At 62.8% G+C, this 57,360-nt stretch carries 51 protein-coding genes and 2 pseudogenes (1 of these 53 only partly in view); 26 read left to right on the top strand and 27 right to left on the bottom strand.

From position 1 onward, the window contains the following. Positions 1-756: the end of a PQQ-dependent sugar dehydrogenase gene (locus VGM61_RS05000; protein WP_331521634.1), read on the top strand. The gene continues 936 nt to the left of window position 1, outside the view; 756 of the gene's 1,692 nt are visible here — the last part of the coding sequence; the start codon falls outside the window, past its left edge; the stop codon is at positions 754-756. 1 nt (position 757) lies between these two features. Here the strand turns inward: VGM61_RS05000 and VGM61_RS04995 are convergent, their stop codons facing one another. Both VGM61_RS04995 and VGM61_RS04990 read right to left on the bottom strand, forming a co-directional pair. After that, positions 758-1,387, bottom strand: a complete 630-nt coding sequence (locus VGM61_RS04995; RefSeq protein ID WP_331521633.1) for a glutathione S-transferase family protein — start codon at positions 1,385-1,387, stop codon at positions 758-760. Positions 1,388-1,464: 77 nt separating this feature from the next. Then, positions 1,465-2,370: a LysR family transcriptional regulator gene (locus tag VGM61_RS04990; RefSeq protein WP_331521632.1), complete on the bottom strand. Its 906-nt coding sequence runs from the start codon at positions 2,368-2,370 to the stop codon at positions 1,465-1,467. A 96-nt stretch (positions 2,371-2,466) separates the two neighbouring features. Here VGM61_RS04990 and VGM61_RS04985 point away from each other — a divergent pair, with 96 nt between their 5' ends. Then, a complete protein-coding gene (locus tag VGM61_RS04985) occupies positions 2,467-3,225 on the top strand; it encodes an SDR family NAD(P)-dependent oxidoreductase (RefSeq protein ID WP_331521631.1) in 759 nt (252 codons plus the stop codon). A gap of 138 nt (positions 3,226-3,363) precedes the next feature. Beyond that, the gene (locus VGM61_RS04980) at positions 3,364-4,080 is read left to right on the top strand and encodes a response regulator transcription factor (RefSeq protein WP_331521630.1); all 717 of its coding nucleotides are present in this window, start codon (positions 3,364-3,366) and stop codon (positions 4,078-4,080) included. Here VGM61_RS04980 and VGM61_RS04975 read toward each other — a convergent pair. From VGM61_RS04975 to VGM61_RS04955, 5 genes are all read right to left on the bottom strand, one after another. Beyond that, positions 4,030-5,469 carry a sensor histidine kinase gene (locus tag VGM61_RS04975; protein WP_331521629.1) on the bottom strand — a complete coding sequence of 480 codons (1,440 nt, stop codon included), beginning with the start codon at positions 5,467-5,469 and terminating at the stop codon, positions 4,030-4,032. The genes VGM61_RS04980 and VGM61_RS04975 overlap by 51 nt on opposite strands. 176 nt (positions 5,470-5,645) lie before the next feature. After that, positions 5,646-8,996 (bottom strand): protease pro-enzyme activation domain-containing protein, encoded by a 3,351-nt coding sequence (locus VGM61_RS04970; RefSeq protein ID WP_331521628.1) that lies wholly within the window; start codon positions 8,994-8,996, stop codon positions 5,646-5,648. 266 nt (positions 8,997-9,262) lie between these two features. Beyond that, positions 9,263-10,057 (bottom strand): amidohydrolase, encoded by a 795-nt coding sequence (locus tag VGM61_RS04965; RefSeq protein WP_331521627.1) that lies wholly within the window; start codon positions 10,055-10,057, stop codon positions 9,263-9,265. After that, the gene (locus VGM61_RS04960; RefSeq protein WP_331521626.1) at positions 10,045-11,190 is read right to left on the bottom strand and encodes a pyridoxal phosphate-dependent aminotransferase; all 1,146 of its coding nucleotides are present in this window, start codon (positions 11,188-11,190) and stop codon (positions 10,045-10,047) included. The genes VGM61_RS04965 and VGM61_RS04960 overlap by 13 nt, the downstream gene beginning before the upstream one ends. Positions 11,191-11,215: 25 nt before the next feature. Then, entirely contained in the window at positions 11,216-12,190 is a 975-nt protein-coding gene (locus VGM61_RS04955; protein WP_331521625.1) for a LysR substrate-binding domain-containing protein, read from the bottom strand. Between the two features lie 118 nt (positions 12,191-12,308). Between VGM61_RS04955 and VGM61_RS04950 the strand changes: the two genes are divergently transcribed. Next, positions 12,309-12,899, top strand: coding sequence for an FMN-dependent NADH-azoreductase (locus VGM61_RS04950; protein ID WP_331521624.1), 591 nt, complete (start codon positions 12,309-12,311; stop codon positions 12,897-12,899). Between the two features lie 18 nt (positions 12,900-12,917). Here VGM61_RS04950 and VGM61_RS04945 read toward each other — a convergent pair whose 3' ends face one another. The 3 genes and pseudogenes from VGM61_RS04945 to VGM61_RS04935 all read right to left on the bottom strand — a co-directional run bounded on the left by VGM61_RS04945 (position 12,918) and on the right by VGM61_RS04935 (position 16,885). After that, positions 12,918-13,991, bottom strand: a complete 1,074-nt coding sequence (locus VGM61_RS04945) for a ribonuclease H-like domain-containing protein (RefSeq protein ID WP_331521623.1) — start codon at positions 13,989-13,991, stop codon at positions 12,918-12,920. Then, a pseudogene (locus tag VGM61_RS04940) lies at positions 13,988-16,342 on the bottom strand (DEAD/DEAH box helicase); the annotation flags it as partial. The pseudogene VGM61_RS04940 and the gene VGM61_RS04945, both read right to left, overlap by 4 nt. Before the next feature lie 300 nt (positions 16,343-16,642). Continuing rightward, the gene (locus tag VGM61_RS04935; RefSeq protein WP_331521622.1) at positions 16,643-16,885 is read right to left on the bottom strand and encodes a hypothetical protein; all 243 of its coding nucleotides are present in this window, start codon (positions 16,883-16,885) and stop codon (positions 16,643-16,645) included. A gap of 245 nt (positions 16,886-17,130) precedes the next feature. On the opposite strand from VGM61_RS04935, the gene VGM61_RS04930 reads away from it, so the two are divergent. Continuing rightward, the gene (locus VGM61_RS04930) at positions 17,131-17,313 is read left to right on the top strand and encodes a CsbD family protein (RefSeq protein WP_331521621.1); all 183 of its coding nucleotides are present in this window, start codon (positions 17,131-17,133) and stop codon (positions 17,311-17,313) included. A gap of 89 nt (positions 17,314-17,402) precedes the next feature. Here VGM61_RS04930 and VGM61_RS04925 read toward each other — a convergent pair whose 3' ends face one another. Continuing rightward, positions 17,403-17,813: a hypothetical protein gene (locus tag VGM61_RS04925; protein ID WP_331521620.1), complete on the bottom strand. Its 411-nt coding sequence runs from the start codon at positions 17,811-17,813 to the stop codon at positions 17,403-17,405. A gap of 592 nt (positions 17,814-18,405) precedes the next feature. On the opposite strand from VGM61_RS04925, the gene VGM61_RS04920 reads away from it, so the two are divergent. From VGM61_RS04920 to bla, 5 genes are all read left to right on the top strand, one after another. Beyond that, positions 18,406-18,885, top strand: a complete 480-nt coding sequence (locus VGM61_RS04920; RefSeq protein WP_331521619.1) for a GNAT family N-acetyltransferase — start codon at positions 18,406-18,408, stop codon at positions 18,883-18,885. A gap of 100 nt (positions 18,886-18,985) precedes the next feature. Beyond that, entirely contained in the window at positions 18,986-20,167 is a 1,182-nt protein-coding gene (locus tag VGM61_RS04915; protein ID WP_331521618.1) for a M23 family metallopeptidase, read from the top strand. A gap of 63 nt (positions 20,168-20,230) precedes the next feature. Further along, a complete protein-coding gene (locus VGM61_RS04910; protein ID WP_331521617.1) occupies positions 20,231-20,683 on the top strand; it encodes a MarR family winged helix-turn-helix transcriptional regulator in 453 nt (150 codons plus the stop codon). 3 nt (positions 20,684-20,686) lie between these two features. After that, on the top strand, positions 20,687-22,021 hold the full coding sequence (locus tag VGM61_RS04905; protein ID WP_331521616.1) for an MFS transporter: 1,335 nt from the start codon (positions 20,687-20,689) through the stop codon (positions 22,019-22,021). Between the two features lie 172 nt (positions 22,022-22,193). Then, positions 22,194-23,219, top strand: coding sequence for a class A beta-lactamase (bla, locus tag VGM61_RS04900; RefSeq protein ID WP_331521615.1), 1,026 nt, complete (start codon positions 22,194-22,196; stop codon positions 23,217-23,219). Here the strand turns inward: bla and VGM61_RS04895 are convergent, their stop codons facing one another. Then, a complete protein-coding gene (locus VGM61_RS04895; RefSeq protein ID WP_331521614.1) occupies positions 23,220-24,383 on the bottom strand; it encodes a winged helix-turn-helix domain-containing protein in 1,164 nt (387 codons plus the stop codon). It lies immediately after the preceding gene. A 100-nt stretch (positions 24,384-24,483) separates the two neighbouring features. Here VGM61_RS04895 and VGM61_RS04890 point away from each other — a divergent pair, with 100 nt between their 5' ends. Together VGM61_RS04890 and VGM61_RS04885 are read left to right on the top strand one after the other, a co-directional pair. Continuing rightward, on the top strand, positions 24,484-25,425 hold the full coding sequence (locus VGM61_RS04890) for a DUF5996 family protein (protein ID WP_331521613.1): 942 nt from the start codon (positions 24,484-24,486) through the stop codon (positions 25,423-25,425). 172 nt (positions 25,426-25,597) lie between these two features. Next, positions 25,598-26,287 carry a transporter gene (locus VGM61_RS04885; RefSeq protein ID WP_331521612.1) on the top strand — a complete coding sequence of 230 codons (690 nt, stop codon included), beginning with the start codon at positions 25,598-25,600 and terminating at the stop codon, positions 26,285-26,287. 10 nt (positions 26,288-26,297) lie between these two features. On the opposite strand, the gene VGM61_RS04880 is transcribed toward VGM61_RS04885, so the two are convergent. Further along, complete coding sequence (locus VGM61_RS04880) at positions 26,298-27,758, bottom strand: sensor histidine kinase (RefSeq protein WP_331521611.1); 1,461 nt, start codon at positions 27,756-27,758, stop codon at positions 26,298-26,300. Here VGM61_RS04880 and VGM61_RS04875 point away from each other — a divergent pair. After that, entirely contained in the window at positions 27,757-28,332 is a 576-nt protein-coding gene (locus VGM61_RS04875; RefSeq protein WP_331521610.1) for a hypothetical protein, read from the top strand. The two genes, VGM61_RS04880 and VGM61_RS04875, sit on opposite strands and share 2 nt — an antisense overlap. On the opposite strand, the gene VGM61_RS04870 is transcribed toward VGM61_RS04875, so the two are convergent. Beyond that, entirely contained in the window at positions 28,298-28,990 is a 693-nt protein-coding gene (locus VGM61_RS04870; protein WP_331521609.1) for a hypothetical protein, read from the bottom strand. The two genes, VGM61_RS04875 and VGM61_RS04870, sit on opposite strands and share 35 nt — an antisense overlap. A 120-nt stretch (positions 28,991-29,110) precedes the next feature. On the opposite strand from VGM61_RS04870, the gene VGM61_RS04865 reads away from it, so the two are divergent. After that, positions 29,111-29,584 carry a nuclear transport factor 2 family protein gene (locus VGM61_RS04865; RefSeq protein ID WP_331521608.1) on the top strand — a complete coding sequence of 158 codons (474 nt, stop codon included), beginning with the start codon at positions 29,111-29,113 and terminating at the stop codon, positions 29,582-29,584. A 3-nt stretch (positions 29,585-29,587) separates the two neighbouring features. On the opposite strand, the pseudogene VGM61_RS04860 reads toward VGM61_RS04865, so the two are convergent. The 4 genes and pseudogenes from VGM61_RS04860 to poxB all read right to left on the bottom strand — a co-directional run. Next, a pseudogene (locus VGM61_RS04860) lies at positions 29,588-29,782 on the bottom strand (alpha-ketoglutarate-dependent dioxygenase AlkB); the annotation flags it as partial. An 89-nt stretch (positions 29,783-29,871) separates the two neighbouring features. Continuing rightward, entirely contained in the window at positions 29,872-30,240 is a 369-nt protein-coding gene (locus VGM61_RS04855) for a DUF488 domain-containing protein (RefSeq protein WP_331521607.1), read from the bottom strand. A 121-nt stretch (positions 30,241-30,361) separates the two neighbouring features. Beyond that, positions 30,362-31,609: an MFS transporter gene (locus VGM61_RS04850; RefSeq protein ID WP_331521606.1), complete on the bottom strand. Its 1,248-nt coding sequence runs from the start codon at positions 31,607-31,609 to the stop codon at positions 30,362-30,364. Between the two features lie 27 nt (positions 31,610-31,636). Then, complete coding sequence (gene poxB, locus VGM61_RS04845; protein WP_414694800.1) at positions 31,637-33,349, bottom strand: ubiquinone-dependent pyruvate dehydrogenase; 1,713 nt, start codon at positions 33,347-33,349, stop codon at positions 31,637-31,639. 222 nt (positions 33,350-33,571) lie between these two features. Between poxB and VGM61_RS04840 the strand changes: the two genes are divergently transcribed. The 7 genes from VGM61_RS04840 to VGM61_RS04810 all read left to right on the top strand — a co-directional run bounded on the left by VGM61_RS04840 (position 33,572) and on the right by VGM61_RS04810 (position 40,498). Beyond that, positions 33,572-34,837, top strand: a complete 1,266-nt coding sequence (locus VGM61_RS04840; RefSeq protein WP_331521604.1) for a PucR family transcriptional regulator — start codon at positions 33,572-33,574, stop codon at positions 34,835-34,837. 112 nt (positions 34,838-34,949) lie between these two features. Further along, positions 34,950-35,777, top strand: coding sequence for a PucR family transcriptional regulator (locus VGM61_RS04835; RefSeq protein WP_331521603.1), 828 nt, complete (start codon positions 34,950-34,952; stop codon positions 35,775-35,777). After that, a complete protein-coding gene (locus tag VGM61_RS04830) occupies positions 35,774-36,049 on the top strand; it encodes a YtcA family lipoprotein (RefSeq protein ID WP_331521602.1) in 276 nt (91 codons plus the stop codon). Before VGM61_RS04835 ends, VGM61_RS04830 begins: the two co-directional genes overlap by 4 nt. Next, positions 36,046-37,074 carry an HlyD family efflux transporter periplasmic adaptor subunit gene (locus VGM61_RS04825; protein WP_331521601.1) on the top strand — a complete coding sequence of 343 codons (1,029 nt, stop codon included), beginning with the start codon at positions 36,046-36,048 and terminating at the stop codon, positions 37,072-37,074. Before VGM61_RS04830 ends, VGM61_RS04825 begins: the two co-directional genes overlap by 4 nt. Next, a complete protein-coding gene (locus VGM61_RS04820; protein WP_331521600.1) occupies positions 37,064-38,893 on the top strand; it encodes an FUSC family protein in 1,830 nt (609 codons plus the stop codon). The genes VGM61_RS04825 and VGM61_RS04820 overlap by 11 nt, the downstream gene beginning before the upstream one ends. 64 nt (positions 38,894-38,957) lie before the next feature. Continuing rightward, positions 38,958-40,307, top strand: coding sequence for a TolC family protein (locus tag VGM61_RS04815; RefSeq protein WP_331521599.1), 1,350 nt, complete (start codon positions 38,958-38,960; stop codon positions 40,305-40,307). Continuing rightward, on the top strand, positions 40,304-40,498 hold the full coding sequence (locus VGM61_RS04810; protein WP_331521598.1) for a transposase: 195 nt from the start codon (positions 40,304-40,306) through the stop codon (positions 40,496-40,498). The genes VGM61_RS04815 and VGM61_RS04810 overlap by 4 nt, the downstream gene beginning before the upstream one ends. Here the strand turns inward: VGM61_RS04810 and VGM61_RS04805 are convergent. Further along, positions 40,488-40,907 (bottom strand): hypothetical protein, encoded by a 420-nt coding sequence (locus VGM61_RS04805; RefSeq protein WP_331521597.1) that lies wholly within the window; start codon positions 40,905-40,907, stop codon positions 40,488-40,490. The genes VGM61_RS04810 and VGM61_RS04805 overlap by 11 nt on opposite strands. A 173-nt stretch (positions 40,908-41,080) precedes the next feature. Between VGM61_RS04805 and VGM61_RS04800 the strand changes: the two genes are divergently transcribed. Both VGM61_RS04800 and VGM61_RS04795 read left to right on the top strand, forming a co-directional pair. Next, positions 41,081-42,199: a sensor histidine kinase gene (locus VGM61_RS04800; protein ID WP_331521596.1), complete on the top strand. Its 1,119-nt coding sequence runs from the start codon at positions 41,081-41,083 to the stop codon at positions 42,197-42,199. Next, on the top strand, positions 42,196-42,960 hold the full coding sequence (locus tag VGM61_RS04795; RefSeq protein WP_331521595.1) for a LytTR family DNA-binding domain-containing protein: 765 nt from the start codon (positions 42,196-42,198) through the stop codon (positions 42,958-42,960). Before VGM61_RS04800 ends, VGM61_RS04795 begins: the two co-directional genes overlap by 4 nt. On the opposite strand, the gene VGM61_RS04790 is transcribed toward VGM61_RS04795, so the two are convergent. After that, positions 42,957-43,385 (bottom strand): low affinity iron permease family protein, encoded by a 429-nt coding sequence (locus tag VGM61_RS04790; protein WP_331521594.1) that lies wholly within the window; start codon positions 43,383-43,385, stop codon positions 42,957-42,959. The two genes, VGM61_RS04795 and VGM61_RS04790, sit on opposite strands and share 4 nt — an antisense overlap. Before the next feature lie 171 nt (positions 43,386-43,556). Here VGM61_RS04790 and VGM61_RS04785 point away from each other — a divergent pair, with 171 nt between their 5' ends. Next, positions 43,557-45,284 (top strand): MOSC and FAD-binding oxidoreductase domain-containing protein, encoded by a 1,728-nt coding sequence (locus VGM61_RS04785; protein ID WP_331521593.1) that lies wholly within the window; start codon positions 43,557-43,559, stop codon positions 45,282-45,284. 30 nt (positions 45,285-45,314) lie between these two features. On the opposite strand, the gene VGM61_RS04780 is transcribed toward VGM61_RS04785, so the two are convergent. After that, positions 45,315-45,857 (bottom strand): DNA starvation/stationary phase protection protein, encoded by a 543-nt coding sequence (locus VGM61_RS04780; RefSeq protein ID WP_331521592.1) that lies wholly within the window; start codon positions 45,855-45,857, stop codon positions 45,315-45,317. 113 nt (positions 45,858-45,970) lie between these two features. Then, positions 45,971-47,098, bottom strand: a complete 1,128-nt coding sequence (locus VGM61_RS04775) for an alpha/beta fold hydrolase (protein WP_331521591.1) — start codon at positions 47,096-47,098, stop codon at positions 45,971-45,973. 260 nt (positions 47,099-47,358) lie between these two features. Here VGM61_RS04775 and VGM61_RS04770 point away from each other — a divergent pair, with 260 nt between their 5' ends. Beyond that, positions 47,359-48,048 (top strand): SDR family NAD(P)-dependent oxidoreductase, encoded by a 690-nt coding sequence (locus VGM61_RS04770; RefSeq protein WP_331521590.1) that lies wholly within the window; start codon positions 47,359-47,361, stop codon positions 48,046-48,048. A gap of 15 nt (positions 48,049-48,063) precedes the next feature. On the opposite strand, the gene VGM61_RS04765 is transcribed toward VGM61_RS04770, so the two are convergent. From VGM61_RS04765 to VGM61_RS04755, 3 genes are all read right to left on the bottom strand, one after another. Continuing rightward, the gene (locus VGM61_RS04765) at positions 48,064-50,580 is read right to left on the bottom strand and encodes a glycoside hydrolase family 3 protein (RefSeq protein WP_331521589.1); all 2,517 of its coding nucleotides are present in this window, start codon (positions 50,578-50,580) and stop codon (positions 48,064-48,066) included. Positions 50,581-50,600: 20 nt separating this feature from the next. Then, complete coding sequence (locus VGM61_RS04760; RefSeq protein WP_331521588.1) at positions 50,601-51,632, bottom strand: LacI family DNA-binding transcriptional regulator; 1,032 nt, start codon at positions 51,630-51,632, stop codon at positions 50,601-50,603. Between the two features lie 153 nt (positions 51,633-51,785). After that, entirely contained in the window at positions 51,786-54,194 is a 2,409-nt protein-coding gene (locus VGM61_RS04755; protein ID WP_331521587.1) for a TonB-dependent receptor, read from the bottom strand. A 179-nt stretch (positions 54,195-54,373) separates the two neighbouring features. Between VGM61_RS04755 and VGM61_RS04750 the strand changes: the two genes are divergently transcribed. Then, positions 54,374-55,933 carry a tryptophan halogenase family protein gene (locus VGM61_RS04750; RefSeq protein WP_331521586.1) on the top strand — a complete coding sequence of 520 codons (1,560 nt, stop codon included), beginning with the start codon at positions 54,374-54,376 and terminating at the stop codon, positions 55,931-55,933. Here VGM61_RS04750 and VGM61_RS04745 read toward each other — a convergent pair. Both VGM61_RS04745 and VGM61_RS04740 read right to left on the bottom strand, forming a co-directional pair. After that, the gene (locus VGM61_RS04745; protein WP_331521585.1) at positions 55,899-56,786 is read right to left on the bottom strand and encodes a HipA domain-containing protein; all 888 of its coding nucleotides are present in this window, start codon (positions 56,784-56,786) and stop codon (positions 55,899-55,901) included. The genes VGM61_RS04750 and VGM61_RS04745 overlap by 35 nt on opposite strands. 181 nt (positions 56,787-56,967) lie before the next feature. Next, the coding region (locus VGM61_RS04740) for a helix-turn-helix transcriptional regulator (RefSeq protein WP_331521584.1) at positions 56,968-57,360 on the bottom strand (393 nt) is incomplete at its 5' end.

The raw sequence follows: 57,360 nt of genomic DNA, 5'->3' as shown, positions 1-57,360 counted from the left end.
TCCCTGCCCCACGGAGATGGCCACAGCACGCGCGACGTAGCATTCTCACCCGACGGCAAGCGCCTGTATGCGTCGGTGGGTTCGGGATCGAACGTGGACGATCCGGATACCACGCCCGCCGAGCACAACCGCGCCGATATCCTGGTGATGAATCCCGACGGTTCGGACATGAAAGTGTACGCCTCGGGTATCCGCAACCCCGTGGGCCTGGCAGTGGATCAGAAATCGGGTGAAGTGTGGACATCGGTGAACGAGCGCGACGGCCTGGGCGACAACCTGGTGCCCGACTACATCACGCATGTGCAGGAAGGCGGTTTCTATGGCTGGCCATGGTGGTACATGGGCAACCACCAGGATCCACGCCACGCCGGCAAGCATCCGGAACTGGGGCCCAAGGCTATCGTGCCCGACGTGCTGCTGAACCCGCACAACGCGTCGTTGCAGCTGACTATCTACGACGGCAAACAATTCCCTGCCCAGTACCGCGGTGACATCTTCGCCGCCGAACACGGTTCATGGAATCGCTCGGCCCGTGCCGGCTACGAAGTGATCCGCGTGCCGCGCCATGGCACCACCCGCGCCAGCGGCGTCTACGAGGATTTCCTCACCGGCTTCGTGCTGCCCACGGGCCAGGCCTGGGGACGCCCGGTCGGCGTCACGGTGGCACCGGACGGCTCGCTGCTGGTAAGCGACGATGGTTCCAATACGATCTGGCGGGTGAGCCACGGCGGCGCGGGGGCCGCAGCGGGCCAGTAGGTTAGCCCGCCTCCTTCTTCGGCAACAAGGCATCGTCGATCTCACGGGCGCGCTGGGCGGCAGGTCGGGACTGCAGGCGGCCGGCGTATTCGACGAATGCGGGCCGCTTGTCGATAGTGCCGAACATCAGGCCCCAGCCGACGTGCGATCCCACGTACACATCGGCGGCGGTGAACTGCGAACCACAGATGTATTCGTTCTGCTTCACCGCGTGTTCCAGGGCGTCCATGGTCGCTTCGAAATTCCCGTAGCCGGCCATGGCCTCGCGATCAGGCGGCACCTGGAAACCCAGCGACTTGTTGGTTACCGCAGCCTCCAGCGGACCGGCGGCGAAGAACATCCAGCGGTAATAGGGTCCGCGGCGAAGATCGCCTGCCGGCGGCGCCAGGTTCGCCTGCGGGAAGGCATCGGCCAGGTACGCACAGATCGCCGCGCACTCGGTTACCACGGTGCCGCGGTGGACGATGGCGGGCACCTTGCCCATGGGGTTGATCGACCGGTACTGCGCTGACTTCATGCCGTCGAACGGCACGATCTCCGTACGATAGGGCTGCCCTGTTTCTTCCATCATCCAGCGCGCGATGCGGCCGCGCGACATCGGATTGGTATAGAAAACCAGTTCGTCGGTCATGGCGGTACCCTCGATGTCATCGGTCCGCGCACGGTGTCACGGGTCCCGGCAGGGGTCAATGGCCTTGGCAGGAGAGCTCAGGGTGCATCCAGGTAAGGACGAAGCACTCCTTCGATCCAGTCCATGAACGCCTTCACCCGGCGCGGCAGGTTGCGGCGATGGGCGTAGACCAATGACACCGGCATGGGCTCGGCAGGAAAATTCTTCAGGATCTCAACCATCGTCCCAGCCTGTATCTGCGCGTTCATGGCGCCTGCGGGGACCTGCACGATGCCAAGTCCAGCGGCACACGCGGCCTGGTATGACTCGATGCTGTTGACGGTGATCACACCGGCCATCGGCATGTTGCGATATTCGCCTTCCGCCGGATATTCGAAGCCTTCGGGCCGCGTACCCAGGTTCGTCACGTAGTGCACCAGCCGGTGATGGGCTAGGTCATCCAGGGTAACTGGTTCGCCGTACTGCTGCAGGTAGGCCGAGCTTGCACAGTTCATCATTCGCATCGCGCCCAGCCTTCGCGCCACCAGGCTCGACTCCGCCACGTGCCCTACACGTACCACGCAGTCGAAGCCCTCGCGAACCACATCCACCCGTCGATCGCTGCTGCTTACCTCGATCTCCAGGCCCGGGTGCCGGGCAAGCCATTCCCCCAGGCGCGGCACCACCATCATCCGGGCCATCGAGCTTGGCATGTCTACGCGAAGGCGCCCGCGCAAGGCCTCGCTGCCATCACGGAACATCGATTGCATCTCGTCGACGTCGGCCAGGAGATCACGAACGCGCTCGTAAAAGGCCTGGCCATCCTGCGTGGGCTGTACGCGGCGGGTCGTACGGTGCAGCAGGCGGGTGCCCAGCAGTGCTTCGAGTTCCTGGATGGCCGTGGATGCACTTGCCTTGGGCATGCCCAGCGAATCCGCCGCCCGGGTGAAGCTGGCCAGCTCCGCGACACGGGCGAACACCTGCATGGCCTGGAGTTGATCCATTGGTCTAAATTCCCGAACAGAGCAATTTATTCTGGCCAGTTTATCACTTCGATCCCGACCAATAGAGTGATCCCCATTCGAACCCGGAGCACCCGCATGACCAACGCAATCGCACTGATCACCGGCGGCAGCCGCGGCCTGGGCCGCAATACCGCCATCGCCCTTGCCCGCCTGGGCACCGATGTCGTGCTCACCTATCACAGCAACAAGGCGCAAGCCGATTCGGCCGTGGCCGAGATCCAGAAGCTCGGCCGCAGGGCCACCGCGTTGCAGCTGAATACTGGCGATGCGTCCAGCTTCGATGCCTTCGTCGTAGAACTCAAAAAGTCATTGAAAACAATCTGGAACACCGACAAGTTCGACCAATTGGTAAACAATGCCGGTACAGGTCTGCATGCCGCTTTCACCGACACTACTGAGGCGCAGTTCGACAGCCTGATGAATGTCCACGTCAAGGGACCCTACTTCCTCACCCAGAAGCTGTTGCCGCTGATGAACGACGGTGGCCGCATCGTGATGCTGTCCAGCGGCCTGGCGCGTTTCTCGATGGCGGGTGTGTCGGCCTATGCATCAATGAAGGGTGCGGTTGAGGTTCTGGCCCGCTGCCTGGCCAAAGAGTTGGGCCCACGCGGCATCGCCGTGAACGCGTTCGCCCCGGGTGCCATCGCCACCGATTTCGGTGGCGGTACCGTTCGCGACAACCCGGAGGTGAACAAGATGGTGGCTGCCAATACCGCCCTGGGCCGCGCGGGCGAACCGGATGACATCGGCCCGGCCATCGCCTCCCTGCTCTCCCCGGCGAACCGCTGGATCAACGGCCAGCGCATCGAGGCATCGGGCGGCATGTTCGTCTAGGGAACGGACGATCGATCGCCCCTGCCACGGGTGCCGGGCATCCGTCACATTTCCGACAACAGCTCCACGACCGCCTTCCGGGAAACCGATCCTTGGGCGCAAGATGCAAGACGCTTCACAACAGGAAAGAAAGCGGCCATGACGCCGAAAATTCCGCCCGTACCCGTGGCCGCAGCTCCACTGCGCGTGCTCCTGCTCGAAGACGATGAGTTGCTGCGTGATCGGGTGCTGGTACCGCAATTACGCGGGTTCGGATTCGACGTGGCAGCGATAGGAACGGCGGCCGGGCTCGAGGTGTATACAGCCACCGCATGGCCGGACATCCTCATCCTCGATGTGGGCCTGCCCGATGGCGACGGATTCGAGGTCGCCCGCCGCCTGCACGCAGACATGGACGATGTCGGCATCGTCATGTTGACCGGACGCAGCGGCAAGGTCGATCACGTGCGCGGCCTGGTCGAAGGCGCGGATGCCTATCTGTCCAAACCCGTGGACGTCGACTTGCTCGTGGCGACGATCTACAGCCTCGCGCGCCGTTTACGCGTAACGCCAACGCCTGGCGCCGGTCATTGGCACCTGGATGCCGATGGCTGGTGCCTGCTATCGCCGGGTAGCGATGTAGTTGCGCTGACCAAGACGGAAGGTCGGCTGCTCGCAAAATTCTTCGAGAGTCCGAATCAGGCGATCTCACGCGCCGATCTGATCGGAACATTGACCGACAACGCCTACGACTTCGATCCGCACCGGCTTGATTCACTGATCCACCGCCTGCGCAAGAAAGTGCAGCGCGTGATTGGCATCCCATTACCGCTCAATGCCGTGCATGGCGAGGGCTACGTCTTCGTGCTGACCTGATCGGGCCCGAGCTGATACGGTGGGAAGATGGATGCGGAAGATCGTGCCCTTTCCCGGTTCGCTTTCCACCTCGATGCTGCCGTTCGCGTTGTGAACCAGGTTGTCGACCACGGTAAGACCCACACCGGTGCCGCTGCCCACCGGTTTGGTGGTGAAGAATGGCTCGAAAATTCGCAACCTCATCTCTTCGGACATACCGATACCGTTGTCGCTCAAGGTTAATTCGATCGCATGGGGACCATCCGCGGCGATCGCGACTTTGAACGTTCCGTCGTGAAGCATCGCGTCGCGTGCGTTGGAAGCGATATTCAGTATCGCGAGCTCGAACTGACTGCGGTCGAACGAAATCCAGAAAGGACGATCCGGCACATGGAAATGCAGCCGTACCGCCGCCGGAAACAGTTGGCGCAGCATCGGCTTGAGATCCAGTGTCGCCTCCACCGCATCGAAGACCTCGACCTGGGTCATGTCGCGACGACTGAAGTTCAGCAGCTTGCGGTTGATTGCATCGGCTCGCCGCCCGGCCATCTCCACACCCAGCAGGGCCTGACCCAGAGCCAGCGCATCGGCACCAAGTTCCGCGCCGGGTTCATCCAGGCGATGACGCTCCCTGGCGAAGCCGAGCACGATGCCAAGCACGTTGTTGAAATCATGGGCGATACCCTGGGCCAACTGGCCGATGGCTTCCATTTTCTGGGCATGCAGCAGTTGTTCCTGCGCGCGTTCGCGCTCGAGCATTTCATGTTGCAACTGCTGCCGATGCATATTCGATTCGGCCAGCGCTTCGCGCAACGCGCCGATGCTTCGGTCCAGGATGATGGTGACCAACGCGTAGCTGAAGACCCGGAACAGCAAGCCGTTATAGGCGGCAAAAAAACTCGCGTGCTGGCCCGGGTCGTGCAGGTAGTCGGTGGTCATGCCCGTCGCGCAGATCACCAGGATGGACACATAGATCGTCCACAACGCCCGACGCCCCAGCATCAGCCCCCCAAGCGCCAGCGATATGAGCAGCAACGTATCGCCTGGAGTCACCTTGTAACCGAATGCCGCATAGGCAAACAGGCCTGATATCAGCTGGGTGGCGAGAAATTGCGTGACAGCCGGCCTGAATTTTCCGATGCGGATCAGATAAAACCCGAACCATGCGGCCATCGTGATCGCCACGTCCGTACCAAGATCCACGGCGATGGACAACTCTTTGGACACGACTGTCTTGTCGAAGAAGCTCGACGTCATGTAATCCCACTCGGACGTCAGCAGGTAAATCTTTATCAGCGGCGTGCGGCAACCTTGATAGGCCAGGAAGAGTTGCAGGAATACGGCGTTTCGGCGATCGACGGGGTCGTTGATCGGCAAACGATTCAACCAGGCTAGCAGGCGTTGCCACATCGTGATTCTCGTTGATAGCGGGCACGGCCCAGGCACATACACGGCCGCATCATGCTACGTCTTCTACCAGCCAAAGACGTGATCAAGCGCAGGATTCCCACGCCAGGCGCACCCAATACGAACAGGCCGGGCATGCGAGCCCGGCCTGTCCATAAGTACCCCACGGGTATCCTTGCTCAGTCGCTAGGGGACTTGCAGGCTTCGCTCTGATTCAAGGACTCGATAATAGCCGCGCCACCTGATGCCGACGTGCCCTGCAGACGAGTCGGCTGCACCTTCATGCCGGCGGAAATCACCACCGGCTTGCCCGTGGCGTCTGTGACACGGAAGGACTGGAAGCCGCTGCCGGTGCCCTGCCACTCGAAAGCACCACCGGCGTTGTCGACCCACAGAATGTCGGCCAGGCCGTCACCGTCGTAGTCGGCGATGCTCGACATGGTGTAACCGGCTTTCACCTTGAGGACCTGCTGATCCACGACGGTAAAGCCATTCATGATCCACCACGACATTTTGTTGCCGGCGGCATCGGTCCAGATCAGATCGGTCTTGCCATCACCGTTGACATCGCCGGCACCGTACAGGACAAAGCCCGGCTTGTGATCGGCGACTTGATGGGACACGAAATTCCCGGCGTGGTTGTTGATCCACACCGTCACGCTGTTGTCGTCCGGACGGGTCCACACAATGTCGGCGTAGCCGTCGCCATCGACATCGGCGATGGTGGGCACCGAGCCTGCTGGAGCGGCTAGCACGGGACCGACGTGGGCGTTTACGTGGCGGATAGGCCCGTTCCTGCCGAAGAGGAGGCCCAGGCTCAGGTCCCACCAGCTGATTTCGCCGGTGCTTTCGTTGTGCCACAGCAGATCGGCCTGACGGTCGCCACATTGGTCTGGGCCGTTGAAGTCGCCCGGGCCCACCAGCGTCCAGCTCGCCGCATACGGATCGCCCAAAACGTAGGGAAGGTACTGGTCCGGACCACCGGAGCCGTCGGACAACCACACATGAAGCTGGTGGTCCGGGCCGGTCCAGGCAAGGCTGGCATAGCTGAAGCCAATCGCGCTCTGCGTCGTTGTAACACCACTGAGGTGCACGAACAGACCAGCATTTGCACCAATGGTAAAGCCAGGGTCGACGGGCTGGGTTCCCGTGCGCAGCATAACGCTGCCCTTCATGGCCATGTCGGTGAAGATGCCCGCAACGGGATCGACCAGCGCGATGTCGCTGTAGTTATCGGCGCCCACGGAGAACGGATTGAGGAAATCGCCCGGCGCTCCGTAGCCCAGCGCGCGGGAGGTCTGGTCGTACTTGATCATCGCATTGACCAGATTGGTCACGTTGGCGCTTCCCAGGCCCGTGGCATAGTCATAACCGGCGTTGGTTTTCCATGCCGGCGCCAGCGCGATATCACCACCCTGGCTGATAACGCCGAAGCTATTGCCCGGTGCACCCGAGTAGCAATCAGCGCCGCCTGCAAAGCAGGGCACGTCGATATCGCCCTGGGTTACGTCGTTGAATACGCAGTCACTGTCGATCGATGTACCGTTGGACGAATTACAGGCGTTCAACATGGCCTTGTTCGGCGAGGCGTTGGTGCCGTACTCCTTGGTGGCGATCGCATACAGCGCCGGTGCGACATTGCCGTGGCTCGCCTGCGTCGCCTGGTTGATCAAGGCCTGGACGCCAGCCATGGCCGGCGCCGCAAACGACGTACCGCCGGCACTGTTGAAGAGCACATTGTCAGGATTGCTGTAGTCGCACGCGGTGCCACCGACACTCGCATCGGACATACAGAACAGCAGCGCGTGACCATAGATGCCATTGGCAGAGAACAGGGAAATATCAGGCTGCATGCGAACGTGACTGGTCGGCGCACCGTAGATATCGGCCTGCCAGGGCGGCTGGATCCAGAACGCGCTGGGGCCGCCGCTGCCACCGGCGGTGTTCATGAACTGCTGGCCCGCGGTGGTGTTGCACGCCTTGACGCCGTTCTTGAAGTTCAACACGGCGTCGAGCTTGCTGCTTGCGCACGAATCGTTCCATGTCTGCTCGGGTATGTAGCTCACCGCCGAGAGGCCGCCCGGCAGATTGGTTGAAGTCCAGTAGTTCGCGGTTTTGCCAAGGTCGTCGAAATCCGTACCACCCACCGACACATTCCATGGTGTCGACGACATGGCATTGACGTTGATGCCGAACGATGCCGTCGAGCTGTTCTGATCGCAGCCGGCGGAGCCTGCATCGCCCGACGACACGTAAACGGTGACACCCTCGGCCGCAGCCTGTTCCCAGAGCAAGCCGACGTCGTTGACGATATCGTTACGGCTGATAATTTCGCATTCGCCGTAGCTCAGGCTGAACACCGACGGAGGCGGCACGTTGGGATTGTCCAGCAGGTTCATGGCCGCCGTGAACGGACCGAACTGCGGGCTATTGCTGTCGTCGCAGGATGCAAACACGATATTGGCATCGGGCGCGGCCGCGCCGATCCATTCGGCATCTAGCGCCGCCTCGCCTTCGTCGCCGTTCCTGCCCGGGTCGGTGCACGTCGGGTCAATGCTACCAGCGCTGGAGAGAGTCCCGGTTGGATTCACATAATTGACGACACCCTTGGCGTCGGCCGGCAGGAACGTGGTACGAAAGGTCGCCACGTCCTGCGGCTGCACATCGGTGCGCTCGAGCACGGCGACGGTCTGACCGGCACCGCGTATCGGCGTGGCCTGGCCCCACAAGGGCTCGACGTTGTAGATCTTGTTGAAATCCGCCGGCACCACGTCGTAGGAGACGCTGGGATCCTGCGTGCCTGGCGGCACGGTGAAGTCGGGACTGGTCGAAACCGTCTTCCACTGGCCGGTATGCTTGTCCTTGGTTACCGTACCGACATCGTGGTGTTGCGGTTTCGGGAAGAAATTGTCCAGCGAGGCGACGCCTTGCACCACCGACGCCAGCGCCTCGGGAATCTGCTGATCGCCAACGTTGGCGAAATGCGATTCACCATGGCTGGTGAAGGTGTGCAGCTGGGTATGGAAGGCGGCACGCACTTCCGCCGAGGTGCCGGAGAAGCGGATCATCGTGCCCGCGGGCAGTACCTCGTTGACGGTCAGGCCTTGCGAGCGTAGCCAACGGGTGACTTTATCAATATCCGATTGAGCCGGACCGAACATGCTGCCGATCTGTTTCGCGGTCAGCCACTGATGGTACTTCGACGAACCGGGGCTATTGAGTTCGTTGACATACGCATCGAAACGGCTTTGTTTCTGCGCACTGCGCTTGAGCAGCAAGGTCATGTTGCGTATCGGCTTGATGTCTGCCACCGCGCCCTGGTCAACGGCGTTGAGTGCCTTCAGGGAGTGGCTGCCTTGCACGGTGGTCAGCTTTGTATTGTCGACCGCGTTGGTAATCCTCGCGGTATCCGGCGCGAAGGCCGGCGATGCCTGGGTTGGCGCCGCGGCAGCGTGGGAACCCAGTGGAACACCAAATCCAAGCAACAGCAAAGCCGTGGCGAGCAAGCCGCCACATCGATAGAACGTCATGTTGATGTCTCCCCGATAGGGTATTAACCCGAGCGTTGAACCCATGCAAGGACGGGTCGCCTTCTCGCGAAGCTCCGCCCCCGTTCGCTGCTATCGCTAAAGCTGCCGCCGTTGTCGGCTCCCCGCACTTCAAGGATGCAAGCAGCAGCCATACTAGGCAGACGTCATTGACGGGTCACGCACGTGTTTTCGCCAATTCTCGCCATTTCTCACGGTCATGGCGGAACGGGGCCCGCCAACCGCGGGATCAGCGTGCCGGGTTACTTTCAGCGCAAGGTGAACTCGTCCGCGTCCATCCACGCCGGGAATCGTTCGCGATGGGCGAGCAAGGGCGCCGGGTCGATCTTCACTGTCACCACCTGCTCAAGCGAGCCCAATTCAACCAGCGCCTCACCGACCGGATCGATCACTGCGCTATCGCCGGCGTAGGGCAATTCGTTGCCATCCACGCCCACGCGGTTCACGCCGATCACATAGCTTAGGTTCTCGATCGCACGGGCTCGCAGCAAGGTGCGCCACGGCTGCCGGCGCGGCGCGGGCCAGTTGGCTACGAAGATGGCAAGGTCGTAGTCCATGCCGCCTTCGGCTTCTTCGCGGCGGGCATTGCGCAGCCACACCGGGAAGCGCAGGTCGTAGCAGACCTGCGGCAGGATGCGCCAACCCTTCAGTTCCACCACCAGGCGTTTGTCCCCGCCCCCATAGCGATGGTGTTCGTTGGCCATGCGAAACAGGTGGCGCTTGTCGTAGTACGACAACGAGCCATCGGGCGACACCCACAGCATGCGGTTGAAGTTGGTCTCGCCTTCACGGATCACCACGCTACCGGTGATGGTGGCGTCGACTTCCTTCGCCAGGGCTTGCGCCCAGGCGATACCCGGACCATCCATCGACTCGGCATTACCCAGCGTGTCGTTGGTGAAGCCGGAAAGGAAGGTTTCCGGCAACACGAACAGGTCGCTCTTCGGTGCTTTGCGCACGAGCTCACCGTAGTACGCGCGATTGGCGTCTGCGTCGTGCCAGCGCGTGGCGCCCTGCACCAGGGAAACGGTCAGAGTTTGCACAGGCGCTCCGCGGCGGCTTCCATGGTGGCGTCCACTTTGGCGAAACAGAAGCGGATCAGGCGGGTATCCGGCGGCGTGGCGTAGAAAGGCGTGAGCGGAATGGCGGCTACCCCACCCTCGCGCACCAGCCACTCGGCGAAGTTGATGTCGTCAATGTCGCGGATCTGGCTGTAGTCGGCCAACTGGAAATAGCCGCCGGGGACATCCAGCAAGCCGAAACGCGAGCCTTTCATAAGGTCGCGGAAGCGGTCGCGTTTGGACTGGTAGAAGGCCGGGAGTTCCAGGTAGTGTTCCGGGGAGCTTGCCAGGAATTCGGCAAACGCCCATTGCGCGGGATTGAAGGTGCAGAAGGTAAGGTACTGGTGCACCTTGCGGAACTCGGCGGTGAGCGTCTTGGGCGCCACGCAGTAGCCCACCTTCCAGCCCGTGCAGTGGTAGGTTTTTCCGAACGAAGACACCACGAAGCTGCGCGCGGCAAGCTCCGCATGGCGAAGCACGCTCTGGTGCACGGCGCCATCGAACACGATGTGCTCGTAGACCTCGTCGGACAGCACGATGATACCCGTGTCGCGCACGATGTCGGCAAGCGCGTCCAGGTCGCCTTTCGCCAGCACCGCGCCGGAAGGGTTATGCGGCGAATTGATCATGATCATCCGCGTGCGTGGCGTGATTGCATCACGCACGCGCCCCCACGGAATGGAGAAGCCGGGCAACGACAGCGGGATATGCACCGCGGTCGCGCCCTGCAGGTCGATCGCTGGTTCATAGCTGTCATAGGCCGGATCGAACACGATCACTTCGTCGCCGGCGCGCACCACGGCGGCGATGGCGGCGAAGATCGCCTCGGTGGCGCCGGAGGTGACGGTGACCTCCGTGTCCGGGCTCACATGACGACCGTAGATGCGTTCTGTCTTGATGGCGATCTGCTCGCGCAGCGCGCCCAGGCCAATACCCGGTGCGTATTGGTTATGGCCTGCCGCCATTGCACGGGTGACGGCCTCGCGCAAGGGTTCGGGTGTTTCGAAATCGGGAAACCCCTGCCCCAGGTTCACCGCCTTGTGTTCCACCGCCAGCTGGCTCATCACGCTGAAGATGGTGGTGCCGACCTTCGGCAGTTTGGTCTCGATCTGCATGCTCACCTACAAGGGGTTTGGACGGCTAAACGCGGGCTATCGTAGCACGGCCTGCTTCCTTGCACTTTTCAAGGCGTGCCGCGCGTACCGGTGGCAGGCGTTCGGCCAGGAAGTCGACGAAGGCGCGGACAGCGGGAAGCAGGCCACGGCGGCTGGGATAAAGAAAATGCAGGATGCCCTCGGCGGTGGTCCACTCCGGCAGCACCCATTCCAGGTTGCCGCTGGCAATGCCCACGCCGCAGAATTCCTCGGGAAGCAGTGCAATGCCGGTACCCTGCAACGCTGCATCGAGCAGGGCGTTGAAATCGCCGGTAACCAGGCGCGGTTGCACTTCCACTGATTCGCGCTTGCCGGTGGCGTCGAGCAGATCCCACACCTGCACGCCTTCGTGTTCGGACATCGACAGGGCGGCAAAGCGCGCCAGGTCCGCAGGATTCGACGGCCGGCCTGCCTTGGCCAGGAAATCCGGCGAAGCCACCAGTAGTGCACGCGACCCGCCGAAGCTGCGCAGCACCATGGTGGCGTCGGTGTCGAGCTTGTCGCGCACACGGATCGCCACATCGAAACCCTCGCCGATGATGTCCACGCGCCGGTTGCTGGACAACAGGCGTACCTGCACCTTCGGGTACATCGCCAGGAACTCCGGCAGGATCGGCCCAACCAACGATTGCACCAGCGATATTGGGCAACTCACCCGCACCAGACCGCGTGGCTCGGTGCGCAATTCGTCCACGGCGTCCTGCGCTGCCTGGGCTTCTTCGAGCACCGCGCGGCAATGGCTATAGAACCGCTCGCCTACTTCCGTCACCACGAAGCGGCGCGTGGTGCGCTGGAGCAGCCGCACACCAAGGCGCTCTTCCAGCTGGGCGATGCGCTTTGACAGGCGCGACTTGGGCACACCCAGGGCCCGCCCGGCAGCCGAAAACCCGCCGTGCTCGACGACGGCTGCGAAGAAGTACAGATCGTTGAGATCCTGGAGTGCCCCACCCATCGAAACCATGTCGTTTCCCAGAGCGAACGATTAGTCCCGATTCTGCCATCTTATCGGCTGATTGTCGCGGACTTACCCTTCTTTCCAGTCACGGCGCTACCGCCGCAGCTCGAACGAGGATCAAGCCATGAAACTGCTCCACATCGACGCCAGCGCCCTGGGCGCCTATTCCGTCTCACGTGAACTGACCCAGTCGGTGGTGGGCCGTTTCCGTGATGCCTATTCAAACCTGGACGTCACCTATCGCGACCTCGCTGCCCTGGGGCTCGACCACTGGAGTCCTGTCGCCGACCCGGCCCATCCCGCCGCCGCGCAGAATAAGGCGCTGATCGATGAGTTCCTGGCCGCCGACATCGTGGTGATCGGTGCACCGATGTACAACTTCTCCATCCCCAGCCAGCTGAAGGCCTGGATCGACCGCATCACCGTGGCCGGTGTGTCGTTCCGCTACACCGCCAGCGGCCCGGAAGGCCTGGCCGGTGGCAAGCGGGTGATCGTGGTGTCCTCGCGCGGTGGTGCTTATGGTGTCGACGCGCCGGCCGCGCCGATGGATTTCCAGGAACCCTATCTGCGCGCGCTGTTCGGCTTCCTCGGCATCGAAGATGTGGAATTCGTTCGCGCGGAGGGTCTGTCCATGGGCGATGACGACCACAAGAAGGCCACCATTGAGCGCGCCCGCGCCGTGGTGCAGGCGTTGCCGCTGCAAGTGGCCGCTTAAGGCATGGCGGGCAAGCGCTCAGCGCTTGCCCGGTTTGTCCTTCGGCATGTTCTGGTGCTCATGGGGACTACCCGTCCCCGGCACCTTGCTGCCGTCGGCGGGGCGCGGTTTGGGATTGGTTTCCGCGTAACCAGATTCACGTTTAGGTTTTTCGCGTTCGGCCATGGCGTGCTCCTGTGACCTTCCTATCGTGCCGCTACCGGCGTGAAGGCTCTGTTCCACGCTCCAGCCATGGGCGGTAACCAGCAATCCCGCCAGGCTCAGCAGATCCTGCCGGTTGTGCTCGGCCACGCGCTTGAGGTTGGTCGAGGCACCACCGCGCAGATATGACAACCATGCGCGGGGAGCTTCAGATCCCGGCAGGTCGTCCTCGCGAAGCACATCAAGCAACTTGCGCTCGGCCGTGGCCAGGCGGCAGTTCTCCCACACGTGGCGATAGCGCCGCCGCATCGGATGCAGCAGGTCGACATGCGCCAGGCCCGGCAGCGGGTTGGCCATCCGCGCCAGGCGGTAGCGCGTGGCCAGCAGCGGTGCATCGTAGGATTTGCCGTTGTAGCTCAACAGTACCGTGGACGGTTCGATCCACCCGGCGAACGCGCGCAGCATGGCCGCCTCGCCCGACATCGCGGTGAGATACAGCTGCCGCACGCACAGTTCATCTTCCTCCCAATGCGCCGCACCGATCATGAAGGCGCGTGTCCCCGTGCCACCGGCCAGGCCCGTGGTCTCGGTGTCGAAGGCGAGTACGTGGGAGCGTTGCGCACTGTCCATGCGCGCAAAGGCCAGGTCGAAGTTCTCCGGTACCGCCGATCCCGAATGGCGCCGCTCCAGATAACGCAGGCCCGGGGCGATCTCCTCGCCAGGCACGTCGCGTGAACCACGCTCCACGCGCCCGATGGCGCGATCGCGCAGGCCCGCCAGGCGCCGCAGGCTGTCCCGCAGGGCATGATCTGCCGGTGCGACGCCATGAGACGACAAAGATGGCGTTATCGGAGCCGTATCCAACTTCAGCGCAGGCAACGATGAAGGCCGTGCCGGCGACAAGCCCGCCTGGCCACGAAGCCGCGCCAGGCGCAGTGCCAGTTCACTCATGCAGCCGTATCCAGCAGGCCCAGAAGACGCATGGCGAGCATTTTCGGTGTCTCGCCGCGCTTCTCATCGGCTGCCAGTACCGGCCCCACGCACGCCGGGCAACCCGCTTTGCACGGGCAGCGTTCCACGCTCTGCAGGGCCATGCGCAGCAATTCGGGCGAGCGAAGGAACAAAGGCTCGGAAAGGCCCACGCCACCGGGGAAATTGTCGTAAAGGTAAACCGTGGGCAGGAAGCGGTCGAAGGCGTCGGGCACGGCCAGGCTGCCGTCGTCGCTACGCAATTGCCCGCGACCTGAATTATCCACCTGCGCCGACCATCCGCCATCGCCACTGCCCACGGCTCGCTGCAGGTCACGGCCTTCGGCCATCACCGCGACGATGGCGCAGGTGTGCAGGGCGTAACCGGCTCCCAGGAATCCATCCAGCGCCGCCTGGCGCGAGGCGAATGCAGTATCGAGCACGGCTGAAGGCAACTGCCACCACACCGCGGTGGTATGCAGTTCCTGGTCGGGCAGCGCGACCGGGCCATAGCCGATGTTTTCGTGCGTGTAGTAACGGATCTTCTTATAACCGGCCACGCGCCGCACCACATGTACCTCACCATGGTGGCAGGTCCCTTGCCCCGCGTTCGAACCATCGAAGCGCTCGAGTTCCTTCAGCTTCGTGTAGTCGATAGCGTCGGTGTAGTAATCCACATGCGTGCGCGTGCAGTAGGCCTTGCGCCCTTCCCAGTCCAGCCGCTCCACCTGGTAGGGCACCGACTGCACCATGTGGATGGCGCCTTCATACAGGGTGAGCGCCGCGGCCGAATAATCCACCTCGGCAATGATCACCTGGCGTCCGCCGGTGCGGTCCACCACCACGAAATTGCCATCGGCCACCGAGCGCAGGCTCACCGCGTTGGCAGGATAGCTGTCGGCAATCCATTCCCAGCGGTCCCCTTCCTGGTGCACCACTTCGCTTTCGGCCAGCACCTGAAGATAGGGTTCGGCATCGATCGGCCCGAAGCGCTCACCACCGGTGAAGGGAAGTTCGAAAGCGGCACAGCGGATGTGGTCGAGCAGGATCAACGGCTGGTCAGGATGAATGCGCGCGTGCTCAGGTGTTGCCTCGATGAAGAATTCCGGATGGCGCATCAGGTATTGGTCGATCGGCGTGGAACTTGCCACCAGCACGCCCAGCGAGGGACGTTGCCGGCGTCCCGCCCGGCCGAAACGTTGCCAGGTGGCGGCGATCGATCCCGGGTATCCATTCAGGATCACCGCATCAAGGCTGCCGATGTCCACGCCCAGTTCCAGCGCTGAGGTGGAAACGATGCCGTCGACGGTTCCCGCGCGCATCTGTTTCTCAACTTCACGCCGCTCGGTGGGCAGGTAGCCGCCACGATAGGCACGGATGCGCGCCGTCTTGCGCGGATCGTGGTCGAACACATCCTTCAGGTACTTGGTGAGCACCTCCACCATCAGCCTCGACTGCGCGAATACCAGCGTCTTCAACCGTGCCTTGATGGCGATGCGGGCGATCAGGTTCGATTGCGAGCGCGCCGACGCGCGCAGGCCAAGATCCGGATTGATCACCGGCGGGTTCCACAACAGCACGTGCCGATCGCCGGTGGGGGCGCCGCTTTCATTCACGGCGAACACATCTTCCTCGATCAGTGCGCGGGCGTGGTCGGCGGCGTTGCCAATGGTCGCCGAGCACAGGATGAACTGCGGGCGCACGCCATAGAATTCACAGATGCGCTTCAGGCGCCGGATCACATTGGCCAGGTGTGAACCGAACACACCGCGATAGCTGTGGATCTCGTCGATCACCACGTAGCGCAGGTTCTCGAAGAACTGCGCCCACTTGGTGTGGTGCGGCAGGATGCCCTGGTGAACCATGTCGGGATTGCTCACCACGATATCCCCGTGCAGCCGGATCGCCTGCCGCGCATCGCCCGGCGTATCGCCATCGAAGGTGAACGCCTTCACGCCCAGTTCCCCGGCGCGGTTGATCTCCAGCAATTCCGACACCTGGTCCTGCGCCAGTGCCTTGGTGGGGAACAGGTACAGCGCCTTCTTGCCGGCGGCAAGGGCTGAGGCAAGCACCGGGGCGGTGTAGCAGAGCGTCTTGCCCGATGCGGTGGGCGTGGCGATCACGACGTGCTTTCCTTCCTGCGTGGCCCGCCAGGCATCAGCCTGGTGGCGGTACATCCGCGCCATGCCGCGCGCGCGCAAGGCATTGGCCACGACTTCAGGCAGGTCGTCGGGAAAAGGGACATAGTCGCCGGCCCGCCCCGGCACCAACAGGCTGCCGGTGACCCTGTCGCGGTATTTGTCGCGCAGCCGGCTGGCGAGCAATTGGCCATCCGCCTGCCGAAGCATGATTTCGCTGTCGGCGCGGACCGCGGCTGTACTGAGGAAATTCGACATGCGGCCCGGCCCCTTGGATGACAGCGCATGTGTAAGGCAGCGTTGTCTCACCGGCTGCGACTGCAAGGTCAGGAGCCATAAAAATGCCGCCGCCGCACGAGGCGGCGACGGCTAAGGGGGTAAGGCTAGATACCCCGCCCGCCGTCCGTTGCTCAAACGGGCCGATGGCCGGGGTGCCTATAGGAAAGCATTGATTGCCTGCCGTGTATGTAGGCGAGAACCTACACTTTTTCGGCGTCAAGAAGGATGGATGACAGGCGCCTGGTCCACGGTTGCCCACACGCCACTTTCATCTTCCACGCGCAACTCCACGTCCAGCCCTTTCTGGTTGCGAATGGCAGCTGCCATCTGCAGGGCCTGGCGCATGGCGTCGGCACGCGTGGCATAGGTCCCCACCAGGGCCGATCCGCGGCGGAGTGTCCATTGGCCATGCGCAGATGCGTTGTAAGGAACGTACAGGACGGTGCGCTGTGAATTCATGAGACTCCGGCGCGGTCAAAGTGGGGGCCGCATCGCGACGCTAGGGGGCGCACCGTCGCGGCAGCGTTACGACCGGGTCGCGCGACGGCTCACACGCTTTCTCCTGATTACCCGCCAGCTGCACCATCGTTCAAGTTCGTGACGAAACTGCAAGCGATGTCGTCCGTGAAATTCACCCGAGCCTGAACGGCCAGGGCCTAACGTAGATGGTGAGCCTGCACTGCCGCGCAGGACGGAGGAATACGATGGACAAAAATCGCGTTGAAGGTACGAAACATGAGGTCAAGGGCGCCGTTAAGGAAGGCGTGGGCAAGGTCACCGGTAATGTCGGCAAGCAGGCCGCCGGCAATATCGAGAAGAATGCCGGCAAGGTCCAGAAGGAAGTGGGCAAGCAGAACGATGCCATTCGCGACGCTGATCGGCACTGACTCCCTCAGCTCCCCACACGGGGAGTACCACACCACAACGACGAAGGCCGCCCCTTGGGCGGCCTTCCATTACCCGCGGACCGCGACGTTCAGGCGGCGTGCTGGTCTGAACCCTCTCGGGCGGTCTTGCGGTTGAACGCACAAAGGCGGGACTCGGCCACCGCCTGCAATAGCTGGTCGCGATCGAAGGGCTTGGCCAGGCGAATGCACGAATCAGGCAATTCCAGGTCGCCGCCTTCGTGAGTACACAGCGCCACGATGGCCAGGTCCGGTCGCTGGGCAATGGCCCAGTGCAGGAAACCGCCCTCGTCATCATCTTCAAGGTGGTCGCAATGGGTGACCAGAACCGCAAGCTGGGGCATCGCGTTAAACAATAAGCGGGCCTGACCGCCACGTTGCACCGTCACCACGCGGTAGCCTTCGCCTTCCAGCGCAAGGCTGGCACCCTCGGCGACACGGCTGTCGGGCTCAACGATCAGCAGCGGCAAGCTCGATATCATCGTAAATTCCTGCATGTACCTGTGCATCCTAGCAAAGGGGCCGGCGGAGCGTCGAGGACATCATCACGATGCCATGGCGTTCCTTTCACCTGCATGACGGGAAAAATCCCGGGTCTAACCCGGCCTTCGGAGGGTTGCCATGCATCGCGAACCGGATATTCCCGTCGACCCGGACCAGGGGCCTCCACACCCCCATCGTGGCACGTCGCCGGACCCGTCCGAGCACGAGCCTGACCGCGATCCCTCTGACCCGGCAGGCGCTGCCAGAGCGCACTAAAGAATTCCATCGATCTCCCGACATAGTGATCGAGGGGGCGCGATCGGCGCCTTTCGCAGCACCAGGGAGCCCACGCCATGATGACCGAAAAGACCAGCCCGGCACCCCGCCCCACGTCCTTCCGCGTCTACAAGCCCCTAGCCACTGCCCGTTCACGTCGGTTTGTTTCGCGCGGCCGTCGTCGCGCCGCTCCCATGAACTGATACCCGCGCCGCCCATCTCATTATTGGCGTGGCCCGTATGTGACGAACTGGCTATTGCCGGTTAGATAGAACGGATCAATGATCGGCCGACCGTCAATGTCCGGAGTTCGTCGTGGCCGATACCCCCATCGCAAGCGGCATCAAGGTACGTGCCGTGGTACCTGCCGACGAAGCACGATGGCGCCCGCTATGGGACGGCTATAACGCGTTCTACGGACGGTCCGGCTCCGCCGCCCTGCCTGAAGCCATCACCGAAGCTACCTGGAACCGCTTCTTCGACGACAGCGAGCCGATGTACGCACTGGTGGCCGAAGCCGAGGGGAGCCTGGTGGGGTTCACGCACTATCTCTTCCATCGCAGCACCACGCGCATGGCACTGGTGTGCTACCTGCACGACCTCTTCACCGTCCCGATGGCGCGCGGCCGCGGTGTGGCCCGGGCGTTGATCGACGGTGTATACCAGCGCGCTGCCGATGCGGGTGTTCCGCGCGTTTACTGGCAGACCCAGGAAAACAACACCGACGCCCGGCACCTTTACGACAAGGTCGCCAAGTTCCAAGGCTTCATCGTCTACAGCCACGACCAGGCCTGAGAGACGATCCATTCCACCGTGCCGGCGGCTGCCGGCATGCGACACTCATCGCCAGCAGATGCCTGGCCGACCGGCCGGCGTGCTGGACAAAGGGGGTTGCATGTCGTGCAAATGGACGGCGAAAGCCGCGTACCTGGTGATCATGTTAAGCCCGGCGTGCCTCGCCATGGCGGCGGAGAAACCTGCGCCCGCCGTGGCCCAGGCGCCCGTGGAAGCACGTGTACCTTTCAGCCCGACACTGGTGATGGGCACCGATGGCCTCCAGCACCTCGCGTATGAAATCCACATCACCAATTACTACGGCGACACCGGCCCGCTGACCGCGCTCGATCTGGACGTGAAGGCCGACGGCTCCGATGCGTCGCTCGCCCACTGGTCGGCAACCGACATCGCCAGCATGGCCAGGCCCACCCCGAAGGAAGGCCAGCCGCTCCGGATCGAACCGGGCAAGCAAGCCACCATCTATGTGTTCCTTAGCCCACGCGCCGGCGTACAGCCCCGCGTGCTGCGCCACACCATGCACTTCGATATGGGCGGCAAGGTCGCCTTGCTCGACGGCGTTCGGGTGGATGTATCGCCTGCGCCGCCGATGCGCCTGGGGCCGCCGTTGAAGAGCGGACGATGGGTTGCCCATGAGGGACCGGGCAATGCCCATTCCCACCATTGGGGAAGCATCGTGGTAGCCAACGGCGATATGACGATTCCCCAGCGATACGCGCTCGACCTCGTCGGTGTGGACGCGCGCGGCCACGCCATGCGTGACAATGTGAAGGACTTCTCGCATACCACACACGCCGACTGGTACGGCTATGGCACCGAAGTACTGGCCGTCGCCGATGGCGTGGTCACGGCCACCCGTCATTCCGAGCCCGACCACGCCCCCTTGCAGGCCCAACCGGAACCATCGTCGCTTACCCTCGATGGTCTGTTCGGCAATTACGTGGTGCTGCAGGTCGCACCCGGCACGTGGGCCGGCTACGCACATCTGAAACCAGGCAGCGTGCTGGTGAAGCCCGGCGATCATGTCAAGCGCGGCCAGGTGATAGGCCGGCTGGGCCAGTCCGGCAATTCCGCAGCGCCGCACCTGCATTTCCAGCTTGCCAACCGCCCCACCTTCGAAGGCTCCGAAGGCATGCCGTTCGTGTTCGACACGTTTCGCTACGAAGGCACGGAAACCGAGGGCCAGATGTTCGGCCAGGGCGATCCGTGGAAACCGACGGATGGATCCATGCGCCACGACCAGATGCCGTTGAGCGACACGGTGATCAATTTCTCGCCGTAACCGACGCTCGCATATAGGAAGTCTACCTTTACAGTTAGGCTTCCTATTTGTTAAACTCTCCGCATGTCGAATAACCCGCGCGACACCACGCGTGCCCAGGCCATGGCCTCGGAACTGCGCTTTGCCATCGGACAGCTCAGCCGGCGCATGCGCGAGCAAGGCCTTACTACGGATGAGCTCACCTGGCCACAGGTAGCCGTGCTTACGCGGATAGAACGCGATGGCCCGGCGGGCGTCTCGGACCTCGCCCGCGCCGAAGGCGTGCGGCCGCAATCGATGGGCGCTACGGTGGCCTTGCTACAGGACGCCGGCCTGGTGATCGGCCAGCCGGATCCCGCCGACGGGCGCCGCACATTGCTTAACCTTACTCCCGCCTGCCGCAAGCTTCTTACCGATAGCCGCGCCAGGCGCGCAGACTGGCTGTTCCGAAGTATCCAGGCGCAGTTCACGCCCGCCGACTACGAAACCATCGAACAGGCTACCGCGATCCTCAAGCGGCTGGCCGGCGGTTCCTGAGTCATGCCCCGCTTCGCCAAGGGCAACTTCCGTTCGCTGGCCGGCTACAACTACCGTACGTGGGCTTCGGGCGCATTGGTGTCCAACGTGGGCACCTGGATGCAGCGCACCGCGCAAGACTGGATCGTGCTGGCGGAACTTACCCATCGCAATGCCACCGCCGTGGGCATCGTGATGGCCCTTCAGTTCGGTCCACAGATGGTGTTACTGCCGCTCACCGGCTTCGCCGCCGATCACATGGACCGCCGAAAGCTGCTGTTCGCTACGCAGGCGATGATGGGCCTGCTGGCACTTGGGCTTGGCCTGCTCACCGTGACAGGCGTGGTGGCGCTGTGGCATGTGTACGCCTTCGCCCTGGCACTGGGTTGCGTTACCGCGTTTGATTCACCCGCACGGCAGACATTCGTTTCCGACCTTGTCACCGAGGGCGAATTGCCCAATGCGGTGGCGCTGAACTCCATGTCGTTCAACGCCGGGCGCATGATCGGCCCAGCGGTGGCCGGCTCGCTGATCGCCGGCATCGGCACCGGTTGGGTATTCCTGCTCAACGCGCTCAGTTTCGCCGCAGTGATCGTGTCGCTGATGCGTATCCGCACGGCGGAGTTGCACGTGCGCGAGCGTCCCGCGCGTTCACCAGGCAGTTTGCTGGAGGGCTTCGGCTATGTCTGGAAACGCCCCGACCTTCGTGCCGCGCTCACCATGCTGTTCCTGATCGGTACGTTCGGCCTGAATTTCCCGATCTTCATCTCCACCATGTCGCTCACCGTGTTCCATGCCGGCGCGGGTGAATTCGGTGTGCTTTCGTCGGTGATGGCACTGGGCTCGGTCGCCGGTGCCTTCCTTGCCGCAGGCCGCGACAAGCCGCACATCGCGCTGCTGTTCGTGGGCGCGGCAGTGTTCGGCGTGGCGTGCCTGGCCGCTGCATTGATGCCCAACTACATCCTGTTCGGGATCACCCTGGTGGTGATCGGCGTGGCCGCGCAAACCTTCACCACCACCACCAACGCCACCGTGCAATTATCCACCGAGCCTGCGATGCGCGGCCGGGTGATGGCCATCCTGCTTGCCATCGCCATGGGCACCACGCCGATCGGCGCGCCGATCGTCGGCTGGGTAGCCGACACCATGGGTCCGCGTTGGTCGCTGGGTATCGCCGCCGTCGCCGGCATCGCGGCGGCGGCGATCGGCCTTAAGTACCTCTTCGCCTATCGGGGGCTGCGGGTGTGGCGCCAGGGCATGCGCCTGCGCTACGTGATGAACGATCTTCGTGCACCCCCGCCGCCGGTTGACTCTCCCAGCGCGCGTGAGCAGCGGCAGGCGGATGAAGTGAGTTCCTGAGCCTCACCTGATAGCGGCATCGAACCCCGGCAGGACGGATGGAAACATTCTCGGAAGATGCCCCGATAACGGCCCAGGTCGTTCCGCAAATCGTCACTTCCTGTAAGCATCCTTACCCGGAACCGCATTATTGTGCCGTTCCCGACGTTCGCCCTACATGGAGTTCCACCGCATGTCCTTTCGTCCCAGGCTGCTCGCCGTTGCCATCTCAGCACTCGCTATCGGCGCAACCATCCTTCCTCCCCAGGCCATCGCAGCAACAGCGGCATCAAGCCCGGCACATGCCGACCTGCAGCACGCGCTCGATGGATTGGCCGCGAAAGCCCAGCCAGGCCTGATCGGCATCACCGTCGTCGATGTCGGCAGTGGCAAGCACTGGAGCGTCCGAGGCACCGAGCCGTTCGCCATGATGAGTTCCTTCAAGGCGCCCGTTGCCGTAGCCGTGCTCGACCTGGTCGACCAGGGCAAACTGACACTGGACCACGAAGTAACACTGGCGCCCTCCGATTTTCAGAATGGCTCGGCCGTGCCATCGGTCGGCGCGGCATTAAAGGGTGGCCGCACCCGGTTCACCGTGCATGATCTCCTGGTGGGCTCGGTAAGCCAGAGCGACAACACGGCGGTGAATGCCTTGATCAACCTCATCGGTGGGCCGGCGGTAGTCACCGCGAAACTGAAATCCGCCGGCATCCAGGGTATGCGCGTGGATATCGATGAAGTCGGCATCGCCGAAATCTTCCGACAGCTGCCTGCCGGAACCTCACCGCCCAAGGGCGAGACCGACGCCCAGGAAGATGCACGCCTGGCCCGGGGTTACGCGGCATTCCTGGCCGATCCACGCAACCGCACCACGCCCGAAGCCGCGGTGGATTTCCTCGGCAAGCTCGCCGACGGCAAGCTGCTGACCCCCAGGTCCACCACCGAGCTGCTGAAGCTGATGCGCAACCAGGTCATCCCCAATCGCATGCGCGCCGGCCTGCCCAAGGGCACGGACTTCGCCGACAAGACCGGCACCTCCAGTACCTTTGACGGACGCACGGGCGCCCAGAACGACATGGGCATCATCACCTTCCCCGACGGCCGCCGCGTGCTGGTGGCTGCATTCCTGCGCGACTCACCCGCTACCAGCGCGCAGCGCGATGCCCTGTTCGCGGATATTGGAAAAACGGTTTACCACGCCTTGCAGGCAGCGCCCTGATCAGGGCTGCATAAGGTCCGCTGTTCCCCGCTGGAAGCGCTCAAACGAAATCATGGCCTCTTCAACGGTGGCCTTCAGGCCCGCACGGCGCTTCACCAGCCAGGTCCACTTCTGTACACGGAGCTTGCCTGCCTTGCGGTCCATCTTCAGATCGAGCGCCGCCACTATCTCGTCGCCCACCAATATCGGCAAGGCGAAATAGCCGAACATCCGCTTTGGCGCCGGCAGGTAGGCTTCAAAGCGGTGTTCGTAGCCGAAGAACAGGGCAAGGCGTTTGCGCTGGATCACCAGCGGGTCGAACGGCGAGAGGATATGCACGCGCGATGGTTCGTGAGCCAGGGGCGCCTCCAGCGCCCCTGGCTCAATCCAGTGGCGCGGTTTCCCGGCATCGCCCACGTGCACTTCCACAAGCTTCCCGCGCCGGACTGCCTTCTCGATCAATTCCCCCACAAGGGGTTTAAAGCCGAGGTTTCCGTAGCAGGTTGAATCAAGGCTCACCAGACCTTGCGAGCGCAAGGCGCGATCAAGCAGGTATTGGGCGAACTGGGCGGGTTTCGAGCCTGCCGGACGGCGCGTCCATCCAAAGTGGCGTTTGGCCAATTCGTACGTCTTGACGATGCCCTCGCGCCGGCTGATGGTGAGGTCGCCGTTGAAGAAACCGAAGTTAAGCGCGCGCTTGGAAGGCTTGCGGCTGCCCCAGGGGTGGGTCTTGTCCACCAGCACATCGTCGTCGATGTCACGGATCGACAGCGGCCCGTCACGACAAATACGCCGCAACACAGCGCGATAGTCGTCGTCATTGACCGGGGTGAAGAAGGATCCGGGGTGCTCGCGATAAGCATCCATCGCCGGCACGAAATGCCGGTAGTCGGCCAGGGGCAGATAGGCCAGTGCGTGCGCCCAGTATTCGAACACCGATTTGTCCACCGACTGCGCCTGGGCCAGGTCTGCCACCCGGTAACCGGGGATCCTGCTATGGAGAATATGGTGGTGGCTGCGTTCGATCACGTTGATGGTGTCGATCTGCACGTAGCCCAGGTGGCTTACCGCCGCCTCGACCGCCGCCGCGCCTTCACCGAAGGCCGGCGCGCCCAGCAAGCGCTGGGCGCGCATCCAGATGCCGCGTGCATGGGAAGGATCCAGCCGAACCGACGCCAACGCCATGCATGACTCTCCTGGATACCAATATCCGGAAAAGATACAACGCAACACGAGGCAAATAACGGGCGTATCCTCAAATGCCTTGTCGGCATAAGAGATCGCCATGTCCCACAGCAAGCGCAGTGCGTGGCCGGACCTGTCGCCACTGGACCTGGCGCCTACGCTAGGGACACTCCACCTGTGGTCGCAGGTGGCCGGAAAAGTCCGCCTGGGGCTAACCCCGTGGACCAACCAGAGCTGGCAAGTCACGCTTTACGTCTCCGCGCGGGGCCTCACCACCGGGCTTATCTCATTGGGTGATCGCGCACTCGAGTTCGAGTTCGACCTGCTGGACGATCGCGCGGTGATCCGCACGACTGATGGCAATGCGGAAACGATAGAACTTGCGCCGCGAAGCGTGGCCTCGTTCTACAAGGACGCGCTGGCGGCGCTCGACCGCCTTGGCGTCGACGTGCACATCGACGCCATGCCATGCGAGATCGAAGGTTCCGTACCGTTCCACAAGGATACCCAGGAGCGCACGTACGACGGCGACGTGGCACGCGCCTACTGGCGGGCCCTGCTGCAGGCGCAGCGCGTGATGCAGGTCTTCCGCACACGGTTCCGGGGTAAATGCAGTCCGATCCATCTTTTCTGGGGCGCCTTTGATCTTGCCGTGACGCGCTTCTCGGGGAGGTCCGCACCGCCGCATCCGGGGGGCGCCATCAACATGCCTGATGAAGTGGCGCGGGAAGCCTACTGCGAAGAGGTCTCCAGTGCCGGCTTCTGGCCCGGGGGCGGACCTGTGCCAGGCCCCGCGTTCTACAGCTACGCGTACGCGGCACCGGAAGGGTTCGGCCAGTACAAGGTGAGCCCCGGCGCTGCATATTTCGACGCCACGCTCGGGGAATTCCTGCTGCCCTATAACGTGGTGCAAGCAGCCGACGATCCCGACGAAACGCTGCTGTCTTTCCTGCAAACCACCTACGAGGCCGCTGCCAACCTTGCCAAGTGGGATCGCGAAGGCCTGGAAGGCCCCACCGGCCCCATCGGACATCCGCCGTGAGGGCAGGCATGTAAGCAAACCCTAGGGGACGGCGGCTTATTCTTGTTCCAGGGAAGTACCGGGGCAGAACTGTTTGACGATCCAGATTGCGTGCAACGCTCGCCCATCGATGACGGCGACGCCGGCGCCAGGCAACGTGCGGTGGCTCATTGCCATGGTTTTGTTGGCGGTGATGACACAGGCATATGCCGGCCCGCCATACACCACCGACGATCCCGAACCCACTGACCACGGCCACTGGGAGAATTACCTGTTCGCCACGGGAACACACGCTGATCGTGAGCGCAGCGGCGATGCAGGCCTGGAACTCAACTATGGCGCCGCCGAGAACCTGCAACTGAGCACCGACCTGCCTGTGCAGTACGAGAACGGCAATGGCCGCCGCGTTGGGCGCGGTGATCTCGGGTTTGGCGCCAAGTACCGATTCGCGCACCAGTCCCAAGGCAGCCTGTCACCCGACGCCGCGTTCTATCCGTCGATCACCCTGCCCACCGCCAGCCGTAAGTTCGGCTCAAGGCATGTTGGGTTATTCCTGCCAGTGTGGATGGAATGGGACTCAGGGGATTGGTCCACCTTCGGCGGTGGTGGCTACCAGGTCAATCCAGGCCAGGGCAACCGCAACTACCGGCTGGTGGGCTGGGCCGTCTCGCGGAAGATCGGCCGGAAGCTTTCCCTGGGGGCAGAAATCTACCACCAGAGCGCTGATACCCGGGGCGGCGCCGCGTCCACCAACCTTGGCCTCGGCGTAACCTACGCCATCACCGAACATCTTTCGCTGATGGCGTCGGGCGGCCCGGGCATCCACCGTTCGCGTGACGCCGACCGTTCAGCGTTCTACGCCAGCATCCAGTTCACCCGGTAACGTTACCTCATCAGAATTCGGCAATCTGCAACTGCGATAGCGAAGCACTGAACGTGGCCTCAAGGCCTTCGGGCAGATAGGCCACCGTGGTGCCGCCTCCGCCCAGGATGCCCATCTTGATCAGCGACGAGCCAAAACTCCGGCGTGTCGGCGCCACCACTGGCGGCCCACCGTGTTCGTGCCAGTGCATGGTCACCAGTGCATCGTCGGTGCCCTCCTCCACGCTCCAGGCGATGTCGACGAATCCATCGGGCACGGACAACGATCCATGTTTCAACGCGTTGGTCGCAAGCTCGTGCACCAGCATCGATAAGTTCAGCGCCGCCTTGGGCCCAAGATCCATATCGGGCCCTGAAACATGCACGCGGCCATCCACGCCAAGGTTGCCAAGCGTGGTTGCGATCATCGTGTGGGCCTTGGCTGCCTTCCAATGCCGCTCCAACAGGTTGTCGTGCGCGCCGCTGAGCGACTGCAGCCGTTGTTCGAACACGCTGACCCGTACCGGGTCCAGACCGCGCAGCGTGCTGGTGGCGATGGCCTGCACCATGGCCATGGAATTCTTCAGGCGATGGCCGATCTCATGGTTCACCAGGTGCTGGTTGATCTCCGCGCGGCGCTTCTCGGTGACATCCTCGAAAAATCCCACGAATCGCGAACCATCCAGCTTCCGTACACGGATCAGGAACCAACGGCCGCCCAGCACCTCGGACTTGTGGTGTACCACTTCGTCCTGGCCGGTGCGCAATACGCGCTCGTACACCGGCAGCATCGGTGCAAGCGACGTAGGCATCACCGTCGACCAGGGCTGACCCAGCACGACGGAGCTGGAAAGCCCGGTAAGGCGGGTGAACGCCGGATTGATTTCCTCGAAGAGGAAATCCTCGACGTGGCCGTCGCTGGACCAGATCGCCTCGCCGGCATAGAACCCCTCGTTCATGTCCTCGATCAGGGTGCGATATTTGAGTTCCGACACCCCCAAACCGATGGCCTTGTCCACTACCCGTGCCAGCGAGGTCAGGAACCGAAGGTCTTTCCCGGTCCATTCGCGCGGCAGGCTGTCGATGGCGGCCAGGGCACCGACCAGTTCCCCCGTCGGCAGGTGGATCGGTACACCAAGATAGGCAATGACGCCCAGGTCCACGATGGCGAGGTTTTCCCGCACCAGGCCGTGCAGGTTTGCATCCGATACCACCAGCGGCTCGGCTGCGTCCACCACGTGCTGGCAGAACGAATGCGTGATGGGTGTCTCCCCGATCGACGCCCATGGCTCGGGCAGGCCGCTGTGGCCGGCGAACACCTGCCGGTGCTCATCGACGATGGAGATGATGGCCACCGGCACGTCCATGGCCACCCGTACGTGCTCGGTCAGATGGCCAAATTGTTCCTCACCGCGGCGGTCAAGCAGGCCACTATTGCGAATCGCCTGCAAGCGATTGGCTGGAAACGGACGCGGTGCTCGGGAATCGGGCATGGATCGAACAACGATGGACGGAAGTGGGCCTATATTAGGGCCTGGCACTTTCCTCGTGCCCTGGGCGGTGGCAGGATCGTGGCGGAGGGCCATTTCCACCATGCATTTCGCCGACCTCACGCCCTATCGCTACCAGTGGGCCCCGATACGTTCGGAGATCCTCAACGTCGGCTGGCTTTCGAACGAGCACTATTTTTGCCATGGCCCGGTGGATGACCGCCTTATGGCGATCCTGGAACAACTCATCGCCCACCCGGTGAACCTGTTCCGCGGGTACCACGTCTGTGAATTTTGCCCACAGCCGGTGGTTCGATACGATGCGCACGGGCACCCCATGGCCAATTTCCTGCCGGGTACGCAGGGCAATGGCGAGATACGGGTCAAGGGTTTGCATGGCCTGACCTATGTGGCGCCGGTGATGGTGCACCACTACGTCGCCATTCACGGCTATTGCCCGCCGCAGGAATTCCTGGACTCCGTAACCCGGGCCGCCACCGTGGCAACGCCACCGGTAGCGCCGGCGGCGATGCGTCCCTCGCTTACGGTGGTGTCGTCGCGGAGAACTCCCGGATAAAGCTCAGTTCCGAAGATTTGCCCATCTTCATGTCGGTGGTAACGGTCAACCATTTTCGATCCGAGGTCACCGAATACCGCTGCGTGACATCCGGCCGGCCAGCGGTATGCATCACCACCACGAAGGTGTCGCCGTCCCACCCAGCCTGCGTGCCCACCGGGCTGGTGGACGAGGCAATATCCACCGACACGCTACGCGGATGGCCATCGGGCGATAGCAACACCAGGCCGGGCTTCTGCACGATATCCAGCTTGTCGGGAATAAGGCCGCGCCGCTGCAACGATTCGACCAGTCCGCTGCCGGCGCCTTGCCCGGCACTGGAGGGTGAACCGGAATCGGAATTGCCCGCATGGCCGCCACCTCCATGGCCGCCATGACCACCACCCATGCCGCCCATGCCACCACCCCCGCCTCCATGACCGCCGCCGTGGCCACCCATGCCACCACCCTGCCCTCTACGCTCCGATGCCAGCAAGGCGATCTTGGCGTCCGGATCTTCACTTCGGGAGGGATCCACCACCCAGTGTCCGCCAAGATCCTGGGGATGCTGCGGCCTCACGGCCAGTTTGGGCGTGCCTTGCGTGGCGCAGCCGGCCATCATGGCGGCACAGGCCAGTGCCAGGCCGAGCGGCCTGGGGAAACGAAGTCTCGACAGCATGGATCCGGTCCCTTGGGGTGGCGGCAGTGGCTACAGCAGCCAAGAACGGACAGCCAGCGATATGGTTTACCGCCAAGCATGGTGCGCTGGTCTAAACTTCCAGGCTCTCCGGAGACGCTCATGTCAGACACCCGCCCCCCGCTCCCACCCTTTGACCGCAACAGCGCCACCGTAAAAGTGCGGGCGGCCGAAGACGGCTGGAACAGCCGCGATCCCGAGCGCGTCTCCAGGGCGTATTCGGAAGATAGCCATTGGCGAAACCGTTCGGAATTCATCAACGGCCGGCCCGGGATTGTTGCCTTCCTGACCCGAAAATGGAGCCGCGAGCTCGACTATCGGCTTATCAAGGAACTGTGGGCCTGGCAGGACAATCGCATCGCCGTGCGGTTCAGCTACGAATACCACGACGACTCCGGCAACTGGTTTCGTGCCTATGGCAACGAGAACTGGGAATTCGATTCGTCAGGCCTGATGCGTGTACGCCATGCGTCCATCAACGACCTGTCCATCAGCGAGACCGACCGCAAGTTCTTCTGGGACTTGTCAGGGCCCCGGCCGGCCGATCATCCGGGCCTGAGTGACCTGGGCCTGTAGGCCTCAGGCAGTATCCGACTTCAACCGCAAGGGAGCGGGTTTCCTGCCAGGCCTGATCACGCCGGTGCGAAACGTAAGGTTGAGGCGCGTATCACCGGTGAGGGGATGAATGCCCGCTTCGAGCGGCAATACGCCGTGGTAATTCATCCGCGACGGCCCGCCCCAGACCACGACATCCCCGTTCACCAGGGGAATCGACCGGGGTGGCTGCCCGCACTATCTCTCCAGGGTCATCGACGAAGCCCCGCAGCAGGAATGCACCCGGCCCTAGTACTTCTTTATCCACGCTACCGGGCGGCCTTCTTCGGCTGGCGCTTGTTGAGATAGCGCATCAGCACGACGGCGTGGTTGATGTCAGGGTCTTTCGCCGCGTAGAGCAACGTGGTGTGTTTGCCATGAATGTCGGTGAGGAAAACATCCACCGCGGGATCGGCCCGGAGCTCAGCAAGATAGTGCGCGGAAAATTCCTCGAAGCGCTCCGGCTCGTGGTTGAACCACTGCCGGAGCTCAACCGATGGGGCGATGTCCTTCCGCCAGTCGTCCAGGGCGGCACGGGCCTTGGAGACACCACGCGGCCAAAGCCTGTCGACCAGCACGCGATGCCCGTCGGACGGATCTGGCGTTTCATGGATTCGTTTGATCGCAAATACCGGCATACGCGCGCCTCCCTTCTGGAACGTCGTCGACCATGATAAACGACCCGGGCAACACGATGCCTTATCGCCGCTGAGCTGTCTTTCGTCGAGTGTTCCAATGGGTTCGATCAGGCGCTACCTCTCAGATCTTCCTGTGCCCGGTTTCCCTCAAGAACACGCTCGCCACCAGCGCAACGACAATGATGCCCACCCAGAACAACCCAGCGTGCTGAAAGTGCGCCGCGAGATCGATGCCGGCGCCGCCGAGCGTCTTTCCGTAGTGGCCGGCGAAAACCGGTCCGATGATGGCGGTAACGGTAAAGGTCAGGAAGTTGATGGCGCCGGTGGCGCTGCCCTTGACCTCGTCGGGATTGACTTCCTTGATCAGCGTATAGGGAATCATCGCGGCACCCGATGCCACGCCCATGACGAACAGGCTCAGCCATGCCGGGATAAGGCCTGGAAGGTAGACCAGCTGGATCATCCCCAGCAGCAGCACTGCCGCCCCGACCATCAACGCGGGTTTGCGCCGGCCCCAGTGGTCGGCAAGAAAACCCAGCAACGGGCAGCCGATCACCCAGCCGAAAGGCACCATCGAGACGGCAAGCACGGCGCCGGAGTAGGTAAAGAGTTTGTCTTCCTGGAAGAACCGCACGCCCCACACCATGTCCCCGATGGTGGTGGGTACGAACAGCAATCCGGCGACCAGTCCACACAAGTACGATTGCGGATTGGAGAACACCACCTTGTATGTAGAGAATATTCCTCCGCTTGCCTTTGGCCTGGCCGGAATGTCCTCGCGGGGAACAAGCCCCACCAGGACCACGCCAACCAGCAGCACAAGAACCCCTACGCCCACCCAATAACCTGGAAGCGAAATCCCGCCGTGGATAAGCGGCCCGACGCCGATCTGTCCCACGGTGCCTCCCAGCATGCCCAGGCACTGGGTGACGCCAATGGCGGTGGCAAGGCGCTGGGCGGAGAATCCATGGGATGCAAGGTACACAGCACCGGTAAACGCGAACGCGGAACCTGCGCCCTGCAACATGCGCCCCACGTCCCCCGTCCACACCTGCGGCACCGCAAACACAAGGCAACCTGCGCCAAGCACGGCCATGCCAGCGGGAACCACGTACTTGGCCCCCAACCGGTCGAGCAGGATGCCGGCCACCAGGCTCGTGGTCGAATAGGTGTAGTAGTACGTGCCAAGGATCGAACTGACGCCAAGGGCCGGTACGCCAAAGGCACGCACCAGCTCAGGCATCATCACCGCGGGGCTGGAGCGAACAGCGTACTCCAGGAAATAGAACAGCAATGAAACGCCCCATGCAATCGCAAACGCGCGCGTCATCGATGAGCCACGCTGCGCCTGGCCCAATGCCTGGTTCATGGTTTTCTCCCGTATAGGGGTGTGAATTCAGCGGTCGAGTGCGGTGTGGGCCACGTCAAGCAATTCGTTGCCCCTGCCATTGAGCACGGCGCGCAACATCCAAAGGCTGAAGCCCCTGGCGTGCTCGGTCTTGATCTTCGGTGGCATCACCAACTCGTTGTGGTCGGTGACCACTTCGACCAACGCCGGGCCGTCATGGGCAAAAGCGTCGGCGAGCGCTTCCCGAAGACGGGCCGGATCCTCCACGCGGTGGGCGTGGATACCCATCGCCTCGGCCACCATGGCGAAGCTCGGGTTCTCAAGTGTCGTGCCCGTGGGCAGGAAACCGGAGGCCTTCATCTCGATGTCGACAAAGCCGAGCAGGCCGTTGTTGAAGATCACGATCTTGACCGGCAACTTGTGCTGCCGAATGGTCAGGATGTCACCCATCAGCATGCTGAAGCCGCCATCGCCTGACAGCGACACCACCTGGCGTTGTGGAAACGCCACCTGGGCACCGATGGCTTGCGGCATGGCGTTCGCCATGGAGCCATGCAGGAACGATCCGAGCAGCCGGCGCTTGCCATTCATGGTCAGGTAGCGTGCGGCCCAGGCCACCGGTTCGCCGACATCGCACGTAAAGACAGCGTCTTCCGCTGCCACTTCGCTGATAAGCCGGGCGACAAGCTGGGGATGGATGGGCCGGTGGTTCGAGTTCTCGTTGGCCAGGTCATCCAGGCCCTTCCGCGCATTGGCATAGTGTTTGAGGGCTGCCTGCAGATGGGTCTGGTCGCTCTTTGTCTTGACGATGTCCAACAGGCGGGCAACAGTTTCCCTGACGTCTCCAATGACACCAAGTTCGAGCCGGCAACGCTTGCCGAGGTTCTCACCACGGATATCCACCTGCGCAATGCGGGCATGGCTGGGGTAGAACTGGCGATAGGGAAAATCGGTGCCGAGCATCAGCAAGGTATCGCAGCCTTCCATGGCCGCGTAGCCGCTGGAGAAACCGATCAGTCCCGTCATGCCCACATCGAAGGGGTTGTCCCATTCCACATGCTCCTTGCCGCGCAAGGCATGCACCACCGGTGCCTTGAGCGCCTTGGCGAGCGCTATCACTTCGTCGTGCGCACCGGCACAGCCTGCGCCGCAGAACAGCGTGACCCGGTTGCCACCATCGAGCAGCCGGGCCAGGTCCTGCACGTCCTGATCGGAGGGGATGATGCTGGCCGGACGCGGCACCGGATTCGGCGACGGCATTTGCGGACCGGCGTCTTTCAGGGCGACATCGCCCGGAATCACGATCACCGCCACGCCCTGGCGGGTCACGGCCTCGCGAATGGCCGTCTCGACGATGCGTGGAACGTGGGAAGGGTCGGACACCAGTTCCACATAGTGGCTGCACTCCTTGAACAGCGACTGGGGGTGGGTTTCCTGGAAGTAGCCCGAGCCGATCTCGGTACTGGGAATTTGGGCGGCGATGGCTACCACCGGCACGCGATTGCGGTGACAGTCGAACAGGCCGTTGATGAGGTGCAGATTGCCCGGTCCGCAGCTGCCCGCGCACACGGCAAGCTGCCCGGTGAGCTGAGCTTCCGCACCGGCGGCGAAAGCCGCGACCTCCTCATGGCGAACGCCGACCCAGCTGATGTTCTTGCGCGCGCGAAGTGATTCGGTAATGCCGTTAAGCGAATCGCCGACCAAGCCATAGATGCGCTTGACGTTCGCCGCCTCGAGGGTTTGGACCAGTCGCTCTGCCACAGTTGCCATGGGGATTCTCCGACCTGTGTGGGTGCAAGATGGCTCGCTTGAAGCGAGACTAGCCACAGGCTGTGGCAATGGAACTGTCCAAGCACACAACGACGATATGCTTTTTCACCAGTGGAAGCATCCGGCGACCACCGTAACCTGCGCCTTCCCCCATTGCCCAAAACGTGGCAAGGTTTATGCAGTCCCACCGTCCTGTCGGACTGGAGACTTCCGTTGTCCACGCATATTCCCAGGCTCCAGGGCCGCATCCGCGAACTCACCCTGCAGTTGGCCGAAGACCCCGCCATCGTGGTTGCCCGCGTCGACCAGGTCCTGACGGACAACGACTCCGCGTATGCCACGCTCTCACCGATGGTCAAGCAGGACGTTCGCGAGTTCTTGCGCTTCTCGGCGGCGCTGTGGTTCAGGACCCTGCTCGATGGGGCCCCGCTTACCGAAGCAGACATACACGTCATCAACGACTCGGCAAGGCGCCGTGTCCACCAGGGGCTAAGCCTCACCTCCGTGTTACGCGCCGTTCGCCTCGGCTCGCGAGAGCTATGGCAAACCCTGGTGGAGCTTGCCGCCGACGACCGCGCCGCGCGCGATGAACTGCTGCTGCTGTTTTCCTCTTATCTACTGGACTACTTCGACGACCTTTCCCAACGCATGTCCGCGGCCTACCTGGACGAGGAATTCCAGCGCACCCGCTGGCGCGACGCACTGCGTTATGAGTTGCTCAGCGTCATCTTCAGCTTCCACGACGACAAGGAAGCGTTCGACCGGGCCACGGCCGCGCTGGGCCTGGACGGCAGCGTGCCCCGCGTATGCCTGGCCCTCGACATATCGATGCCCGACGTACTGCCTTCCCACGTGGAAGGTGAACTCGATCGCCTGGTACTGGGCGTGTCCCGCGTACTGGGCGTTTCCTGCAACGACCTGGTGCGAACTGCCTACCGCGACCGCGTCGTCATCTGGGTACCCGCGGTCCGCGGCGATTCGGTACTCGCGGTCGACAACCTGATGCAGCGCCAGGCGGCCGGAGTGGTCGCTTCGATGAGGAACGTCAGGCGGGTTGGCATTGGCCTGATGAACCAGGGTGCGCGCGGCTGGTCGGCAAGCCTGGACGAGGCCTTCCGGGCACTGGACGGAGGCCGGCGGCTCACCCCCGGGCGCACGGTGCAGTCGTTTTCGGAGATGGTCCTCAATGAAAGTGTCCTGCGCAGCGCAACCTCGCTGCGATACCTCGATGCCATCGTCGAGCGCCTGTCCCATGAGCCTGATCTGCTGGCCACGCTCGGTGTGTTCCTTGACGGCGGTCAGCATCGCAAGCAAACCGCCGAGTTGCTGGGTATCCACCCCAACACGCTCAACTACCGGTTGGGCCGAATCGAGGAAATTCTCGGTGCCAGGCTCGACAACGCCGGCTGGCTTGCGCGCCTGCATGTTGCCTTGACCCTGCGTCGCGCAAGCGAGCCGGACGTGCGTCCTCCCGTCTAGGTCGTTTGTGCGAATCCACACCGGGGGTGTGGTTTTTCACGATGTCCCCGCGCCCGGCAGCAGGGTTAAATCCAGCTTCTGGTGGCCACGCGTGGCTCACGGGGGCCGTTGAATGGATGACCTGACACCCGGACCCAAGAGTGCACGCTGGCGCGATGCGCTGTGCGACGAGCTTCTGGGCATCGTCTTCAATTTTCCGAACGACGTCGCCGCGTTCACACGCACGGCGGCTGCCCTCGGCTTTGACCCAGCCACGCCGCGCGTGGCCCTTGCCTTGAAAATCGACCTGTCCGAACTGGCAACGGTGGAAAGCGGACTAAACCGGATCGCGATATCGGTAGCCCGATGCCAGAAAATCGCGATCACGGATCTTGTCAGCACGCTCCATCATGGACATGTAGTGGTTTGGCTCCCCACGTTGCGCGGGGATTCGGTGCTGGCCACCGATGCCCTGATGCGCACGCTCGCCCGCGAGCTGTTCGACGTGAACCCCAACATCCATGCCATGGGTATCGGCCTGATGGGCGCGGGGGCCCTCGGCTGGGCTTCCAGCGCAAACGAGGCCATGCGCGCATTGGAGGCAGGCCGCCGGCTCAATGGCACCGGCGTTGCTTCCCCTTATTCCGATTTCGTGCTCGAGGAGAGTGTTTTGCGATCGGACAACGCCCTTCGCTACCTGGACGCCATCATCGATCGACTGTCCCACGAGCAGGATCTGCTGCATACCCTGGCAGTCTTCTTTGAATCCGGCCAGCATCGCAAGCACGCTTCCGAGCACCTGGGTATCCACCCCAACACCCTCAATTACCGCCTTGGCCGCATCGAGGAAATTCTCGGTGCTAAACTCGACGACGCCCACTGGCAGGCAAAGCTTCATGTGGCCATCCAACTCCGACGCGCGAGCGAACGGGTGGATGCGCCGGACGGAGAATCGCCATGAACGACACCACGTCGGGCCGGAAACACACGCTTCCCATGCTTGCCGTCGCCGCGATATGCAGCGGCTGCGCGCACTCGCCGACCCTCTCGATATTCGGATCGTTCTTCCCCACCTGGCTCGCCTGTGCGCTGCTCGGGGTGATCTTCGCGTTCGTCGTCCGCGCGGTCTGCCGCAAGCGGGGATGGGATACCCAGTTGCCGGCGCCGGTGTTCTTTTACCTCGCCTGCGCTGCCGCATTCACCTTCGGCGCCTATCTGGTGTGGCTATCATGACCTCGACCCAAACACGCGCGGGACAGGTCGCTACTGTTATAGCGGTGGTTCTTGCGCTCGTCCTGTTCGTGATGGTCCTCTTGCGCCTGGACGCCAGTCCACGCACCCATGTGGCTTACCTTTATGCCGACACCGCGGCATTCGCGCCAGACGTCAGCGGCCGCCTGATTTCCATCCGCGTACGCGATAACCAGGGGGTTCATGCCGGCGACCTGCTTGCTGAAATCGATCCCGAGCCCTATGAGCTGCGCGTGCGACAGGCCACAGCGCAGGTCGCGGCGCTAGAAGCCGAGCTCGCGCTTGCCACCCGCCAGGTCACATCACAAAACTCAGGAGCCGATGCAGCGCTTACCAACGTGGCGCGCGCAAGGACCCAGCTCAAGCTCGCCAACGAAACCCTCCAGCGCCTGCAGCCGATGGTGGCGCCGGGCTATGTCACCCAGCAAAAGCTCGACGAATCCGTCGCCAACCAGCGCTCGGCCGCGGCCGCATTGGATGCCGCCGTCAAACAGGCCGACCAGGCCCGGCAAGGCGTCAGTGATACGCGGAGCATCGAGGCTCAAATCGAAGGCGCGCGCGCCGCATTGCAGCTAGCCCGGCGCGACCTTCGCATGACGCGGCTGATCGCACCCTTTGACGGCGTGGTCAGTGGATTACAGATTGCAGCGGGTACGTACGCCCAGGCCGGGAGGCCACTGTTCACCCTGGTCGATTCGCGCCACTGGTATGCGATTGCCGATTTCCGGGAGACCGACCTGCCCGGGATCAAAGTGGGGGCACGGGCCCTTGTATGGCAGCTTGGCGACACCGCCCACGCCCTGCCCGGTCACGTCGAAAGCCTCGGTCCCGGCGTGCAGGCCGAGGCAGGCGGCGGACCCGGCCTGCCCACCGTCGAGCGTTCCCTCAAATGGGTGGTGATTGCCCAACGTTTCCCGGTGCGGGTTGTGCTGGACAACCCTCCTCCGGGCCTCATGCGTATCGGGGCGACGGTGACCGTGGTGGTGCGGAGCGGCGATGCCCGTTGACCTGTATCGGAGCTGGGCGGATTTTCTCGCCGATGAGCTTCGGGTGGATCGCCCGCGCTTCTGGCGAATGTTCCGCATGACCTGTTGTGCCACGGCCATCGCCACGACCTTCCTAGTCTTTCGCGTCCCGTTGCCAGCCTACGGCGCCTATGTGGTGCTCATGGCGTCCCAGCGCGACGTGGCCACCTCGGTCACGGCATCGCTGGGTGCGCTGGCCGCCGGCGTCATGGCCATCGGCCTGGGCCTCGTGCTGTACATGGTCGACATAGATGAACCTGCCCTGCGACTGCCGGCCATGGCGGTGGTGACCTTTGCTGCGATGTACCTCTCACGTTTGCCCAAAGTCGGGGGCCTGCTGTTCCTCGCCGGGTTTCTGCTGGTGATCACGCAGACCCTGATCGACCAGACGCCCAACGAAGAGTCACTGACCCACCTCATGCTCTGGCTGTTGCTGATTATTGCCAGTGCCTGCACCCTCGTGCCGCTGGTCGAGCTGGCCTTCGGACGGCAGCCCGCGCAAGTGTTCAACGATGGTCTGCGCGAACGGACACGACGCCTGCAGGCCCAGCTTTCCGGAAATGATCTGCCTGCCATCACGGTTCCCCTTGGCGAACTGGCCACGCTGGCAGGCCGCGCCGGGCCAACCGCATCGCGTACGCTTGCCCTGGTGGTCGAGCTTGAGCGTGTCGCCGCCGTCAAGTCATCGCTGCCCTCGACGTCGGCGTGGAGCGCACTGTCGCAGGCCATCGATCACTTCGACAAAGGGCACAAAAGCCCGGGCCTGGGCATACCGTTCCCGTCAGGCATGGGCCCCGATGAAGCGCTCGCCTATCGCCAGGCCACACGGCTGGTCGCCGGCCTGTTTGATCCCACGCCCGAAGCCATCGCGGCCGGCCCGGTGCCGCGCGATCCCTCCGCGCACATCCAGGCCGTACGTTTCGCCTTCAAGTCGAGCCTGGCGGCCATGGCCTGCTACATCCTGTACTCGGCCGTCGACTGGCCAAGCATCCGTACCTCGGTGATCACCTGCTTCTTCGTCGCCCTGGTGAGCACCGGCGAGACGGTGCACAAGCTTTCGCTTCGCCTTGCCGGCGCATTGATCGGTGGCACACTCGCCGGGCTCGCCATTGTGTTCGTGTTCCCGCTGCTCGATGACATCGGTGGTTTCGTCGTCCTGTTCATGACGGGAACCCTCCTTTGCACCTGGATCGCCACATCCAGTCCGTTGCTTGCCTACGCCGGGCTTCAAATGGCGTTCGCGTTCTACCTGGGGGTGTTGCAAGACGCCGGCCCGACCGACGACCTCACCGTGCTGCGCGACAGGCTTGCCGGCATCGTGCTGGGAAACCTGGCCATGTCGCTGGTTTTCCTGACACTCTGGCCGGTGAGCGTGGTGACGGCGGGGCGGCAGATCCTCGCCCGCATCGCCGGGCGGCTAAGTCGCGTACTGGATGGCGATGGTCCGGTGACCAGTGCTCAGATGCTTGCAAACGCCACGGATATGGAAGCGGCGCGCCGGCTCTCCGCGATGGCTTCATTCGAGCTCGCGCGCAAACGCAGCGACCCATCGCCCCTGCGAGCGGATGTGGTTGCCATGAACGAGACCCTGGCCTGGTCGGGCGCTATCGCGGGGGAGGTAAACGACGTCGCCTTGCGTCACCACGTGGCCGAGCGGCTCGAACGCATTGGCATTCTTTATGATGCCGCCGACTCCACGCCGCCATCGGCGGATGCCGCCCAGGAAGCCGGCCCAAGTCTGCCCACGCCGCTACGAACAGCGCTCGATACGCTTGAGCAGGAGGCGACCGGTGCGAGCTAAACGTTGGCCGGCCTGGACCGCGCTCACGACGCTGCCTCTTTGGGCGTGGGGAGCCACACCTCCAGTGTTGCCAGCACCGCCCTCGCCCGGGACACCCTGGCCCATCCCCCACTCAACGCCTTCCAGCCAGACCGAACCGGAGGCGCCCGTAGCCCAGCGCCGGTACGACCTGGCCGCACTTATCGACCTGGCCGAAACACTGAACCCCGAAACGCGCGAGGCGTGGAACAAGGCACGGGCCGCCGCTGCGGCGGCAGGTGTGGCCCGAAGCAGCTATCTCCCCCAACTCGCCATCGAGGCCCTTGCCGGTGCACAACGCACCCCGCTTGCCGCACCTTCGAATCTGGTGCCCAAGGGTTATTTCGTCTCCGACACGCGGGAATTCATCCCCACGCTCACAGCCAAGTGGTTGCTGTTCGATTTCGGACGACGCGACGCGGCTTTCGATCGGGCCAACGCCATGACCTTCGTGGCCAACGTCGCTTTCACCGGTGCCCATCAAAAACTCGTCTATACCGTAAGCCACGACTATTTCGCCCTTGGCGCTGCCATGGGCAAGCTTCGCGCGGCCCGGGAAGGCCTTGAGACAGCGCAGATCGACAACACGGCGGTGAGTGAGCGCCATCGCCGCGGCGTAGCTACGTCTGTTGACCAGGCGCGATCCGACCGGCAGCTGGCACAGTCCCGCTTTGCGCTGGTACGAGCCGAAGGTACCACCGAGGTGGCGCGCTTTACCCTGATAGCGGACGTCGGGCTGCCGCCGGGCACGACGCTGGACATAGCCGATAGCGCCCAAGACGCGCTACCCATGCCTCCGGTCTCGACGGTTGATACCTATGTAGCCCAGGCACTGGCCCAGCGACCGGACGTCATCGCCGCCCAGGGCAAGATCGATGCGGCCGAGGCCGAAGTGCGGGCGGCGAAGGCGGAATTTCGACCGACGATCGCCGCTCTGGGCAGCGCGTTCGAAAATGACGGGCGCCTGCGCTCGGACGGTGGCCCCTGGTCCTCGGTCCACCGGCCCGGTGGCGCGGTATTCCTGCAGCTGAGCTGGACCATCTTCGATGGCGGTGCGCGGCGCTCAAAGCTCGCCCTTGCCATGGCCGAGCGCGATGCCGCCATCGACACCTACCACGGCGCGCGGGATGCCGCGGGCAAACAGGTGGTCGAAGCTTTCAGCGCACTCAGGACCGCACTGGCGGCCACCGCCGCCTCCGCTGAAGTGACACGAGCAGCCACGATAGCCCACGACGCCGCACTGGATGCGTTTCGACATGGCCTTGCCACGTTCGACGACCTGGCGACGGAAGCCAATGCATTAAGCCAGGCACACGCGGATGAGGAAGACGCACGCGCCAATGCGCTGACGGCGGCCGCGGCATTGGCCCTGGCCACGGGAGGCACACGCCAATGACCAAGAAAAACTATCCGGAGACGCTCAAGGAGTTGGCTGTCGCACGAGTGGTCCACGGTCGCGAACGTGTCGCCCTGGTTTGCAGGGACCTTGATATCAAAGCCGGCAGCCTGTACCTGTGGCTGCGCAAGCACGACATAACGAACGTTCCACGTTCAACCATCCATCTACCGGAACCGACTAACGGCTAACCTGCCTTTCGTCAGGTTTCGCTGAATAGTTGATCGTGGAGTCAGCGTTTACAGACGACGTCACGCGCAGCCCGGTCCCCTGGCAAACGTCGACATGGGACAAGGTAGCGTGGCGGCCGCCCTGAAAGTCGATAGCGACGTCCCTCAAGCAGGGACCGGCGGCGATGTGAATGGCGGTGGAGGTCAATCCGCCTTGCAGTGGGCCGCCCAGGGAGGCGTCGGCAAATTGCCCGCTGCTTGCAGGTGCCAGGGCAACGGAAAGCATGCTGTCCGAGGTGGCATTGACCAGCGTGAAAATCCGGGCCCGCGACAGAGACGGCGGCTCCGCCGCATGGACGGACATGTCGCCCAAAACCGCCAGGGCGGCCACGGCAACGGAAGCGACAGCGACGATACGGTAAGCGTGCATGGCGATACTCCGGACGGGGGCGTCGCGGGCATCAGGCAGGAATGGCCGAGCCTGGCGCCACACATTCGGGACGAATCGTCGTGGCACGAGGGCCAATCGTAGAATTCCGGCCCTATTTTGGCTGCCACAATAACTGCGCCTAAGATGAGCCAAACCCCACATGGGCGCCCGCCATGAAAGTTCGCCTGGGATCGATCGAAATCGGACTGGCACGTTACCTTGCCATCTGGACGGCCGTTGTCCTGCTGTTCGCGGTGCAGAAGTACCTGCAGGATCAATTGGACGGTCACAGCTGGTCCGCCATCACCTATCTGCGATGGTCGATGATCCAGTGGTACACCTGGGCCGCCCTGGCACCATTGGTATTCGATCTTGCCGTGAGGTTTCCCCTGGAAGTTCCAGTGGACTACCGGAAACTCGTCATACAACTGGTCGCGAGCTTCGCCATCACCGCACTGGCCCTGGTGATCGGCGCCCTGGTCTCCACGCCGTTCGAGCCCAGTTCGTTCGGCGAACAGGTCAACCAGTTCAGTCGGCACATTTTACGGGACGTGCTGACGTATTGGGCCCTGTTCGCGATTCAACAGGCAGCCCAGCTTCATGCGGAGAAAACGCGGCGCGAGGTCGAAGCAAGCCGCCTGGTGGCGGAACTGGCGCAATCGCGGCTGCAGGCGCTGAGGTCGCAAATGCAACCTCATTTCCTGTTCAATACTCTGCACGCCATCGCCACCCTGCTTAAAGAGGATGCAATCACCGCCGAGGACATGTTGCTCCGCCTGAGTGACCTCCTGCGCGCCTTCCTTGATGACCAGGAAGGCCAGGAGATCAGCCTTCGGCGTGAACTGGTGCTGCTTGATCTTTACATGGGTATCCAGCAGATGCGCTTCAAAGACCGCTTGTCCACGCGCGTCTATGTCCAGCCGGACACCCTCGATTGCGCCGTGCCCAGCCTGATCCTGCAACCCATCGTCGAGAACGCGATCCGCCATGGCATCAGCCAGCGGTTGGGCGCCGACTGCGTGGAAATTGAAGCCAGGCGGGAAGGAAGCACGTTACGCATCGAAGTGCGCAACCGGAACAGCACCCTCGAGCCTGGCCAGGCATCCAGCGACGCAGCCCCCGGACATGGCATCGGCCTGAAGAACACCGAGCTTCGGCTACGGGAATTGTATGGCGATGCCGCAGCGGTTCGGCTGGACATGATCTGGCCCGAAGGCGTGGTCTGCCGCATCGATCTGCCCTATCGCGAGCTGGAGGAACTGGACGACGCGCCGGAGGTGATGTCGGCATGACCATCAGCGCCCTGATCGTGGATGACGAGCCGGTAGCGCGCCGCGCCATCGTCCGGCTACTGCGCGACGATCCCGACATGGCGGTGCTGGGCGAATGCGGCGATGGCGCATCGGCCGTGCGGGCCATTCGTGATCAGTCGCCAGATCTGGTCTTCCTGGATATCCAGATGCCGGCCATCAACGGTATCGACGTGGTGGCAACGATCGGCGCATCACGCATGCCGACCACCGTGTTCGTGACCGCCTTCGAGCAATACGCCGTACGCGCCTTCGAGGCCAATGCGGTGGATTACCTGGTCAAGCCATTCAGCCGCGACCGCTTTGCCGAGGCCTTGCGGCGGGTCAAGGCCCGGGTTGCCGTGCATGGCGACAACTCAGGCATCCAGAAGGTGCTCGACGCCCTGAGGCGCCGTACTGATTATCTTGAACGTGTGCCGGTGCGGAACGACGACCACATCATCTTCGTCGACGTGGCCGATATCGTCTGGATCAAGGCCACCCGCAATACCGTGCAGGTTCACCTGGTCGATCGCGCCTACGATATGCGCGAGACCTTGACGGGCCTGGCCGAGCGACTGGACCCGCGCCATTTTGCCCGCATCCATCGCTCGGCCATCATCAACGTTCGCCGCGTGCAGACCATCCAGCCCTGGTTCAACGGCCATCACGTGGTCACCATGGATACCGGCCAGAAACTCCGCATGAGCCGCTACCAGCACGAAGCGTTTCTTCGGCTGGTATCGGCGCGTGGCGAGCGTTAGGTCGTTTCCCCACCCGCACTGTCGTCATCGGCATCGCGATCGCGGTTCTGGGTCGAACGCTTCGCTTTGGCGATAAAACGCTGGCGGATGCGTTCGAGTTCCTTTTGATCGAGTTCTTCCAGGTCCAGCAACGCATCATTGGCTTCTTTCACCACGCAGATAAGCTCATCGAGCTTGATCTGCATCGACTCGGTATCCCGGTTCTGGCTGTTCTGGATCAGGAAGACCATCAGGAACGTGATAATCGTGGTGCCGGTGTTGATCACCAGCTGCCAGGTATCGCCGAACTTGAAGGCGGGCCCTGAAGCCGCCCAGATCACCACCACGGCAACGGCGGCGATGAAAGTCGCCGGATGGCCAGCCGCCGAAGACACCGACTTGGCGATCCTGGTGAATGCGCCCGTATTCTTGCCGATGTTGGGCATACAGCTCTCCGGTGGGGATGAAGGCATTAGTTAGGCTGGGGAAGCGTGAACGCATTGCAAAGGCCGGTCGCGCAGCCGAAGGCACGGGTCCGGCCAGTCCTTTGCCGCGCTTATCTCCACCGCACCCATGGACGCCACGGAGCTAATATGTGACGGCATCGGGAGTAGGCCATGGCATCAGTAGTGTCGGTCAATGTCGGATTGCCCCGGGATGTCCCGTGGCAGGGCAAGGTGGTCCGGACCGCCGTATTCAAGCAACCGGTTTCCGGCCGCGTCATGGTGCACACCCTCAATATCGATGGTGACGGACAGGCCGACAAGGCCGGTCACGGCGGCCCAAACCGGGCGGTGATGGTCTACCAGATTCAGTCCTACCGGTACTGGGAGGCCTTCCTCAAGCGCCCACCCCTGGAGCTTGGACAATTTGGCGAAAACCTGACGATCGACGGACTTCCGGATGCCGAGGTGTTCATCGGCGACCGCTATCGCATCGGCAATGCCGAGTTCGAAGTCACCCAGCCGCGCGTGACGTGCTACCGGGTTGGCCTGCGGATGAACCATCCGCAGATGCCGTCGCTCCTGGTGTCCCACCATCGTCCGGGGTTTTACTTCCGCGTCCTTAAGGAAGGCGACATTGGCGCAGGTGATCTGATCGAAAAAATCGGCGAAGGTCCGGAGCGGTTTTCGGTTGCCGACATCGATGCGCTCTTATATTTGCCCGGTCACGACGTTCCCACCCTTGAACGTGCATTGCGCATCCCGGCACTCAGCCAGGGATGGCAGTCGTCGTTCGAAGACATGCTCGCCGCTTCCCGAAAACCCGGAGCAGCTGCCCATCGTCCGGCCTGGGCCGGCTTTCGCCGCATGCGCGTGCGGAGCGTCTTGCCTGAGAGCCGCCAGGTGCGTTCGTTTGTCTTCGAATCGGCCGATGGCTCGTCCCTGCCTCCACCGCTTCCTGGCCAGTTCGTGGTGGTGCGCTTGAAGCGCGAAGGTGGGCTACCGCCCCTGCTCCGGAACTACTCTATTTCTGCCTATCTCGATAACAAGGCGTACCGCATCAGCGTCAAACGGGATGCCGGCGAAGGCAGCCAGTACCTGCACGACCATGTCGACGCCGGCTCCTTCGTAGAGCTAAGCGCCCCGCGCTGGGAATTCACCCTTGATGACGACGCTCTCCCGGTCGTTTTTCTCAGTGCCGGCATCGGCATCACACCGCTGCTTGCCATGCTCCGAAGCATTGCGGCGACATCGACCCGGCGTGCAGTGTGGTGGGCGCACGGGGCGCGCGACGGTGTCGACCATACGTTCAGGGACGAAGCCCACACCCTCCTTGCACACCTTCCTCAAAGCCGGAGCCTGGTGCTCTACAGCCGGCCAACGGAAACAGATGCACTAGGTTTGCAGTATGACCAGCCAGGGCGGTTGACGATCGCCGCCGTGCAGGCGATGGGCGCGCCGAAAGACGCGCACTTCTATCTTTGCGGGCCGAAGGCTTTCATGGACCAGCTTCAAGCTGATCTCAAAGCCTGGGGTGTCACTGACCCCCACATCCACGTCGAGGCCTTTGGCAGCGGGCCTGCCTTGACACCGGGGCTATCGCTACCCATCCGACCGGTGCATCCACCGGAGGGAGAAGTGGGAGCCGGCCCCCTGGTTACGTTTTCCCGGAGTGGACTGACCGTGCCATGGGACGCACGCTTCGGCTCGCTGCTTGAACTGGCCGAAGCGTGCGATGTACCTGTCCGCTGGTCGTGCCGCTCGGGGGTATGCCACAACTGCGAGTGTGCCTTGCTCGACGGCAATCTCAGCTACGAACCCAACCCCCTCGAGCCACCCGGGGAAGGCGACGCGCTTATCTGCTGCTCCGTGCCCGGGAGCGCAGTGTCACTGGATCTTTAGCGTCAAGGCCCATCTGGGCAAGTAACCCACTCAGGTGCGGAGCGTCTCAAAGAGAAACCACGAGCGCTTCTCGGCCTGGTCGATCCAGTTCTCCAACAGGCTCGTGGTTGCCACGTCGTTCTCCTCCGCGCTCACTTCATGCGTGGCGCGCATTTCGGCAATCAGCTGGACATTGTCCTGACGCAGCTCCGCAAGCATGCCCTCGGGCGTGACGAAGTCGGCGTCGTTGTCCTCGATGCGCTGCAGGCGGGAAATCTGGCCGATCGAGCGAACGGTGGTGCCGCCTACCTTGCGCACGCGTTCTGCGATGTCATCGGTCATCGCCAGCAGTTCACCTGAATGGCCATCGAGCAATTCGTGCCATTCCCGGAAATGCGGGCCTGACATGTGCCAGTGGAAATTCTTGGTTTTCAGGTACAGGGCGAACACATCGGCCAGCAATGCATTGAGGGCGCCGGAGATATCCCGGGTTGCCTCGGGGCCGAGGTCGGTCGGGGTTTTCAGGGGCGCCTTGCGGCGCTTGATGGCCTCCGCCTTGTCTTTGGGTTTCAGAACTTTGTTTTTGGCTTTCATGCGGGAAGCTCCGGGCGGGTGACCCCTTCAAGCATACGCCTGCCTGGGGCACATGGGGTCACTCGATCGGGTGATGGCGTGGCGATGCATGCGCCACACCGCGCCGGGCGAGGTCATCCATCCTCACCGGGGAATTCCACCGTCTCAACCATCTCTTCGGCGTGGGCATCCACCGGATCTGCTCCTGCCGGTGGCGCACCGAAGCGCGTCTGGATCCGTGCACCGGATGACAGTGTGATATCCACCGGGCAGCGGTCGGCTATTTCCATCACCCGTGCGCGCTGCTCGTCGGTGATATCCCCCTCGAAACAAACCGTGCGGGAAAAAAGATCCGGCCTCGGCTGGACAATGTCCTTGACGTGCCCCACCGCGGTGCGGATGTGGGTGATGGGCAAACCCTTTTTCCGCGCATAAAGGCGGACGGTCATCGTGGTGCAGGCGGCAAGGCCTGCGCAGACCAGGTCATACGGCGTGGGGCCTGAGCCGAGCCCTCCCACACTCACCGGCTCATCGGCGAGAAAACGGATGCCGCCTGCGCGCATGGCCAACTGGAAGAGCCCTGCCCCTGTCTCTTCAGCCAGCACGTCGCCATCCTGGCCCAGGGCACGTGTTTCGGCCACCGGTTCGAGATAGCGCGAAGCCCAGGCGGTGAGCACCGTCGCTATATAGGTGGTCTGTGAGCGGTCCTTAAGATAATGATCCGCGCCATCAAGCGCGACGAAGCTCTTGGGATACCGGGCAGCGGCAAAGATTTCCTCACCCTGTGAAATAGCCACATGGGGGTCGTCCGGGGCGTGCATCACCAGCAAGGGGCACGCCAGTCCATTCACGGCCTTGTGGAAAGGTGCGTTGATGGAAGCCACGGCGCGTACCGAACCGATGGCGCCCGTCGCCGCGATCACGGCAGCACCACCGAGGCTATGGCCGACCAGCAGGGTGGGCGCCATGCCGGCTTTGGTCATCGCCTCGGCGGCGCAGATGACATCCTGCACGTCACCTTCCACACCGCCGGCGAAGGGCGCGCCTTCGCTGGCGCCAACACCGGCAAAGTCGAATCGCAACGTCCCGATTCCCGCACGGGCCAGGGCCCGGGTGATGTACACCCCCGCCAGGCTGTCCTTGCTGCAGGCGAAGCAGTGCGCGAAAACGGCCCAGCCACGCACGGGTTCGTCCGGGCGTTCAAGCTTTCCCGCCAGGCGCTCGCCTTTGAGGTTGGTAAAGGAAAAGTCCTGGTGGGACATCGTTGGCTCCTCGCCAGCAGGTTGAGCATTGTGGTATTTGAACGGGCCATCACGTCGCTTGGGGAGGAAGTAGGCACCACCCTCCTCACACGCACTACCCGTATGGTGCTCCTCATCGAGGCCGGCAGTGAATACCTGGCCACGCGGGAAATTATTCCCCACCTACCGGATTTCCTGCGGCAGCATCCCCAGCTTCGGGCGGATGTGCAAATGGAAGAGCCGTACACTCGTTATCCCACCGCCCATCCCATGGTGAAGCCATGAACGACATCCCCTATCGCAGCGCGCTCATCATCGGTGCCGGGCCGGGCATCAGCGGTTCCCTGACCCGGCTCCTGAGAACGGCCGGCATTCCGGTGGCGATCGCCGCCAGGCACATAGACAAACTGACGCCTCTGGTTGAAGAGACAGGTGCGATCGCACTGGCGGCTGATGCGTCAGACGCAAGCCAGGTTGAGAGGCTCTTTGCCGAAACGGATGCAAGGATCGGCGCTCCGGAACTGGTGATCTACAACGCCAGCGGCCGCGTTCGCGGTCCCATCGTGGAGCTGGATCCCACGGAGGTTGAGCAGGCTGTCGCCGTATCGGCACTCGGCGCCTTCTATGCGGTACAGCAGGCAGCCAAACGCATGCTGCCGGCCGGCAAAGGTGCGATTCTGCTGACGGGCGCTACCGCGGGCATCAAAGGCTTTGCCCTCTCTGCCCCTTTTGCCATGGGCAAGTTCGCGTTACGAGGCCTGGCACAGAGTGCTGCGCGCGAGTTGGCGCCGAAGGGGATCCATGTGGCGCATATCGTTATTGATGGCGTTGTGCGTGGCGAACGCGCCGACCCATCAGACAGCACGCTCGATCCGGATGCGATTGCACAGTCGTATATCGACTTGCTGCGCCAGCACCGTAGCGCATGGTCATGGGAGCTGGAGGTCCGGCCTTGGGTGGAGAAGTTCTAAGTTCGGGTGAATAGCTCAATGCGTCGGACAATCCACCACCTTGTCCACATCCATGCCAAGCCATACCCGCGAAACGGCAATATCCGCACTATCGCCTCCCTCGAGTACCACCGGCTGCATCACCTTCGCCATGTTCGTTCCGGCGACGCGAAAACATTTAAGCGGGATACCGATCCTTGCCCACGTATCGGGTGGAACCGAGGCAAGCGTCGGCGCAAGGTTAACCATGCCTTCGCAACCCAGGCCACAGTTCATGCCGATCCGAAGCGAGCTGCTGGATGGTTTCGCGCGTACCCAAAGGGCAAGCATCACATCGCCATTGACCTCGCGTTCCAGGTCCAGGGCCTTGCCAGACTCAAGCACGAACCGGGCATGGGCTTGTGTCCACCGCAAGCGACGTGCGTCCTCCTGTGCCTTGAAATCCACCGATGCGATGGAAACGGCGCCATCGTCCGAATGCGTCGGCGCGACACGGGCGGGCACCCGCTTACCGTTCGCACCGACGAGATAGTCCTGCATGCCGGCGACCGCCTTGCCCCGGTCGAAAAACAAGCCGGGCTGCACCAGCTGCCCCTTCACCCCAGAGTTCTCTGAGAGCACGCCCAGGTCATGCGCGGTGGCATAGGTAAGGCCGTAGCCAAAGGCAAAGAGAGGGTCGTACCCGGCCTGGCCAAGATTCAGCGGCGTCTGCGTTGCTGTCCGAGGCCATGAGTAAGCGAGCCGGCCCCGGAAGTCGTGCGCTATCTGGCCATGCGCGTCGCGGAGCAACACATCGGCCACGCCCTCACCTTCGCTGCCCGGCAACCACGCGGCGACAAAAGCATCGGACGCATTGAGCTCCCGGTTGACCCAGAGCGGACGTCCGCTCAGGAATACAGCGACCACGGGGATATGCCTGGCATGCAGGGCGCGAAGGAGTTCCAGGTCGTGGTCATCGCCCGGCCGGTAGGCCAGGTTGGGAATATCGCCCTGGAACTCGGCATAGGGCTCTTCACCGAAGACCACCACGGCAACGTCCGGTTTCTCCGAGAAGGTTCCGTCGGTCGACAGCACGGCCGTGCCACCGGCCTTGTCCACCTGCGCCTTGATGCCGGCCCATATCGACTGCGCACCGGGAAAATCGGCGTTGGTCAGGCCGACGCCCTGCCAGTTGAGCGTCCATCCTCCGCTCTGGCGGGAGATGCTGTCGGCCGCATCACCGGTAACGAGAATCCGGGACCGGGGATTGAGCGGCAGCAAGCCACCATTGTTCTTGAGCAGCACCAAAGATTCACGTACCGCCTGGCGTGCCAGGTCCCGGTGCGCCGGGCTTCCCACGATGCTTGAAGCCTGGCGCGCTGCCGGCTGCGCCGAAGGCAGGCCGGCATCGAGCAAGCCGCTTCGGACTTTCACGGTAAGAATGCGGCGAACGGCGTCGTCCAGGCGCTGCGTGGTGATCTGGCCTGCCTTGACTTCCCGGACGGTGTTTTCAACCAGCCCGCGCCAGCTGTCCGGCGCCATCAGCATGTCCACACCGGCATTGATCGCGGCCGCACAGTCGTCATTGCTGCAACCCGGGACCTGCCCGTGTCCGTTCCAGTCGCCGACGACAAAGCCGCCGAAGTCCATCCGGCCCTTGAGCACGTCGGTAAGCAAGGCTTTGTTGCCGTGCATCTTCACCCCGTTCCACGCCGAGAACGAGGCCATCACCGTTTGCACCCCCGCCGCCACTGCCGGCGGGTAGCCCGCGCCATGAATGGTGCGAAGGTCCGCCTCGCTGATGTCGGCGCTACCCTGGTCCTTGCCGTTGGTGGTGCCTCCGTCTCCAAGGAAATGCTTGGCGGTGGCCACGGCGTGCATAGTGTCGAGGAAGGCAGGTGTGCCTACCTTGCCCTGGAGGCCTTCGACCATGGCCTTCGAGTAGGCAGCCACGATCGATGGATCCTCGCTGTAACCCTCATAGCTGCGCCCCCAGCGGTCATCACGCACGACGGCAAGCGTCGGTGCAAAGGTCCAGCTGATGCCGGTGGCCCGCACCTCAGCGGCAGTCGCCGCGCCGATTTTTTCCATCAGCGCAGGATCACGCATGGCACCCAGGGCGGAATTCTGCGGAAACAGCGTGGCGCCCACTGCATTGTTGTGACCATGTACGGCGTCAATGCCGAAGAGCACCGGAATGCCCTGCCCGCCTGCGCTCTTGTCGGTTGAGGCACGCCAGAACGCATCGGCTGCCGCCTGCCACTGTGCAACGCCAGCCTTCGGCAGGCCGCCAGGCTTGGAGTTGCCGCCAGCCAGCACCGATCCCAGGTGGTAGCGACGCACGTCGTCGGGAGTGACTGAGTTGAGATCGGCCTGGACCATCTGACCGACCTTTTCTTCCACGCTCATGCGGTCCATCAACGCCTGCACGCGCGAAGCGATCTTTGCATCCTGCGGTAACGGCCATTGCACGGCGGGCCATTGTTCCGGGTGGACAGTGGTGTCGGCCGAACTAACCGGCTGACTGAGCAGGCCCGAAGCCACGATCACGCCGATGGCAAAAGCAAGTTTCATGAAGAAATCCCAGGTGAATTCTAAGGAAGCGGCGCGGTCGACTCGCGGATACACATTGAGTAGGGCGCGCGTATCAGTGCGCCGCGACCTTCGCGGATGCGCGCGAAGAGCTGCATGCACGCAATGCGTCCAAGGTCCTGGCACGGCTGGTGGATGGTCGTCAGCGGCGGCCAGATCTGGCGGGAAAGCGGGGTGTCATCAAACCCGCTGACAGACAGTTCACCCGGCACATCAATGCCTGCCTTGTTGGCCGCCCAGATGACGCCAGCTGCCATGTCGTCGTTGGCGGCAAAGATGGCGGTGGGCGGATCGGTAAGCTTGAAAAGCTTCACAGCCCCGGCGACGCCTGAGTCGAACAGGAAAGTGCCCCGCGCAAGAAGCGATGCATTGAACTTAAGCCCGGCAGCCTTCAGACCTAGCTTGTAGCCTTCCAGGCGCCAGTCTGCCGCACCGTGATCGGCTGGCCCCATGATGTGGCCAATGCGCCTGTGGCCGAGGGATGCAAGATAGGTCACCATTTCGCAGGAAGCCGCTACCTCGTCCATATCCGCACCCGCCCCTTTCCTGCTCCGGGGAGATACGCAGGCGTAAGGCACCTTGGCCCGGTCCAGCCGCTTGAGAAGAGGCAGGTGGTCGGCAATGGGCGGCGTAAGCACCAGGCCATCCAGGCGCCGTTCGGATATCAATGCCTCGACTCTTTCGACGAACTGCGCACTGGTAGAGTCCATCGGACGCATGACCATGCCGTAGTGGTTGGCATCACAGGCCTGCAGCACACCGTTCTGGACCTGCATGGTGTAGTTGGGCGATGCATTGTCATACAGCATGGCCACCAGGAACGACCGGTTGGCCGCCAGGCTTCGTGCCGAGGGATTGGGCCGATAGTCCAGATCCTTCACTGCCCGCAGAACCCGCTCTCGGGTGTCTTCCTGGACGTAAGCTTCCTTGTTGAGCACGCGGGACGCGGTCTTGGGTGAGACGCCAGCGAGCCTTGCCACATCCTCCAGACGGGGAGGCCTACGTTGTTCCGTCGCTGCTGTGCCCTTGCTCATTACCACCCTTTTACCTCAAGTACGGCTGCCGCTCGCATGCGAATTTGCCACTAGTCTAGGCGATGACCTTCCCGGCAGCACGGTCGATCGGCCAGCCAAAAGACGGCGCCCCCTTTCGAGGGCGCCGGCGCACCTTGGGAGGGGAACGCGAAACTAGAACCAGACGCCGAAGTTGACCCCGTACGTCCGGGGCGGAAGGTATTCCGATACGTACGTGAACGAGCCATCGGGCAGTGCGAAGCGGGCGGCATTGGTGCGCACTTTTCCATCCGTGACGTTCTGCACGAACACCCCGGCGTACCAGCGGTCCTTCGGTTCTGAATAGCGCAACGAGACATCTCCTCGCCCGTAGGCACGCTGCTCGTCGCCGGCGCCCAGGTTATACACGCTCAGCTCCTGCCGCGACTGATACTGCGCGCTCACCCGTGGCGTCAGGCGACCGCCATTGGACAGATGGAAGTCGTGCTCGTAGATGGCGGTAAGCGAGGCGCCGGGTGCATGCGGCAACGTGTTGCCCGTGATGTCGATGCAGTTGGAGATACCCGATTGCGGGGAGCAGGCCGGAAGGCCCTGGTAGTCATTGCTGCCCGCGTACTTGAGTGTGCCGAGCTTCTTCTTGGGAATGGCCGAGAACACCAGGTTCGCCCGGTCGTCCTGGGTCTGGAAGGCCAGTTCGGACTCAAGGCCCATGACCTTGGTCGATCCCTGTACGTTGGAAAAACCAAGCCCGCGGTTGCCGTTGGGGTAAGTAATGGGCGCCGAAAGCTGGAAATTCTTGAAGTTCTCGTAGTAAGCCGCGGTGTTCCAGGTCAGGTGGCCGTCCCAGAAGGCGAACTTGCTGCCCACTTCATAGTTGGTCAGGGTTTCTGCCTTGTACAGCGCGCCTGCATCCTGGGTACCGCCGGACTTATAGCCCGTCGATACACTGGCATAGACCAGGCCGTGCTCGCTCACATCGGCATCAAGCCGGGTGAGCCAGGTCACCTTGTGGTTGGAGTATTTCGCATCGTTTACCGTGGACACCGCGAAACCGTTCGCGGCACTGGGTTCGACATCCGGCGAAATCGGCGACTGCGGCACGGTCGGGTCATAGTTCCACCCCCAGCCACGGCCACCGTCGTTACGCTTTTCATCGTCCGACCAGCGCAGGCCACCGGTCAGGCGCAGGCCGTCGGTGATGTGCCAGGTCGCCTGGCCGAAGACAGCCTTGGATTGCACCGTCTCTTCCGGCTGAAGGAAAGCGCCCTGCCAGTTCACGGTGCCCTGCTGGGTGCCGTTGAGAATGGGAATGTCAAAACGGATGTTGTTGTCTTCGGCGGAGTAATACAGGCCGAGGATCCAGTCCAGGGTTTGCTCACCAGTGGATTTCAGGTCGATCTCGTGGCTGTAGTTCTCGTAGTTGGAATAGTTCGTGCGGTCCTCCTGGAAGACACCGCCGGTGGTAAAGCTCGTGGGCAACACCGCACCGTTGTCCTGGTCGAAGTCACTCTTGCCCGAATACCGGTTGTAGCCGGCGATGTAGCTCAGCTGCATCGAGTCGGTGAGGGTCCAGTCCATGCGGCTGCGGACGGTGGATGAATCACGCTTTTCGTAAGGCGCCGTGTCCATCAACGCGGACCAGAAATCCTGACCGTCGCGGGGGTGCTGCATCAGGCTCATGTTGGGCGTGCCACGGTCCTTGAAGTACTCGTAGGACACATTCCACTGGAACGCATCGGACGGCTGCCAGAGCGCGCTGATGCGCGCGGCAGACTGATCCTGCGCGTTGTATTTATCGCCACCAGTGATGTAGTTGTGCGTGTTGATGGGCTGGAAGGCTGCAGGGTTGCCACCACCGGCGAGGTAGGTCGCCTGTTGCTGGGCCACCGAGGGCAGCTGCGAGGACGGGTTCTGGTAGTCAACGTAGCCGTCGTGCTCCTGGTGGGCTACGGCTACGCGGAACGCCAAAGTGTCGCTCACAGGCAGATTCACCGCCGCGCGCGTTCCAAGCATGCTGTAGTTGCCCGCCTCGATCGACGCGTTGCCGTAGAAACTGCCGAGCTCGGGTTTTGCCGTCTGGAAGCTCACCACACCCGCGGTTGAATTACGCCCCCAGAGAGTACCCTGCGGTCCGCGCAGCACTTCAACGCCGTCCATGTCCAGCAGCAAGCCCGCAGCCGCCTCGGGCCGCGGCGAGTACACGCCGTCGACGAACGTCGCCACTTCAGGGTCGGCGTACTCGGTCTTGGCACTGTCGTTGCCAATGCCACGCATGGTCAAGGTAATGACACCATGATCGCCCTGCGTGGTGGCCTGGAAACCGGGTACCAGTTTGGTCAGGTCCTGCACCGTCATCACCCGCTCTTTGTCGAGCGCATCAGGCGTGATGGCGGTCACGGCCACCGGTGTCTTCTGCAGCGGCGTCTCGCGTTTGGTGGCGCTCACCTGGACGGCGTCAAGTTGCTTGATGTCTTTCTTCGAGGCGCCCGTGTCAGTGGCAGCGTCCTGGGCAGCCGCCTGCATTGCTGATGTGGCGAGTACCGCAGCGACCGCCATGTACAAAGCCGAATAACGCAATTTCATAGATTGTTTCCCCTCCGCCCACGAAATATGCCCCGTCGCCAGCAACCCCCTGCCGGCCCTATGGCATGCTAGGACAGCGCTGTCAGAAAATGGCATGACAGCGCTGTCATGGGACGATGCTAGTCGCGTTTCCTACAAGAAGCTTGTCGCATTGCAACAAATATCCGGGGTACTGATCCATGGCATACATCAAGCACATCCTCGTGGTCGGCGGCGGCACCGCGGGTTGGCTTACCGCGTGCTACCTGGCGCGAACCCTCAATTCAACCGATGCGCGGGCGGTGCAAGTCACCCTGGTTGAGTCCCCGTCCATCGGCATCCTCGGCGTGGGTGAGGCAACCTTTCCATCGATCCGCAGCATGCTTTCCGCCATTGGCATGGACGAGCGCACGTTCCTTGTCGGAGCCGACGCTACCTACAAGCAAGGCATCCGCTTTGAACACTGGGTCAGGCCACCCGGCGCACCGGGACCTGGACACTACTTTCATCCCTTCAGCGCGCCCAGTACCGGGGCCTCCCGCATCGAATTGCTGCCTTACTGGCTGCTCGGCCACGCACCAACCGGCCAGTCATTTGCCTCGGCTGTCACGATGCAAGACTACGTGGCGGGCCATGACCGGGCGCCCAAGCATGAACGCGACCCGGACTGGCAAGGTCCTCTGAACCACGCCTTCCACTTTGACGCTGTCAGGTTCGCCGCCGTCCTTGCCGCGCATGGAAAAAAACTCGGTGTCCGTCAGCTTGAAGCGACGGTCAGTGGCGTGCGGCTTGCTGAAAACGGCGACATTGCCGCCGTGCTTACGCCAGAAGCGGGAGCACTCTCGGCGGACCTTTATATCGACTGCACAGGGCAAAAGGGCGTTCTCGTTGGAGGGGCCCTCGGCTCGGCATTCCTGGACCGCTCAGACGTCCTGTTTGTCGACCGCGCGGTTGCGCTACAGGTGCCCTACCCCGCGCCTGACGCGCCCATCCGTCCGTACACCGTCTCCCATGCTGCGCAGGCCGGATGGATCTGGGATATCGGCCTGCAGCAGCGGAGGGGCACCGGCTACGTGTACTCATCTGCGCACACCAGCGATGACCAGGCCGAGGCCGTCCTGCGCACCTATCTTGGCGTACACGGCCAGGAACATTCAGCAAGGCTGCTGAAGTTCAAGAGTGGTTACCGTCCACGGCCCTGGGTCAGGAATTGTGTCGCCATCGGGCTTGCCGGCGGCTTCCTGGAACCGCTTGAGTCAACCGGCATTGCCCTGATTGAGCTTTCCGCCTACCTCGTTGCCCACCTGCTGCCCGGCGACCCGGACGACATGGTACGCACCGCACACGTCTTCAACCATGCGCTCAGCGAACGCTATGAACGCATCATCGATTTTCTCAAGATGCACTACTGCCTCTCCCAACGGGAAGACTCTGCATTCTGGCAAGACAACCGCAACCCTGAGACCATCCCGGAGACACTCCGAAACAAACTCGCCAGCTGGCGGCATCGTCCCCCTCACCGGCTAGACTTTGTCGCCGACCATGAGATGTTCCTGCCGGCAAGCTGGCAGTACATCCTCTACGGCATGGAATACAGGACAACCATCGACGCTTCACTCTATTTGCGTATGGAAGACGCCAGGCGCGAGTTTGCCAATATCGCCTCCGCCGCAGTACTCGCTTCGCGTGACTTGCCCGGGCACCGTGCACTGGTCGAGCGTATGGCTAAGATCCCTTCATCGCTGCGTGGCTTCGTTTGAACTGATCACGCACGGCCTTGACCGACGAAGCGCTTACTTCGCAGGCCTTGGCGATAGGTTCCCAACCAGCGACGGCGTCCTGCACCTCTTCGATGATTTGCGTCGCCGAGGTTACTTCCAGGCCATAAGCTTCGGCCAGTCGGAGCAAATCCGTATGCGCAGGCTCGGCAGCGGCGCTTCCGGCGTAGGTCATCGTATGGTAGCCATTCTGGCCGCCCGTTAAGGTCAAATCGTAGGCCGGTGTTGGCCGCCATTCCCCATTTTGATCCAGGATAAAGGCAAAGTTCTTGACGTGATCGTCGCGGACGCCCATGACGGCATTGAACACCGCCCGGCGATAGCCCTGGGCGAGGTGGTCGGCATGCATGGCGAGCCTTCTCATCACCTGCGCAACCATCGCGTAATCGAAATCAATGGCATCCCTGTGTGACTGATGGGTCAAGCCGCCCAGGGTGTGGCAAAGCACTCGGCTGCCTGGCGGGCGATCATAGCGACGGGTAGCAAACCCTATCCTCTTACCAACCATCATGAGCTTGGTATCCTCGACCTCGATGCTCGCCATCCGGGCCAGATCCATGTACATCTGCTCAAGATTGGGGGCGTCACGCGTTTCGTCTACGCCGGCGAACTTGATCAGCCAGGCGTCCCAACCAGGCACGGTTTTTCCCTGACTTACGCGCGCGCTTGCGCCTGTCGAGTCGAGGTCCACCATCAGCTTGGGACGTGCGCCCTGGTGCGAACTTCCCGCCATCAACAGTTCCATGGAGACCTCGTCCAGATGTCCCTCAATCGCCTCGTCAATCTGCTGACCCAGATCTGCAAGGGAGAGGGTTACGGATTGGCTATCACCCATGAGGGCATGGCCAAGGGCGAATAGGCGCGTGCCCCCTGCAGGGCTTCCGGAGTCCACTCGAATAGCGCTTTCCCGGTGGCAACGGTGTAAGCCAGCCGACCTATGTGGACCGGTAATGGGCCATCATCCGCAAAAACATCCAGCCGATGAATCGGATGGGCTAGCCACGCGCGCCAATCAGTCAAGGCTTCACACGCGCACGAATTGCCGTGCCCGCGCTCCGTTGCCCCAATGCCTCAAAACGATCGAAGGCTTCCATGCTCGGGAAATGAGGTTGCTCCAAAACCTTTAGAACATCCACTCCGTGTTCAAGCGCCGAAAGCACCCGCAAAAAGTTGTCTGATGAAATCGAGCGGCCATTCTCCATTGCATGGATAGTCTGCACCGACACGCCAGCGCGTGATGCCAACTCCGACTGTCGCCATCCAAAAGCGACCCGTTGCCGACGGACTCGTGCGCCCACCTCCTCTGCCAAATCCTCCGTGGCAACCCGGCGAGGAGTCTGAAAAATGGGCGGATCACTTATATTTTTCATACACTTAGCATACATCCATCCATAAACTATGTAAAGACA

This window comes from Pinirhizobacter sp., assembly GCF_036499745.1.
Classification (GTDB): Bacteria; Pseudomonadota; Gammaproteobacteria; order Xanthomonadales; family Rhodanobacteraceae; genus Pinirhizobacter.
The sequence above is the reverse complement of the archived record's forward strand: the minus strand, read 5'-3'. Positions and strand labels throughout refer to the sequence as shown.

Coding starts and splice junctions, on each gene's coding strand:
- VGM61_RS04995 (WP_331521633.1), bottom strand. CDS start 1,387: ATGACCGACGAACTGGTTTTCTATACCAATCCGATGTCGCGCGGCCGC.
- VGM61_RS04990 (WP_331521632.1), bottom strand. CDS start 2,370: ATGGATCAACTCCAGGCCATGCAGGTGTTCGCCCGTGTCGCGGAGCTG.
- VGM61_RS04985 (WP_331521631.1), top strand. CDS start 2,467: ATGACCAACGCAATCGCACTGATCACCGGCGGCAGCCGCGGCCTGGGC.
- VGM61_RS04980 (WP_331521630.1), top strand. CDS start 3,364: ATGACGCCGAAAATTCCGCCCGTACCCGTGGCCGCAGCTCCACTGCGC.
- VGM61_RS04975 (WP_331521629.1), bottom strand. CDS start 5,469: ATGTGGCAACGCCTGCTAGCCTGGTTGAATCGTTTGCCGATCAACGAC.
- VGM61_RS04970 (WP_331521628.1), bottom strand. CDS start 8,996: ATGACGTTCTATCGATGTGGCGGCTTGCTCGCCACGGCTTTGCTGTTG.
- VGM61_RS04960 (WP_331521626.1), bottom strand. CDS start 11,190: ATGCAGATCGAGACCAAACTGCCGAAGGTCGGCACCACCATCTTCAGC.
- VGM61_RS04955 (WP_331521625.1), bottom strand. CDS start 12,190: ATGGTTTCGATGGGTGGGGCACTCCAGGATCTCAACGATCTGTACTTC.
- VGM61_RS04950 (WP_331521624.1), top strand. CDS start 12,309: ATGAAACTGCTCCACATCGACGCCAGCGCCCTGGGCGCCTATTCCGTC.
- VGM61_RS04945 (WP_331521623.1), bottom strand. CDS start 13,991: ATGAGTGAACTGGCACTGCGCCTGGCGCGGCTTCGTGGCCAGGCGGGC.
- VGM61_RS04935 (WP_331521622.1), bottom strand. CDS start 16,885: ATGAATTCACAGCGCACCGTCCTGTACGTTCCTTACAACGCATCTGCG.
- VGM61_RS04930 (WP_331521621.1), top strand. CDS start 17,131: ATGGACAAAAATCGCGTTGAAGGTACGAAACATGAGGTCAAGGGCGCC.
- VGM61_RS04925 (WP_331521620.1), bottom strand. CDS start 17,813: ATGATATCGAGCTTGCCGCTGCTGATCGTTGAGCCCGACAGCCGTGTC.
- VGM61_RS04915 (WP_331521618.1), top strand. CDS start 18,986: ATGTCGTGCAAATGGACGGCGAAAGCCGCGTACCTGGTGATCATGTTA.
- VGM61_RS04910 (WP_331521617.1), top strand. CDS start 20,231: ATGTCGAATAACCCGCGCGACACCACGCGTGCCCAGGCCATGGCCTCG.
- VGM61_RS04905 (WP_331521616.1), top strand. CDS start 20,687: ATGCCCCGCTTCGCCAAGGGCAACTTCCGTTCGCTGGCCGGCTACAAC.
- bla (WP_331521615.1), top strand. CDS start 22,194: ATGTCCTTTCGTCCCAGGCTGCTCGCCGTTGCCATCTCAGCACTCGCT.
- VGM61_RS04895 (WP_331521614.1), bottom strand. CDS start 24,383: ATGGCGTTGGCGTCGGTTCGGCTGGATCCTTCCCATGCACGCGGCATC.
- VGM61_RS04890 (WP_331521613.1), top strand. CDS start 24,484: ATGTCCCACAGCAAGCGCAGTGCGTGGCCGGACCTGTCGCCACTGGAC.
- VGM61_RS04885 (WP_331521612.1), top strand. CDS start 25,598: ATGACACAGGCATATGCCGGCCCGCCATACACCACCGACGATCCCGAA.
- VGM61_RS04875 (WP_331521610.1), top strand. CDS start 27,757: ATGGATCGAACAACGATGGACGGAAGTGGGCCTATATTAGGGCCTGGC.
- VGM61_RS04880 (WP_331521611.1), bottom strand. CDS start 27,758: ATGCCCGATTCCCGAGCACCGCGTCCGTTTCCAGCCAATCGCTTGCAG.
- VGM61_RS04870 (WP_331521609.1), bottom strand. CDS start 28,990: ATGCTGTCGAGACTTCGTTTCCCCAGGCCGCTCGGCCTGGCACTGGCC.
- VGM61_RS04865 (WP_331521608.1), top strand. CDS start 29,111: ATGTCAGACACCCGCCCCCCGCTCCCACCCTTTGACCGCAACAGCGCC.
- VGM61_RS04855 (WP_331521607.1), bottom strand. CDS start 30,240: ATGCCGGTATTTGCGATCAAACGAATCCATGAAACGCCAGATCCGTCC.
- VGM61_RS04850 (WP_331521606.1), bottom strand. CDS start 31,609: ATGAACCAGGCATTGGGCCAGGCGCAGCGTGGCTCATCGATGACGCGC.
- VGM61_RS04835 (WP_331521603.1), top strand. CDS start 34,950: ATGGATGACCTGACACCCGGACCCAAGAGTGCACGCTGGCGCGATGCG.
- VGM61_RS04830 (WP_331521602.1), top strand. CDS start 35,774: ATGAACGACACCACGTCGGGCCGGAAACACACGCTTCCCATGCTTGCC.
- VGM61_RS04825 (WP_331521601.1), top strand. CDS start 36,046: ATGACCTCGACCCAAACACGCGCGGGACAGGTCGCTACTGTTATAGCG.
- VGM61_RS04820 (WP_331521600.1), top strand. CDS start 37,064: ATGCCCGTTGACCTGTATCGGAGCTGGGCGGATTTTCTCGCCGATGAG.
- VGM61_RS04810 (WP_331521598.1), top strand. CDS start 40,304: ATGACCAAGAAAAACTATCCGGAGACGCTCAAGGAGTTGGCTGTCGCA.
- VGM61_RS04805 (WP_331521597.1), bottom strand. CDS start 40,907: ATGCACGCTTACCGTATCGTCGCTGTCGCTTCCGTTGCCGTGGCCGCC.
- VGM61_RS04800 (WP_331521596.1), top strand. CDS start 41,081: ATGAAAGTTCGCCTGGGATCGATCGAAATCGGACTGGCACGTTACCTT.
- VGM61_RS04795 (WP_331521595.1), top strand. CDS start 42,196: ATGACCATCAGCGCCCTGATCGTGGATGACGAGCCGGTAGCGCGCCGC.
- VGM61_RS04790 (WP_331521594.1), bottom strand. CDS start 43,385: ATGCCCAACATCGGCAAGAATACGGGCGCATTCACCAGGATCGCCAAG.
- VGM61_RS04785 (WP_331521593.1), top strand. CDS start 43,557: ATGGCATCAGTAGTGTCGGTCAATGTCGGATTGCCCCGGGATGTCCCG.
- VGM61_RS04780 (WP_331521592.1), bottom strand. CDS start 45,857: ATGAAAGCCAAAAACAAAGTTCTGAAACCCAAAGACAAGGCGGAGGCC.
- VGM61_RS04775 (WP_331521591.1), bottom strand. CDS start 47,098: ATGTCCCACCAGGACTTTTCCTTTACCAACCTCAAAGGCGAGCGCCTG.
- VGM61_RS04770 (WP_331521590.1), top strand. CDS start 47,359: ATGAACGACATCCCCTATCGCAGCGCGCTCATCATCGGTGCCGGGCCG.
- VGM61_RS04765 (WP_331521589.1), bottom strand. CDS start 50,580: ATGAAACTTGCTTTTGCCATCGGCGTGATCGTGGCTTCGGGCCTGCTC.
- VGM61_RS04760 (WP_331521588.1), bottom strand. CDS start 51,632: ATGAGCAAGGGCACAGCAGCGACGGAACAACGTAGGCCTCCCCGTCTG.
- VGM61_RS04755 (WP_331521587.1), bottom strand. CDS start 54,194: ATGAAATTGCGTTATTCGGCTTTGTACATGGCGGTCGCTGCGGTACTC.
- VGM61_RS04750 (WP_331521586.1), top strand. CDS start 54,374: ATGGCATACATCAAGCACATCCTCGTGGTCGGCGGCGGCACCGCGGGT.
- VGM61_RS04745 (WP_331521585.1), bottom strand. CDS start 56,786: ATGGGTGATAGCCAATCCGTAACCCTCTCCCTTGCAGATCTGGGTCAG.